The sequence below is a fragment of the Pseudomonas sp. NY15463 genome, from assembly GCF_048068415.1.
GTDB classification, from domain to species: domain Bacteria; phylum Pseudomonadota; class Gammaproteobacteria; order Pseudomonadales; family Pseudomonadaceae; genus Aquipseudomonas; species Aquipseudomonas mosselii_C.
This window is the reverse complement of record NZ_JBLUQD010000008.1, coordinates 1-57,030: the sequence shown is the minus strand read 5'-3', so window position 1 is coordinate 57,030 and position 57,030 is coordinate 1. Positions and strand designations below refer to the sequence as shown.

The following is a 57,030-nucleotide window of genomic DNA, read 5'->3' as shown; positions in this document are numbered from 1 at the left end:
GTTGCGCAATCGGGTCTACGAGCTGTGGCGCGCCTCGCAGTTCGGTGTACACGGCGGGCATGCGCCTTCGCCATAGCAGCTATGCGCGAAGCGGGGTTATTCGCAGCAGAGCTGACGCCTAGACTGGAGTCCAGCAGAGCCTGTGCCAGCCCTTTCGCGGGTAAACCCGCTCTAGGTACGCGTGACCTGTGGGAGCGGGTTTACCCGCGAAAGGGCCGGCACAGGTGATCCACGAACCCCAGGAGCGACCCGTGACCCCCGAACAATTTCGCCAGTACGGCCACCAACTGATCGACCTGATCGCCGACTACCGCCAGACCGTCGCCGAGCGCCCGGTGATGGCCCAGGTTCAGCCGGGTTACCTCAAGGCCGCCTTGCCCGATGCGGCGCCCCTCCAGGGCGAGCCCTTCGAGGCGATTGTGCAGGACGTCGAGCGCTTGTTGATGCCGGGTCTTTCGCATTGGCAGCACCCGGACTTCTACGGCTACTTCCCCTCCAACGGCACGCTGTCGTCGGTGCTGGGCGACTTTCTCAGCACGGGCCTCGGCGTGCTCGGCCTGTCCTGGCAGTCCAGCCCGGCCCTGAGCGAGCTGGAAGAGACGACCCTGGACTGGCTGCGCCAACTGCTGGGCTTGTCGAGCCAGTGGAGCGGGGTGATCCAGGATACCGCCTCGACCAGCACCCTGGTCGCGCTGATTTGCGCCCGCGAGCGCAGCACCGATTACGCGCTGGTGCGCGGCGGCCTGCAAGCCCAGGCAAAGCCCCTGATCGTCTACGTCAGCGCCCACGCCCACAGTTCAGTGGACAAGGCCGCGCTGCTGGCGGGGTTCGGGCGTGACAACATCCGCCTGATCGCCACCGACGAGCAGTTCGCCATGCGCCCGGAGGCGTTACGCGAGGCCATTGCCCAGGACCTGGCGGCGGGTAACCAGCCCTGCGCGGTGGTCGCCACCACCGGCACCACCGCGACCACCGCACTGGACCCGTTGCGTCCGATTGGCGAGATCGCCCAGGCGCACCAGTTGTGGCTGCACGTGGACTCGGCCATGGCCGGCTCTGCGATGATCCTGCCCGAGTGTCGCTGGATGTGGGACGGCATCGAGCTGGCCGACTCGGTGGTGGTCAATGCGCACAAGTGGCTGGGAGTGGCTTTCGACTGCTCGATCTATTACGTGCGTGATCCGCAGCACCTGATCCGGGTGATGAGCACCAACCCCAGCTACCTGCAATCGGCGGTCGATGGCGAGGTGAAGAATCTGCGTGATTGGGGGATTCCACTGGGGCGCAGGTTCCGCGCGCTGAAGCTGTGGTTCATGTTGCGCTGCGAAGGCGTCGAGGCCCTGCAACAGCGGCTGCGCCGCGACTTGGACAATGCGCGTTGGCTGGCCGAGCAGGTTGAGGCTGCCGAGGGTTGGGAGCTGTTGGCGCCGGTGCAGTTGCAGACGTTGTGCATTCGCCATCGACCCCAAGGGTTGCAAGAGGACGCGCTGGACGCGCATACCCGTGGTTGGGCCGAGCGTTTGAATGCGTCCGGTGACGCGTATGTCACCCCGGCGACCTTGCAAGGCCGCTGGATGGTGCGGGTGTCGGTGGGTGCACTGCCGACCGAGCGGGGGGATGTCGAGCGGCTGTGGGCGCGTTTGCAGGCCATTGTGGCGCGGTGATCAAGAGGGCCGCTCTAAGCGGCCCAATCCAGTAACCGCGAAAGGTCACTGACCGGCATTAGCCCGTTGGGCTGGGTTCATTCGCCCAGCCGTTGCTCGCGCGAGGGCGGGTAGCCGAAATAGGCCGCATAGCACTTGCTGAAATGCGAGACCGAGACGAACCCGCAGGCCACCGCGACCTCCATCACCGACAGGTCCGAATACTGCAACAGGCGCCGGCTCTTGGTGATGCGCAATTCCATGTAGTAACGCCGTGGCGAGGTGCCGAGCTGAGCCTGGAACAGCCTGTCGATCTGCCGCCGCGAGCGGCCCGAATAGGCAGCCAGCTGATCCAGGCTGAGGGTTTCCTCGAGGTTGTTCTCCATCAATTCGACGATGGTGCGCAGGTGCAGGCTCATCGACTTCTTTGCCCCCGGCCCAACCTGACGATAGCGCGCCCCGGAGAACGACAGGATCTCCTCCACGCCTTCGGCCAGCGCGTCGCCGTGCAAGCGCCGCACCAGCCCGAGCATCAACTCCATGGCGCCGTTGGGGCTGGCGGCAGTCAGGCGGTCGCGATCCAGGGTGAAGCTGGCCGGCGTGATGCGGGTTTGCGGGCTACATTCGGCAAGGCTGGCACGTTGCTCGGGGTGTACGCTGCATCCATAGTCATCGAGTACCCCGGCGCGGGCCAGGAACCACGCACCATTCCACAGCCCGCCCAGGGTTATGCCATCGGCAGCGCAATCGCCCAGCAGGCGGTCGAGGGCAGGATACTTGAGTGCCGTACGCAAACCGCCACAGATCACCAGCAGATCGAGTGCTTGCAGGCTGCTCGGATCAAGGGGGGTGGCGACCAGCTCCAGGCCCAGATCGCTGAGCACCCGGTCGCCGCCCAACGACAGCGCATTGAAGGCAAAGCTCTCGGTACGCAGCAGGTTGGCGGTGACCAACACATCCATGGCCACGGTAAAGCTGGCCATGGAAAAATGCTCGAGGAGCACGAAGTCGACCCGGTAGGGGCGCTGCGCGTTACCCTCGTTGTTCTTGAGCCGCAGCATATTGCTGGTGCTGGCCTTCTTGCTGAACTGGCGTGGTGTGGGCACTGCGGACTCCGTTTCCTGGCTGGCGCGATGAGTGTGCAAGGCGGCGCGCGGAAAGACAACACCGCGCGCGCCGAGCAGTCCCTGGCGTGGTTGCGCTATGCTGACCACCCATCGATCCAGGACGTGTTCCGCCATGAAATATGCCGCCGCACTGCTGTTGAGCCTGTTACCCCTGATTGCCCATGCTGTCGAGCCAGGTGAGCGCCTGGCCCCGTGGACGCTGCTTGACCAGTATGAGCAGCCTTACAGCTTGAATGCCGACACACGCCTGTTGCTGGTGGCCCGCGACATGGACGGTGCCAAGCTGGTCAAGGCCGCGTTGGCCGATCAGCCCAAGGGTTACCTCGAAGCCCGCGGTGCGGTATTCGTCGCTGACATCGAGCGCATGCCGGCCGTGATCAGCAAGCTGTTCGCCATCCCCGCCATGCGTGACTACAGCTATCGGGTGATGCTCGACCGCGACGGGCGTGTGGCCAGCCGCTATGCCGGGACCGAAGGCCAGGTGCTGTGGCTGACGCTGGACCACGGGGTACTGGTGGAGCAGCGTGAATATGCCGACGCTGCGCTGCTCAAGGCCGCGTTACAAGCGTTGGGCAACTGATGCGTGGCACTGCGGCGAAATCCAGTTGAACCCTCGGCACTGGGCATGACCCAACCCTGTACATGCCAACGGGAGAAGGTTCATGGAAATTGGAACGATCTGGATCATCGTCGCGCTTGCGGTGATCGCCCTGGAAATTTTCGCCATCTGGCACATCATCGGCAGCGAGCGACGCGCCGAACGCAAGATGCTGTGGATCGTATTCGTGGTTTACGCACCGTTCCCAGGCTTGCTGGTCTGGGCTTGGCGGGGTCCGCGGGCGGTGAAGGGGCGGGCTGTGCTGGAGGAAAAATGATTTGGGCTTGACCTCAAGTTAACCCAAGGTTTGATACTTCGGCGCTCTTTCCCACGATGGAGCGCCCACATGGCCCAGTCCACCGCATTCTCCCTGTGCAACCCTGAAGGGCTCTACGACCCGAGCCCTAACGCCTATTCCCATCTCGCCGAGGTGCGCCCAGGTAGCCGCTTGTTGGCGGTAGCCGGGCAGGGCGGGGAAGATGCGCAGGGGCGCCTGGCGCCTGATTTCGAGGTACAGGCCCGGCAGGCGCTGGCCAACTTGCGGCTCGCCCTGGCAGCCAAGGGCGCTGGGCTTGGCGATGTGTACAAGCTCACCTTGCTGATCGTCGATCACAGCGAGCCACGCCTGCGCCAGTGGGTGGCCGAGGCCCAGCAGGCGTGGGCCGGGGCGATGCTCCCCACCTGCACGCTGATCCCCGTGCCGCGCCTGGCGCTCGATGGCATGTTGATCGAGATCGATGCACTGGCAGCATTGCCCGCCTGATAAGCGTCGGCCGATGGTGGGGCGCGGGCCACACGGCTACAATCGCGCTCCCTTCCTTCGCCCGAGCCCGCCATGCCTGCCTCCATCGAACTGCTACCGACCGGTCCCGAGCAGGCTGAGCTTGTGCGCAACCTGTACCAGTTCTACGCCTACGAATCGTCCGACTGGGAGCAGGAGGATGTCGAGGTGGACGGACGTTTCTATGTGCATGAACCGCACTTGCAACGCTACTGGCAGTCGCCCGGCTGGGGCGCGTACCTGGTGCTGGTGGACGGGTTCATCGCAGGTTTCGTGCTGATCGAGGGCAGCGAAGTGCCGGGGTTGGAGGCGCGGGAACTGGCGGACCTGTTCATCCTCAAGCGTTATAGGCGCCAGGGCGTGGGCAGCGCTGTGGCCCGTCAGTTTCTGTGCCATGGCCAGGCCAACTGGCTGTTGCGCTGTTATGGCGGCGATGCGTCTGCCCTGGCCTTCTGCCAGGCGTTGTTGGCGGATCTGCCACGTGCGGTGGAGGAAATCGCGTTGGATGACGAGCCGAATTTGCGCAACTTCCTGGTGAGCGGGGTGCGGCACTGAAGTGCGCGGCGTATTTTTCGTCATGAACTGACCTAAGCCGTTCGTCAGCCGGCATAATGCCAGTATTTTGCGCGTCCTAGCTGACCTGACCCAGGAGCTCGGCATGCGCCTTTTCGTGCCCGTTGCAGGTTCAGGTAAATTCCATGTCGCTAGCTGCAAGTCCCGACGTCATGTACCGGCTGTTGATCCAGAGCGTGGTGGACTACGCCATCTACTTGCTCACACCTGACGGCTTCGTCGCCAACTGGAACCCCGGTGCCCAGCGCGCCAAGGGTTACAGCGCACAGGAAATCGTCGGCCAGCATTATTCGCTGTTCTACGTCGAGGATGAGCGTGCTGCGGGGGTGCCGGCGCGTAACCTCGAACAGGCCCGTAGCACTGGGCGTTTCGAGGAGCACGGCTGGCGCCTGCGCAAGGACGGCTCGGCGTTTCGTGCCCATGTGCTGATCGAGGCGGTGCATGACGATGAAGGGCAATTGGTGGGGTTCGCCAAGATCACCCGTGACTGCACCGAGCAGTATCGGGCGCAGCTCGCCCAGCGCGAGCAGGAGCGGCATTTCCGACTGTTGGTGCAGGGCGTGCGTGACTACGCCATCTACATGCTCGATACCCATGGCCATGTGGTGAATTGGAACGCAGGCGCCGAGCGGGCCAAGGGCTATCACCGCGAGGAAATCGTCGGCCAGCACTTCTCGGTCTTCTACACCGAAGCTGATCGCGAGGCCGGTCTGCCGGCGCTTAGCCTTGCGACCGCGCGCCTGGAGGGTCGTTTTCAGGCCGATGGCGTGCGCCAGCGCAAGGATGGTTCGTTGTTCTGGACCAGCGTTGTGATCGAGCCGATCCACGACGAAGACAGTGGCCAGTTGATCGGGTTTGCCAAGATCACCCGTGACATCACCGAACGCCGGCAGCAGGAACAGGAGCTGCTCAAGGCCAAGGAACTGGCCGAGCAGTACAGCCAGGAGATGACCAACCTGTCGCAGTTTCTCGACTCGGTGATCGCCAATATCCCTGCCAGTGTCATCGTCCAGGACCTGCGCAGCCGCCAGATTCTGCTGACCAACCAGCAGGCCGAGCGGCTGTTCGGGGGCCAGGGTGTGAGCCTGGTCGGCAAGCTGCCGCGCCAATGCTTGGCGCCGGCTGCCGCTAACTACCTCGAACAACAACTGGCCCGCGGCGCACGCAGCACCAAGGGCTACCGCGCCGAGACCCGGGTGGACACTGCCAGTGGCACGCGCACCTTGCGCAGCCGCGCCATGCTCTGTCAGAACCGCGAAGGGCAGAGCGACTATGTGCTGTTCGTGGCCGAAGACGTCACCGAAGAACTCGCCGCCCACGCCCAGATCCATCACATGGCCCACCATGATGCGCTGACCGGCCTGCCCAACCGCACCCTATTCAACGAGCGTCTCAAGCAGGCGCTGCTGAGCGGCGAGCACAGTGGCAAGTTGACCGCCGCACTGTGTCTTGACCTGGACAACTTCAAGAACATCAATGACACCCTCGGCCATGCCTTTGGCGACAAATTGCTACGTGCCTTGGGCAAGCGCCTGCGCCGTGAGTTACGCGAGCACGACACCCTCGCGCGTCTGGGGGGCGATGAGTTCGCCGTGGTGCTGGTAGGGCTGGACAACCGTGAAGCGGCCAGCAACACCGCACAGCGCCTGATCGAGTCGATTTGCCCACCATTCCTGATCGAAGGCCACCAGTTCACCGTAGGTGTGAGCATCGGCGTGGCCGTCGCACCGGTCGATCACGAACAGGGCGAGCAATTGCTTGGTTACGCCGACATGGCGTTGTACGAGGCCAAGCGCAACGGGCGTAACCGTTTCGAATGTTTCCATGTCGAACTGGACGTCGCCGCCCGCCAACGCCGCCTGGTGGAGACCGACCTGCGTACTGCGCTGCACCTGGGCCAATTGCAACTGCACTACCAGCCGGTCATCGACCCGCAGAACAACACCGTCACCGGCTATGAAGCGCTGATGCGCTGGGAACACCCGGCGCGCGGCATGATCATGCCCATGGACTTCATTCCGATTGCCGAGGAAACCGGGCTGATCCACGAGATCGGTGCCCGGGCCTTGAACCTGGCTTGCCAGGAGGCGGCCAGTTGGGACAGCGAACAGAGTGTCTCGGTGAACCTGTCGCCGGTGCAGTTCAAGAACACCGGGCTGGTGCATACGGTGGCCCTGGCGCTGGCCGATTCGGGCTTGCCGGCCAGCCGCCTGGAGCTTGAAATCACCGAGTCGGTGCTACTGGGCAACAGCGAAGAGAACGTGCGTACGCTGCGCGCGCTCAAGGACCTTGGGGTATCGATATCCCTGGACGACTTCGGTACGGGCTATTCGTCGCTCGGCTACCTGCGTTCGTTTCCGTTCGACCGGATCAAGATCGACAAGTCGTTCGTTCACGACATGTGCGACAGCCGTGAGGCGATGTCGATCGTGCGCGCGATCACGGAGCTGTCCAATAGCCTGATGATCAAGACCACGGCCGAGGGCGTGGAGTCGGCTGAGCAGATGCAGCGGCTGATGGCCGAGGGTTGCTCGAATTTCCAGGGGTACTTGTATGGGCGACCGGTGCCGGCCAGTGAGCGCCTGAAACAGGTGGGGCAGGTGGGGAGCGACGAGTAACCCGACCTAGCTCGCCGAGCCCGCACTCAGGCACTAAGGCCTGAAGGCGGGCGAGGGGCGGCGTTCAGCTATCCCATTGCGGCGCAAACTCAGGGTTCACCACGCGCCGATCTTTCGGCAAGGCCGCGATTGCCGTACGGTCGGCGTCATCCAGACGCACTTGCAGTGCCGCCAGGTTGGTCAATTGGTTCTTCCGGCTGCTGGCCTTTGGAATCACGGCTACGCCCGGCTGCTCCAGCAACCAGGCTAAGGCGATTTGGGTTGGCGTTACTGCATGTTTCTCGGCAATGGCGCGCACCGCCGCTTGCTCGGCCACTTGGCCCCGGGCCAGAGGCGTGTAGGCGGTGAAGGCCAGGTCATGCTGACGCGCGAAGGCCAGCAGTGGACTTTGATCCAGCAAGGCGTGGTATTCCACCTGGATCGCCGAGAGCGGTACGCCTAACTGCTCCACCACCTGGCGCAGCAGGCCTAGCGGGAAGTTGGCCACGCCGATGCAGCGTGTCTTACCCTCGTCGCGCAACTGCACCAAGGTTTCCAGGCTGCGGGCCAAGTCCCATTGCTGGGCAGGCCAGTGAATGTAAAACAGGTCAACTTGCTCGGTGCCCAAGGCGCGCAAGCTGTCTTCCAGGGACTGGCGCATGGCTTGGGGTTGCAAACGGTCCCACCAGACCTTGGTCGTCAGGTGAATGGCTTCGCGTGGCACCTGGCTGTCGCGCAGCGCCTGGCCGACGGCGGCTTCGTTGGCGTACGCGGTGGCGGTGTCGATGTGCCGGTAGCCCAGCTCCAGTGCCTGATGTACGGCGCGGGTACAGTCGCTGCCGGTCATCGGCCAGGTGCCTAGGCCGAGGGCGGGCATGTCGAGGCCTAGGCGAGTCGTGAGCCTGTGCATGGGAACTCCTTGTACGGATCTAAAACGAAGGGGCATGATCCACGATTACGCCCCGGCTGGCGGCGGGATGCCGCATAAAGTGGTCGATTAGCGCACAAAACCTAGTCGGCCAAGCACACTGCGCTGCGCGCACAATGTTCATCGGCGTCGATCTCTTCTAGAATCCGCGCATGCCCGCACGCCAAGTCCGGGCCATTGCCCGAGGGCCCCATGAGTTCCAGTACGCCGCTGTCCGGAGTCAACCAGCCGCTGCGCGGCATCGTGCTGGTGGTGGTGGCCACCTTCCTGTTCGCCAGCCATGACGGGTTGTCGAAATTCCTTGGCGGCCTTTACCCGATCATCATGGTGGTCTGGGCCCGCTACGTGGTGCATACCCTGCTGATGGCCGGGATCTTCCTGCCCAAGGCGGGCGTGGCGGTGCTACGTACCCGGCGACCGTTGCTGCAGACGCTACGAGCCCTGAGCCTGCTCAGTACCAGCCTGTTGTTCACTGCCGGCCTACAGTACCTGCCGCTGGCCGAGGCCACGGCGGTCAACTTCCTTGCGCCGGTACTGGTCACCGCGCTGTCGGTGCCGCTGCTTAAGGAGCGTGTCAGCGTGGGGCAGTGGGTGGCGGTAGTTCTGGGCTTTGTGGGTGTGTTGGTGGTGGTGCATCCGGGCGGCGCGATGTTCACCCCGGCGATTCTGTTTCCGTTCGGTTCTGCGCTGGGGTTCTGTTTCTACCAACTGCTGACGCGCAAGCTGGCGGCTTACGACAGCCCGACCACCAGTAATTTCTACGCAGGGCTGTGCAACACACTGGTGATGACGGCGCTGGTGCCGTTCTTCTGGCAGGTACCGCACTGGACGCACGTCCTGTTAATGCTCGGGCTCGGCGGCTGTGGGATGACTGCGCACCTGTTGCTGACCCAGGCGTTCCGGCATGCAGCGCCAGCCTTGCTGGCGCCGTTCAGCTATTGCCAGATCGTCTTTGCGGGTCTGCTGGGATGGATGGTGTTTGGGCACACGCCGGATGGGGTGAGCTTGGTGGGGATCGCGATCATCTGCCTGAGTGGGCTGGGCGCTGCGTGGATGCAGCGCAATAAGGCCTAGCTGGGTGCTTGCCGAGGCGCTCGGCAAGAGGTTCGTCGGCACAGGTTCAGCGCAGGTTTCAACACCCTGCGCCTGGCCCGCGCCCAGGGCTCAGTGCGCCCCGGCGCCTTTGCTCAAATCGCTTTCTGCCCATTCGGTGTAGATGCAGGCATCGGCCACCGCCCAACGTACCTTGACCTTATCTCCCGGCTGCATCGGCATTCCCGCTGCGGACAGTGCCTTGACGGTCAGCTCCGTACCGCCTGGGGTCAGCACATGGCAGGTCTGGCTTTCGCCCAGGAACAATACCTCGCCCACGGTCGCGGTGACCTCGTTCCAGCCGGCTGGCAGGCTTTCACGAGCAGCTTGTTCTGCGGTCAGGGCCAAGGCCTTTTCCGGGCGTACCATGATCAGCGCGTCCTGCCCGGCGGCCAGGTTCGGTGTCAGGCGAATCGCCACCGGCTGACCCTCGAAGCTACCGGCGCCGTTCCCGCTGGCTTTGATGCGCAGGAAATTCGAGTTGCCCAGGAACGAGGCCACGAAGGCATTCGGTGGGTTCTGGTAGAGGTCGTAGCCGGTACCCAGGCCGACGATCTTGCCGTGGCTGAAAATGGCGATGCGCTGTGAGAGGCGCATGGCTTCTTCCTGGTCGTGGGTCACGTATACGATGGTGATGCCCAGGCGCCGGTGCAACTGGCGCAACTCGTCCTGTAGGTCTTCACGCAGCTTCTTGTCCAGCGCGCCGAGCGGCTCGTCCATCAGCAAGATGCGCGGCTCGTACACCAGCGCCCGGGCGATTGCCACCCGTTGCTGCTGACCGCCGGACATCTGCGAAGGGCGGCGGTGGGCGAACTTTTCCAGTTGCACCAGCTTGAGCATGGCGTCGACGCGTTTGGCGGTTTCGGCCGCGCCCAACTTGCGGATGGCCAGCGGGAAGCCGATGTTGTCACGCACGTTCAGGTGCGGGAACAGCGAGTAACGCTGGAATACCATGCCGATATCGCGTTTGTGCGGCGGCACGTTCACCAGCGATTGGCCATCGACCAGAATCTCGCCGCTACTGGGGGTTTCGAAGCCGGCCAGCATCGACAGCGTGGTGGATTTGCCCGAGCCGCTGGAGCCGAGGAAGGTGAGGAATTCGCCGTCCTGGATCTCCAGGTCGAGGTTGTCCACGGCGGTGAAGTCGCCGTAGTGCTTGTTCAGGCCGCGCAGGCTGACCAGGGTCTTGGTGTGCGCGTTGTCTTTGATCACAGCACTCATTGTTATTGTCTCCGGGCACTCAGGCGTTGACTTCGGCGCGCCGGCGCAGGGCGGCGGCAATGACCATGACAAGAAGCGACAGGCCGATCAGCAGGGTCGAGGCGACCGCGATCACCGGGCTCAGGTCTTGGCGCAGGGTGGTCCACATTTTGACCGGCAGGGTTTGCAGGTCGGGGCTGGCCATCATCACGCTCAGCACCACTTCGTCCCACGAGACGAGAAAGGCGAACAGGCCGCCGGCGATCATCCCTGGGCGAATCGCCGGGAAGGTCACCTTGAGGATCGCTTGCAGGCGCGAAGCGCCGCAGATCACTGCTGCGTCCTCGATCGACTGGTCGAACAGCTTGAGCGAGTTGATGATCGAAATGATGGTGAAGGGCAGGGCAACGATCACGTGGCTGACCACGAACGCGAACAACGTGCCGGTGTAGCCCAGTTTGAGAAACAGCGCGTACACCGCCACGGCGATGATCACCAGTGGCACGATCATCGGCATGGTGAACAGCCCGTACAGCAGCTCACGCCCCGGGAAGCGCCCGCGCACCAGGGCGAAGGCGGTCGGCAGGCCCAGCAGTACGGCGGCGATGGTGGTCAGTACGGCGACCTTGAAGCTGGCCAGGGCGGCGTCCATCCACTCCGGGTTGGAGAAGAACTGGGCGTACCACTTGAGCGTCCAGCCTGGTGGCGGGAACACCAGCCATTGCGAGGAGCCGAACGATAGCAGCACGATGAACACTACCGGCAGCAGCAGGAACGCCGCGATGACCCCGGTGGTCAGGTAAAGTCCGGTGCGCAGCGGGCGGCCCATGGCATTGGGGGACAGAAGCATGACGGATTACCTCGCGTTGCCAACCGGGGATTCCGGCTGCAGCTTCAGGTACAGGTAGAAGAGCACCAGGGTGATGACCACCAGCAGCGCTGCGGCGGCACTGGCCAGGCCCCAGTTAAGGAACGATTGCACCTGCTGGATGATGAACTCGGGCAGCATCATGTTCTGCGCCCCGCCCAGCAGCGCCGGGGTGACGTAGTAACCGAGCGACATCACGAACACCATCAACGCGCCGGAGAACAGCCCCGAGCGGCACAGCGGCAGGAACACTTTCCAGAAGTTGGTCCAGGGGCTGGCGCCGCAGATCGAGCCGGCTTGCAGCACCATCGGGTCGATGGCGTGCATGGTCGCCTGCAGCGGCAGCACGATGAACGGAATCATGATGTAGCTCATGCCGATCACCACCCCGGTAAGGTTGTGCACCATTTCTATCGGGGCATCGATGATGCCCATCGCCATCAACGCCTTGTTGATCACCCCCGAGCTTTGCAGCAGCACCAGCCACGAGTAAGTGCGTGCGAGCAGGCTGGTCCACATCGACAGCAGCACGATGTTGAGCAGCCAGCGCCCCCAGCCCTTGGGTACCAGGGTGATCGCCCAGGCCAGCGGGAAGCCCAGCAGCACGCTGATCAGGGTGACCAGGCCGGCCACCGAGAAGGTGTTGAACAGCACCCGTGCGTAGGCCGAGTTGGCGAACAGCTGCTCGTAGTTACCCAGGCCCGGTACCGGTTCCAGCACCCCGCGCAGCAACAGGCCGATCAGCGGGGCGAAGAAGAACAGGCCCAGAAAGAGCAGGGCGGGCAGCAGGTTGCGGCTGCCTTTCCAGCGTTGACCAAGGCTCACGCGGCGGCTGGCCGCGCCTGGAGCGCCGGTGCCCGAAGGGGCACCTTGCGCGTTGTGCAGGGCGTTGATGGCAACTTTCATTTGACCAGCCACTCATTCCAGCGGGCGGCGATGGCCGGGCCGTTCTTCGCCCAGTAGGCGAAGTCCAGGGTCACCTGGTCGCTGCCGTAGGCGGTGGGCAGGTTCTTGGCCAGTTGCGGGTCCAGGCGCCCGACGCTGTCGACGTTGACCGGCGCGTAGGCGGTGGCGTTGGCGAAATCGGCCTGGCCCTTGGCGCTGCTGGCATTGGCCAGGAACTTCATGGCCGCGTCCTTGTTCTTGGCGCCTTTGGGGATGACCAGGAAGTCGGCCATGACCAGGTTCTGTTTCCAGCTCACGCCCACTGGCGCACCGTCTTGTTGCAGGGCATACACACGGCCGTTCCAGAACTGCCCGAGCGAGGCTTCACCGGAGGCCAGCAGCTGTTGCGATTGGGCGCCGCCGCCCCACCAGACGATGTCTTTCTTAATGGTGTCGAGTTTCTTGAAGGCGCGGTCCAGGTCCAACGGATAGAGCTTGTCGGGGGCTACGCCGTCGGCCAACAACGCCAGTTCGAGCACGCCGGGGCTCGGCCATTTATACAGGGCGCGTTTGCCGGGATAGGTCTTGGTGTCGAACAGCGCGGTCCAGTCGACCGGCTTGTTGGCACCGAGCTTGCCTTCGTTGTAGCCGAGCACGAAGGAGAAGAAGAACGAACCGACGCCATGGTCGGAGACGAAGCGTGGGTCGATCTTGTCGCGCTTGATCTGGGTGAAGTCGAGGGGTTCGAGCAGGCCTTCGCTGGCGGCACGCAGGGCGAAGTCGGCTTCGACGTCGACCACATCCCACTGCACGTTGCCGCTTTCGACCATGGCCTTGAGTTTGCCGTAGTCGGTGGGGCCGTCCTGAACGACCTTGATGCCGGTGTCCTTGGTGAATGACGCGGCCCAGGAATCTTTCTGGGCATCCTGGGTGGTCCCACCCCAGCTGACGAAATTGAGGCTGTCGGCGGCCTGTGCGGCCTGACATGCCAAGGTCAGCAGGCTGGCGGACAGCACTGCGGTTACACGTTTGCTCAACAGCATGGTTACGCCCTCGTTGCTTTTGTTATTCGAGGCGGGGCCTGTGGTGCGCCCGCCAATAGTGTTCGGGGAGCAGCTATCTAAGTGTTGTCGCGCGGCCGTCTTGTGATTGTAGGTTCGGCCAAAGATTTCAAGGTCTACGGGATATCATATTATGGTATTCCAAACTTTTCGCAAGAGGGATGGGCGACCGGCCATCACTCTCTTGGGGGGGGCGCAAGCGGTAAGCGGCAAGCTGAAAGAAAAAGCGGATCGCGTGGTGGCGCACACTTGCTTCTGTCTTGCAGCTTGCAGCTTGCAGCTTGTAGCTCAAGCCTGCGGTTCGAACGGGATGCTCTGCACCACCTCCAGCTCGTACCCTGCCAGTCCCGCATACTTCAGCGGCGGGCCGAGGTGGCGCAGTTTGCCCACGCCCAGGTCCTGAAGAATCTGCGCCCCGGTGCCCACTTCCGAATACACCTTCGATTGGCCACGCTGGTACGGGCGCACCGGCTGCGTCAGCTGCGGCACGCGCTCGAGCAACGCTTGGGACGACTCGTGGTTGGCCAGGATCACCACCACCCCGGCACCCTCGGCGGCAACCTTCTCCAGGGCTGCCCACAAGGTCCAGTTGGCGGGGCCGGCGTACTCCGCACCGACCAGATCGCGCAGCGGGTCAATCACGTGAACCCGCACCAAAGTGGGGTGGTCGTGGCGAATCTCGCCCATCACCATGGCCATGTGCACGCCACCTTCGATACGGTCCTCGTAGGTAACCAGGCGGAAGGAGCCGTGCACGGTGGGCAGTTCGCGTTCACCGATGCGCTTGATGGTTTGTTCGGTGCTCAGGCGGTAGTGGATCAGGTCGGCGATGGTGCCGATCTTGATGCCATGTTGCGCCGCGAACACTTCGAGGTCCGGGCGACGGGCCATGCTGCCGTCGTCGTTGAGTACCTCGACGATCACAGAGGCGGGCGTGAAGCCGGCCAGGCGCGCCAGGTCGCAGCCCGCCTCGGTGTGACCGGCGCGTGTCAGCACGCCGCCTTCACGGGCACGCAGGGGGAAGATATGGCCCGGTTGCACGAGGTCTTCGGGGCGCGCGTCAGGCGCCATCGCCGCAGCTACGGTACGTGCCCGGTCGGCTGCGGAAATGCCGGTGGTGACGCCGCTGGCGGCCTCGATGGAGACGGTGAAAGCAGTGCTGAACACGCTGCCGTTGCTCGGCACCATCTGCTCCAGCCCCAGACGCTGGCAATGCTCGTCGGTCAGGGTCAGGCAAATCAGGCCGCGCGCCTGGCGGGCCATGAAGTTGATGGCCGCCGCGTCGCAACGCTCGGCAGCGATCAGCAAGTCACCTTCGTTTTCACGGTCTTCGTCATCCACCAGCAGGACCATCTTGCCTTGCCGGTAGTCCTCTAAGAGTTCTTCGATGCTGTTGAATGCCATGCTGCACGCTCGCGGTGGTGGAGTGGTTTTTATGGTATACCATCATACACAAATATCCCTGAAGCAGGAGTACGACGCATGAAGGCCTATTGGATCGCCCACGTGGATGTTAGCGACCCCGAGCAGTACCAGCAGTACACCCAGCGCGCCCCTGCGGCGTTCGTTGCCTTCGGTGGGCGCTTTCTGGCCCGTGGCGGGCGTAGCGAAGCGATGGAAGGACGGGCCACGCCTCAGCGTAGCGTAGTGATTGAGTTCGACTCCTACGAGCAGGCCCTGGCGTGCTATCGCTCAGACCTGTATCAGGAGGCTTGCAAGCACCGGCAGGGGGTGGCCAAGGCCGAGGTGATCATCGTCGAGGGCATCCAGCCCTGAACGAGGGGGAGGGCCGCTTTGCGGCCCCCTTTCAACCGGCTATTGCGGCTGCCGCCGTGTGCGCAGCAGCGACAGCACCACGCCACCGAGCAGCAATCCGAAGGTCACCCCCAGCGACACCTCTGCCGGTACCTTGCCGACCATCCCATGCCAGAAGATCTTGCAGCCGATGAAGATCAGCACCAGCGCCAGGGCGTACTTGAGGTAGACGAAGCGGTGCATCAACGCCGCCAAGGCGAAGTACAACGAGCGTAGGCCAAGGATGGCGAAGATGTTCGAGGTGTAGACGATGAACGGGTCCTGGGTGATGGCGAAAATCGCTGGCACGCTGTCGACCGCGAACACCAGGTCGGCCAGCTCGATCAACACCAGCGCGAGGAACAGTGGCGTGGCGTAGCGCACGCTGCGGCTGGCCCCAGGCGGTGTCAGACGCACGAAAAAGCGTGGGCCATGCAGTTGGTCGGTAACACGCATGTGCCGGCGCACGAAGCGCAGCACCGAGTTGTTGGCAAGGTCGGGATGGGCGTCGGCCTTCGACAGCGCCATCTTGATCCCGGTGAACAGCAGGAACGCCCCGAACAGGTACAGCACCCAGGCAAAATGCTGCACCAGCGCAGCGCCCACGCCGATCATGATCGCCCGCAACAGCACCACCCCGAGAATGCCCCAGAACAGCACCCGATGTTGGTAGCGGCGGGGGATGGCGAAAAAGCTGAAGATCATTGCCATGACGAACACGTTGTCCATCGACAGCGACTGCTCGACCAGAAAACCGGTATAGAACTCCAGAGCCGCCTGCGACCCTAGCTCATGCCAGACCCATACGCCGAACAGCACTCCGACACTGAAGTATCCGGCGTACAGCAGCAGGCTTTCGCGCATTTCGATTTCGCGGTCGTGGCGGTGCAGTACGCCCAGATCGAGCACCAGCAGGCCCACGACGATGATGATGAACACCAGCCACAACCACGCGCTGGTACCCAGGAACGGGGTAAACAGAAAAGTGTGCAGAGCTGTCATGAGCCCCTCCTTGATTGTCGACGTTGCATCGCAACAGTGATTCCGACATGGCGGCGTTAACCGTCAGAGGGGCCCGGTATCACATAGATTCGAGCCTAGTCGTCCAGCGCGCGGCAGGGCGGTGCAGGGTGTTACATATCGTTTCCTGTCAGTACACCCAGACCTCCACCCGCTGGTTGCGCAGGCGCCCTTGCGCCCGCTCGTTGTCAGCCACCGGCCGCTCATCGCCCATGCCAATCACATCCCTCACCAATACCCCGGCGCGTGCCAGCTCGCGGCGCACCGCCATGGCCCGCAGGCGTGAGAGCAGGGCAGCGCGGCCTGGCGTTTCCTTGGGGTCGCCAAAGCCCACCAGAACAGCCTTATCGTTCAGCTTGCCGGCTCGCACGAGGTAGTCGCTGACCCGTTGCACATCACGCAGGGCCTTGTTGTCGAGATTGGCACTGCCTTGCTGGAAGCGGAAGTTCACGGTCAAGCGCTTGGCTTGGCCCGCCAGGGCCCGGTAGCGTGCGGGCATATCCGGCTGGGCAGGCATGGGCAATGCGCGCACCTGTTGAGAGACGAACCCTTGTTCAGCGACGATAGCCTGGCCCGCCGGACTCTGGGCGAAATCAGCCAGCGCTCGGGCCAGGGTGCGGGGATGCTCGGGCAGGTAGAAGAACAATCGGCGCGACAGCGGGTAGTCTTCGCTGGCGACCAGTGCAGGGCTGGGTGGCAGCGCAGTGGCATCGCCTTCGCCGACGGCCAGCACCTTGGCCTGGTGTACCGAGGCCAGGCCGCTGAAACCGATGGCTTGGCGGTCGCCTTCGACCTCTTCGGCCAGGTCATCGGCGGACTCGAAACGTCGCGCCTGGCTCGACAGCTGTCGCTGTTGTGGGTCGAGCACCAGGGCCTTGAATGTCTCGAAGGTCCCCGAGCGATCGTCGCGGGCGTACACGTGAATAGCCCCGCCTGGCACGCCCAACTGTTCCCAACGCTGCACCTGGCCTGCGAACACCTGCGCCAATTGCGCGATGCTCAGTTGGGTCAGAGGGTTGTCGGGATGCACGATCACCGCTACACCGTCCAGGCCGATTACCTGCTCGGTATTTGCGCCGCGCAGGTTGCCCAGTGCTTGCAGTTGCCGCACTTCCTGATCGTTGACTGGCCGCGAGGCGGCGGCCATGTCCGCCTCGCCAGCGGCCAGGGCGGCGAAGCCGGTGCTTGAACCATGCGCGGCAATCTCGATGCGCAGCGGCTGGTTATTGCGGCTGCGGGCGCGGATCAGCGTTTCGTTGGGCTGGGCGCCAGGCAGGGTCTCGATTGCGCTGGCCCCTTGCGCGTGCAGCATGCCACGTACCAGTGCCGGGCCCAGCGCGGCACCGATGGTGTTGGAGCCCTGGATGCGCACTTGCGCAGTCTCAGCGAGGGCCAGCATGGGGAACACGAAGAGCGTCGCGATAAGCAGGCGGTGCATGCCGAAGACCTGTGGCGCAGAGTTGCGCCGCAGATTACGACAGTAGCGTGACCGTCGGATGACAGGGCGCCTGCGTCGTTCAGCCTTCGCTCAACGCCCCTCGGGCAGGATGATCCGTGCTGGCGCCTCGGCTGCCCGGCGGCGGGCGACGCAGTAGTACAGCACGCTCGGCACCACCAGACCGATCAGCCACGACACATCGACGCCTCCCAGATGCGCCACCAGGGGCCCGGTGTATAGCTTGGTGTCGATAAATGGCATCTGTACCAGTACGCCGAGGGTATACACACCGATACCCGGCCAGTTCCAGCGCCCATAGCGGCCATCCGGGTCGGCCAGTGCCGGGATGTCATAGCGCTCCTTGGTGATGAAGTAGTAATCCACCAGGTTCACCGCACTCCACGGCACGAAGAAGGTCAGCAGGAACAGAATGAATGATTTGAAGGCACTGAGAAACGCATGTTGGCCGAGCAGCGCGACCAAGGTGGCCGCCCCGACGATCCCCAGCACGAACACCAGGCGCTGCGTCCGGCTGATCTGCACATGGCCACGGAACCCGCTGATGATGGTGGCGATGCACATGAAGCTGCCGTAGCTATTGAGCGTGGAGATGGTCACTTTGCCGAAGGCGATGCACAAGTACAGCAGTGCCGCCGTGGTGCCGGCACCGCCCAGCCCGACGATGTAGGCCACTTCGCGCCCCGAGAACTGGCCGCCGGCGATGGCGGCGGCGAATACCCCGAGGATCATCGAGGCCTGGGCTCCGAGCACTGAGCCCAGCCCAGCGGCGAGGAAGGTCTTGAGCGGCGACGTGTTGCTTGGCAGGTAGCGCGAGTAGTCTGCCACGTACGGGCCGAAGGCGATCTGCCAGGACGCTGCCAGTGACACCGCCAGCAGGAAGCTGGCCCAACTGAAGTGGCGGTTGTCGAGCAGTTGGCCGATGTCTGCCAGCATCAGGATGCGGCTGAACAGGTAAACGAAGGCAATGATGCCCAGCACGCTGGCCAACCGGCCGATCCAGTGGATCACCCGATAGCCGGCCAGGGTCGCCAGCACGATCACCGCAGCGAAGATCAGGATACCGGTGCTGTCGCTGACACTGAGCAACTGGCCGATGGCCTGGCCTGAGAGCACCGTGCCGGTGGCGGTGAAGCCCAGGTACATCAGGCACACCAGCAGCATGGGGATGGCTGCACCGTACACGCCGAACTGCACGCGGCTGGAAATCATCTGGGGTAACCCCAGGCGCGGACCTTGGGCGGCGTGCAGGGCCATCACCGCACCGCCGATCAACTGGCCCAGCAGCAAGCCGATCAGCGACCAGAACACATCGCCGCCCAGCACCACGGCGAGGGCCCCGGTGACGATTGCGGTTATTTGCAAGTTGGCCCCCAGCCAAAGCGTGAACTGGCTGTAGACGCGCCCGTGGCGCTCGGATTCGGGGATGTAGTCGATCGAGCGCCGCTCGATCACAGGTGTGCTGGACATCGGCAAAGGGCTCCGCTTCGTTGTTTTTGTCAGGGCGGCGGTGATCGGCAGGGCGATGACCTAGTGCTGATATGAGCATGTATATACAAGTAAGGTCAAGCCGATGTTTGCGCGATTGGCGTGCAGGGGCGGGCGGGGCATCACAGCCTACTGTTATGCAAGGGTGCTGCGTAACTGTGCTGGTCCATGGTTCAGGAATAACCTTATGCTGTTTCCAAATATGTCTAGAACAAGCCTGAAGAAGGAATGCGTGCCATGCCACTCAAGGATCTGCTGATTGCCCTGGTGGTGATCATCGCCTGGGGCGTCAATTTCGTGGTGATCAAGGTCGGCCTCGATGGCTTGCCGCCGATGTTGCTGGGCGCCTTGCGCTTTGCTCTGGTGGCGTTCCCCGCTGTGCTGCTGGTCAAGCGCCCGAACTTGCCATGGCGCTGGCTTATCGCCTATGGCGCGACCATTTCGCTGGGCCAATTCGCGTTCTTGTTCCAGGCCATGTACAGCGGTATGCCACCGGGGCTGGCGTCGCTGGTGTTGCAATCGCAGGCGTTCTTCACCATGGGCTTCGCCGCGTTGTTTCTGGGTGAGCGCCTGCGCATGGCCGGTGTGCTGGGGCTCCTGGTGGCCGCCAGCGGCCTTGCGGTAATAGGCAGCGAAAACAGCAGCCACGTGCCACTGATCGCCTTGTTGCTGACATTGTGCGGGGGCGCGATGTGGGGCATGGGCAACATCATCACTCGGCGCTTCGGCAAGGTCGACCTGGTGGCGTTGGTGATCTGGGGTGGACTGATCCCGCCGCTGCCGTTCCTGGCGCTGTCGTGGTACTTGGAGGGGCCCGAGCGCATTGCTCATGCGCTGCTCAACATCAGTTGGAGTTCGGTGTTAGCGCTGATCTACCTGGCGTTCGTCGCCACCATGCTGGGGTACAGCCTGTGGAGTACGCTGTTGTCGCGTCACCCGGCCGGCAAGGTGGCGCCGTTCTCGCTGTTGGTCCCGGTGATTGGCCTGAGTTCCTCGGCGCTGCTGCTGGGCGAGCGTTTGAGTGCTGTCCAGGGCTGGGGCGCGTTGCTGGTGATGCTGGGGTTACTGATCAACGTGTTCGGACCGCGTTTGGGGCAGCGTCTGCGGGCGGCTACTGTTGTACATTGATGCAGAGGTGGGCGAGCTCGCCCGCCTGAGGCTCTGTTAGACTCGCTCCCTTCGCCAGCCCAAGGGAGCGCCCGCCGTGATCATCTCTACCACCAGCCAGCTCGAAGGCCGCCCGGTTGCCGAATACCTCGGCGTGGTCAGCGCCGAATCGGTGCAGGGTATCAACTTCGTGCGCGATTTCTTTGCACGCTTTCGCGACGTCTTCGGTGGCCGTTCACAGACCCTGGAAAGCGCGCTGAAGCTTGCCCGCGAGCAGGCCACCGAAGAGTTGCAGACTCGGGCACGGCTGTTGCAGGCCGATGCTGTGCTGGGTGTCGACTTCGAGATCAGCATGCCCTCGGTGCAGGGTGGCATGGTCGTGGTGTTCGCCGCCGGCACGGCGGTGCGCCTCAGGTAAGGCTAAGTGCCACTGGTCGGGCAAGGGGAAAATGTCCGATAGGTCTGCAAATGACCGGCTAGTCTAACTTCATCAGGGCCGCCGCTTAATTGGGCAAGCGCACTGCTTGCCGGCACGGTCACCAGTGGAGGGAGACAAGGGCATGAGCGAATCCTATTTCGAAGACATGAACGATTCATTTCCGATCAACAGCCAAGTGCGCTGCGGCCAGGCCGCGTTCCGCCTGGGCTTTGCCCACATGACCCTGGATGAATCGGAGCAGTTGCAACCTGCCCATTTGCAGCGCAGCAAGAAGGGCCGCTTCACCCCGCGTGTGCCCTCGAAAAAATGACCCACCTGCTGTTCACTTGAGATTGCTGGGGCTGCTGTGCGGCCCATTGCGACACAAGGCCGCTCCTGCACGGACGCTGTAGGGGCGGTTTTGTGCCGAGAGAGGGGCTGGATTACCGCCGAATGGTGGGGTTTTTCCTGCATTCGTTGATCCGGCGCATGGCTAGGACAGGTCGCTCTGGCCAACGTTACGGGTCTGTGGTTTTCTTGCGCGGCATTCGATCAGAGGGAGTATCGACGCCAATGCGAATCAGGGAAGAAACCTACTGGCAGTGGGCTGATGCACAGTTGCACAGCCGTAGCCACGACGAAGTGCTCAGCGATGGCACTAGCCTGGATGTGCAGGTGCGGTTGTCGCGCCTGGGGGCGACACAGTTGTTCCTCGGGATCTACGCGCGCAATGGCGGCGCGCTGTTGGAGGAGTACTACCCGGCGCGTCCTGGCGAAACCATGACCCGTGCGCTGGTGTGGGGCGTGGATCGGGTTCGGGCGTTGGCGACGGGCGCCTTGCCGATGCCCGGGCAAGTGCCTTGCCGGCGGCGGGCCTGAGAGTGAGCCTGAGGCGCTTGCCGCCGTCATGAAAAAGCCCGGCCTTGTGGGCCGGGCTAAGCGAGGATGAATGACGCGCCTTGTCAGTTCAGCGTGTCGATCACCTTGACGGCCTGATGCTCGCGGGCGTCGGGCCATTGTTGTTGCAGGGTCTGCAGGACGCGGCCGACGAAACCGGTGTCGGCGGCGGCCTTCTTGCCGACGTAGCCTTGGCCACGGCGGTAGACCTTGAAGCGGGCACGCATGCTCGGCATGTGCGATTCGAATTCAGCTTCGGCTGTGTTCGGCGGTAGGCGGTCCAGGCGGACTTCGCCGGTTTGGCTGACCCACAGCAGATGATCGTCCAGGCTGTCCTTGCGCGCGGCGAACAGCTGGGCCAATTGGTCAATAGTCGGATTGTTGTTCAAGTTCATCATAAAGCCCCCATTACTCTCATTCGTTGGTGAACAACGTTGTGAAGTTCACATTCGGCACTACACATGTAGCGCGCTAACCAAGGCTGCTACAGCAGCTTCGCAACAGGGGCTTTCTCACGCTGCCTTCTGGGCAGTTTCCCTCTCCACGAACGGCCTGCGTTACCGCGCAGGCCGTCTGGAACACCCTTGCCACCGCTCCCGATCAGGGAGACGGCCTCATCATGCACAAGGGCCAGGAGAGGCGTCAACAGTTTTGTAGTGAATATTTTTTATCACTACATCTTGTCCGACAATCCAGCATCTGCCCTCAAACCAAGCCGTTGTCGCCATGTTCGAGGAAGCCTGGACGCTGACGCAGACGCGTGTGGTACGCCTCCAGTGCCGGCAGTTCCGGGCGCTGGGCAAGGGTGCGCCGCCAACGGTTCAGTGACAGCCCGATGACCACGTCGGCCAGGCTGAAATCGTTGCCAGCAACGTACGCGCCAGTAGCCTCCAGGCGCTGTTCCAGTAGCTGCATCCGGGCATTCCAGGTCGCGCAGCCGGCGGCCAGCAGTGCTGGATCCTGATGGGCGGGTGATTGGCGTACCAGCGACATGAACGGGTAGCGCCAGGCGTCGTTGAGGTCGGTGGCCTGCCAGTCCAGCCACTGATCCACCGCCGCGCGGGCACGCGGGGCGCTGGGGTACAGGTGTGCGCCGCCGTGCTGGTTGGCCAGGTAGCGGATGATGGTGTTGGATTCCCACAGCACGAAATCGCCGTCGACCACCACCGGCACCATGGCATTGGGGTTCAGGGCCAGAAATTGCGGTGCGTCCGTGGGCTGGAAACCGCTGCCCCAGTCCTCGCGCTGGTAGGGCAGTTGCAGTTCGGCGCAGGTCCATAACACCTTGCGTACGTTGATCGACGCGGCCTTGCCAAGGATTCTCAACATGTTCATTGCTCCAGACTCGAAAGAATGCGGTAAGCGGCACGCACGCGCGCATCATTGGGGTAGTTACGATTGGCCAGTAGCACGATGCCCATCTGCTTCGACGGCACGAACGCCAGGTAGGCGCCGAAGCCGTTGGTGGCGCCGGTCTTGTTGTACCAAGCGCTGGCTAGCGCGGGCAGTGCCGGGGTGAGCGCGCGGGTGGCCTGGGGCTCGCGGATCATCTGCGCGCTGTTGCCTGCGAGCAGGGTGTCTAGGCTGACGGGGTAGGGGTAGCGTTCCCAGCCCAGGCCTTGGGTCATGCTACCCACCTGGAAGTAGCCACCTTGGGTGAGGGCGATGGCCCGGCGCAGGGGTGCGTCCAATTCGTCTGGATGCAGTTGCAACTGCACGTAGCGCAGCAGGTCGCTGGCGCTGCTCTTGATGCCGTACGCCTGGTCGGCGTAGGGACCTGGGCCGACCCGTACCGGCTTGTCTTGCGCATCGTAGCCCTGGGCATACAGCCCTTGCTGCGCAAGTGGCACCTCTAGCCAGGTGTGTTGCAGGCCTAGTCGGGGAAGCACAGTGGCGCTCATCAGCTCGGCGAATGGCGTGTGCTGGGCGCGGGCGGCCAGGTCGCCGAACAGGCCCAGGCTCGGGTTCGAGTAGCAGCGCTGGGTGCCGTGCTCGCTGCGCCGTTGCCAGTGTTGAAAAAACGCCAAGGTTTGCGCGGGCGTCTGCACCGCCTCCGGGAATTGCAGCGGCAGGCAATCGCCGCTGTACGCCGCCAGATCCAGTAGTGTGGCGCTGCCGATCGGTGTGCCGGCCAGGGCTGGCTGGTAGTGGCTGGCGCTGGCGGCGAGGTCGAGCTTGCCTTCGGTACTGGCCAGGGCTGCGAGGGTGGCGGTGAACGTCTTGCTCACCGAGCCTACTTCGAACAGCGTGTCACGTGTGACCGCTTGCTTATCGCGTTTGCTGGACACGCCGTAGTTGAAATAGTGGGCCTGGCCATTGGCGTAAACCGCCACGGCCAGGCCGGTGATACCGTGCTCGCGCATCAGTGGCTCGACCGTGCCATCGACCATGCTTTGCAGGTCGGCGGCCAGCACCGGTGGAGCGCTCAGCGCCAAGGCGCTGGCGATTAGCAGGGGGGTAAAACGAGGCATGCAGCGTTCCTTGGACGGGCCGTTAGCCGATGACCCTATCGTTTGCCCGGCGTGCCTGACAAGACCGCGCCACCAACAACAGAGATTGTGGGGCCGGGCTTTGCGGATGCTGCGGTTCGCGTAACGCTTCAAGGTTGAAACCAGCCAGCGCCAAGGCATCGAGCCAACTGCCCAAGGTGCGCAAGTACCATGGCATGGGCTGCCAGTGTCCGCTGAAGCCTGCAAACGACTCTTCACGCCAGCCGTCCTGATAGAGGCCAGCTGCAGCCGCCCACGGATGCAGGGTCTGGATCACCAGCGCGCCGTCGGCTGTCAGTCGCCCGCGCAGGGCGCTGAGCAGCGGCACGATATCCTGCTGTAGCAGGGCAAAGTTGGCGCAGATCAGGTCGTAGTCATCACCGATATCGACACGGTTTTCTGCCAGTTGCTGGTAGCTGGCCAGGTGCACCGGTGCCGATCCTGCTGCCTGTGCAGCGGCCACCAGTTGCGCATCGCCATCGACGCCAACGGCCGTCACGCCGCGTTCGGTCAATGCCCGCAGCAGCCAGCCTTCGCCACAGCCCAGGTCGAGCACCCGTTGTGGGCCCAGGCCAAGCAAGGCTAGCAAAATGGCCTGGTCGGTCACCTGCTGGCGTGAAGCGATACTGCCTGAGCGCACGGCGTCGATCCAGGCGTGGGCATTGTGCTGCCAGCTCTGCAGCAGGTCGATGTCGGTGGGCATGGGCGCCTCCTTTACGGGTGAGGAACAAGGGTAGGCCATACTGCCGGCCTGGCACACGAGATCGACTACCCGAGTCACCAGCCTTGTATCTGGCGCCTGACCCTCGGCACACTGACACGTCCTCGAAAAGGAGCACGGCATGCCTGTGTCGAAAACGGATTTCACTACCCGTCTGTTGCAGGATGCGCAGATCGGCCCGGGCATGCGCGTGCTCGACGTCGGCTGTGGCCGCGGTGATGTGACTTGGTTGCTGGCCCGCCTGGTGGAATGCGACGGCGCTGTGGTGGGGGTCGATCAGGCCGAAGAGGCGCTGTTGATGGCGGCCCGACGCGACACACCCAAGGGGGCTGCGCGACCTGAGTTCATCGTCGGCGACCTGCACGCGCTACCGGCTTCGCTGGGGTTGTTCGACGCCATTGTCGGGCGCCGGGTGCTGATGTATCAGGGCGATGCGGTCAAGGCCGTGCGGGCGTTGGCCCGGCTGCTGCTGCCCGGCGGCGTGATGGTGTTTCAGGAGCATGACAGCACCCTTACCCCGGCGAGCCTTGCGCCATTGCCTGTGCATCGCAAGGCCCAGCAGTGGCTGCGGCGCATGCTGGTGCACGAGGGGGCAGACCTGCACATTGGGTTCAACCTGCACCGGGTTTTCAGCGAGGCAGGGCTCCAGGTCGAGGACCTGCGTGCCGAGGCCCTGGTGCAAACGCCCAGTCACGCCTATGCGCTGGGCGATATCGTCCGTGCCTGCCTGCCGCGGATCATTGCCCATGGGGTGGCGACGGCGAGGCAGGTGGGTATCGATACCTTGCAGGCACGGCTCGATGCCGAGCGCTGCGCGTCGACGCAGATTTATCTGGGGGACATGGCGTTCGGGGTCGTGGCGCGCAAGGATTGAGCCGCGCTTGGCGGGGTGTGTCGGGCAGGGTGCATTGCTGTTTCTGATGCACGAATGATCTTCAGCAAGGGTCATTGTTCGGTTTGGTGCAGCGCTCTAGCCTGCCTGTACCTGCACAACCCTTGAGGAACCGAACATGGCCAAGCGAATCGTGCTGCAACAAACCGGCGACGTGGACGTGATGCAGCTGCAAGCGGTGTCCGAGCAACGGCCGGGACCGGGGGAGGTCTGGCTGGAACAGACTGCGATTGGGGTCAATCCGTTGGATGTGCTGCAACGCAAAGGCGTCGCGCCCTTACCGCTGCCTGCGGGCTTGGGCCTGGAGGGCGCAGGAAGGGTGACGGCGGTGGGGGCAGGGGTACTCAACGTGCAGGTGGGCGATCGCGTGGGGTATGCCACCGGCCCTGTGGGCAGCTACGCTTCGGCGCGGCTGTTCCCGGCTGAGCGCCTGGTCAAGCTCACGTCAGGGGTTAGTGACGAGCAGGCGGCGGCGGCCCTGTTCAAGGGCATCACCGCCCAGTACCTGCTGACCAGTACCTACCTGGTGGGGCCGAGAACGCAGGTGCTTATCTACGGTGCTGGCGGTGCGCTGGGGCAGTTGATGGTGCCATGGGCTCGACACCTGGGCGCCAGGGTGATTGGCGTGGTGTCGCGGCCGCAGAGTGTGGCCAGGGCTCAGGCGGCCGGTTGCGAGCATGTCTTGGTGTTCGACGCCGCGACCTTGGCGGCCGAGGTGCGTGAGCTGACTGGCGGGCAGGGGGTGGACGTGGTGTACGACAGCGTCGGCCGCGTCTCGCTGCAAGCCTCCCTGGACAGCCTGCGCCCGCGCGGTCTGTTGGTATCGTTCGGTGCCACCAGCGGAGCGCCGGCGGCCATCGAGATGGCCACCCTCAACGCCAAGGGCTCGCTGTTCGTCACGCGGCCATCCTTGGCTGCCCACACGGCCAGCGCCGAGGAGTACCAGGCTCGGGCGGACGCTGTGCTGGCGGCCCTGCAGGCGGGTATCATCCAGGCGCGGACCTGGCGCCGCTATCCGCTGGGCGAGGTTGCCAGGGCCCATGAGGATCTGGAACAAGGCCGTTCGGAAGGGGCGCTGGTACTCATTCCTTGAACCTGCACGAGCCTTGCCATGGACCCCTTCGACAGCCACCGAGCCGATGAACTGGCCACCCTGCTGGCCCTGCACGAGCAGGGTTCGTTCGCCGCTGCCGGGCGCCAGTTGGAGCGTCATCCCTCGGTGCTGTCGCGCCGCCTTGGCGCACTGGAGCTACGCCTGGGTATCCGCCTGGTGGAGCGATCCACCCGGCAGTTGCGCTTCACCGATGAAGGTGAGCGGCTGGTGGAGCGCTTGCGCCATGCCGGCCGATTGATCGACGAAGCCGAACAGGAGGCCGCTCAGGGGGCTGCGCAGGTGCGTGGTCGTCTGCGCCTGGCGCTTCCGGCAGCCATGGGGCGCCGCTGGCTGAGCGCCGTGGTGGCCGATTTCGTGCTGGCCCACCCGCAGGTGTCGGTCGAGGCCGAATACGCCGACCGCTTCGTCGACCTGATCGGTGAAGGCTTCGATGCGGCCATCCGCATTGGCGAGCTGGCCGACAACCGCTTGGTGGCGAGCAAGCTGTGCGATCACCTGCGCATTCTGTGCGCTGCTCCTGACTACCTGGCACGTCTAGGCACTCCGCAGCAACCTGCTGAGCTTGCTGGGCACAATTGCCTGGGTTTCAGTGGGCTGCTCAGTTTCCCGGACTGGCGCCTGACCACTGCGGGGGAGCAGGTCAGCGTGAAGGTGGGCGGGTCGCTGCGCAGCAACGACAATGAAGCGCTGTTGGAGGCCGCGCGCCGTGGTGTGGGTATTCTGGCCGGTGGTGACTGGTTGATGGTGGATGACCTGCAAGCCGGTCGGCTGGTTCGTGTGCTGCCGGATTGGCAACTGGATGTGGCGGCGGGAATCTACCTGGTGCGCCCGTCGGCGCGCCTGAATACGGCAGCGTTACGGGCGTTCAAGGCCTGGTTGGAGGCCTGCTTCAAGAACGGCGCACCCTGGCGACGGGGTAATTCACGGATTTAGATTAGATAGTTTGCATAAGGTATTGATTTATAGCGATTTATTGATTCTTGAAAAGACATTCTGGATTCCATAAATCGCCTTAGGTATTTACTGTAACTATCTGATCTAAAGCATTTATTTCTTTGCGACGGCGTGTTGAGCGCATTGCTCGTAGTAGGTCTGCTTGATCGCTGCTGGCTTGAGCCGCGAACGGCTGTTGTAGGTCTGTTCGGTAATACCAAAGGCGGTCATGCGCATCCATGGTTTGGGGAACTTGCGCGCCTGTAGCTTCTTGCGCATGGCGTATTGGGTAACCCCGGAAAGCTTGGCCTGCTGGGCCTCGGCGGCGATCTGCGATCCCCAGCCACACACTTGGCGTTCGTTCTGGCTCAATGTCCGGGCCTGTGCGCCAGCGCTGGCAAAGGCCAGCAGGCAGCTGGCCACGGTTGCTAGAATTACCCGCATGTTGCTGTCCTAAGCGTCTGAAGGAGAACGGAGTCTGATCGTTCTTGAGGGCGCCGGGGGCCACCACTTTGCCGCCAGGTGATGGGCATGCGCGGGGGGGTGTTTCGCAGCCGTTGGTGCGACACATTGCCAAGACCGTCAGCCGCAGTGCCGTGGGGCGCGCGTCATTTTACCAATGCCGCTGCAAACGCCTTGAAAAACCCTTGGATAGATATGTGATCGTACAACTGCATGCGCTATCATGGCGCCTGTCTATCACTACCAAATGTACAGGGCATGACAGAGCAGCAGGCACAGCCACGCACCCGACGCAAACCCCGCAGCCTGGCGCAGGAGCTGGTCACCGTGCTGACCGAGCGTATCCGCAGCGGCCAGCTCAAGCGCGGCGACAAGCTCCCGACCGAGTCGCAGATCATGGTCGAGGAAGGCGTCAGCCGCACCGTGGTGCGTGAAGCGATCTCGCGGTTGCAGGCCGCAGGCCAGGTCGAGACCCGCCACGGCATCGGTACCTTCGTACTGGATGCGCCGAGCACCGGCGGTTTTCGTATCGACCCTGCTACCATCGTCACCTTGCGCGAAGTGCTGTCGGTGCTGGAGTTGCGCATCGCCCTGGAGATCGAGTCCGCAGGCCTGGCCGCGCAACGGCGCAGCGAAGAGGAACTGGTGGGTATGCGCGCAGCGCTGGACGAACTCAACGAGGGGGCGGCACACGCCTCCGATGCGGTATCGGCCGACTTCCAGTTCCACCTGCGCATCGCCCAGGCCAGTGGCAACCACTACTTCGCCGACATCATCCATCACCTGGGTACCAGCATCATTCCGCGCACCCGGCTCAATTCCGCGCGTCTGGCCCATGATGATCAGGCCCACTACATGGGCCGGCTGATGCACGAGCACGAAGCCATCTATGAAGCCATCGCCCGTGGCGACAGCGAGGGGGCGAAAATGGCCATGCGCCTGCACCTGAGCAACAGCCGCGAACGCCTGCGCCAGGCGCATGCCGAGGCCGAGGCGCAAAGAGCCTGAGTATCAGGCCCTTGCACTGGAAATAAGAAAGCCCCGCATCAGCGGGGCTTTCTTTCTTCGCTCAAGGACGATCAGATCGCCCCGTCGTTCCACTGCCCATTCACCAGTCGACGAATACCCAGCGGGTTGCCGTCACGCAGCGCCTCAGGCAGCAATGCCTGCGGGTAGTTCTGGTAGCACACCGGGCGCAGGAAGCGGTCGATGGCCAGGGTGCCGACCGAGGTGCCACGCGCATCGGAGGTGGCAGGGTATGGGCCACCGTGGACCATCGCATCGCACACCTCGACACCGGTCGGGTAACCGTTGACCAGGATCCGACCGACTTTCTCTTCCAGCAGTGGCACCAGCCAGGCGAAGGCTTCGAAGTCTTCCGGCTCGCCGATCAGCGTTGCAGTCAGTTGGCCGCGAAGGCCCAGCAGGGCGGCGCGCAGTTGCTCGTTGTCGGTCACTTCCACAGCCACCGTAGTCGGGCCGAACACTTCTTCCTGCAGCAGCGGGTCGGACTCTACCAGTAGGCGGGCATCGGCCTTGAACAGCTGGGCGCGGGCCTGGCTGCCTTCCTGGGGTTGACCGGCCAGGTGCTGAATACCGGCATGTGCGTGCAGGTGCTCCAGGCCGCCCACGTAGCTGCGCAGGCCGCCCGCGTTGAGCATGGTCTGGCCGGCCTGGGCGTCCAGGTGCTGGCCAAGGTCAGTCAGCAGTTGGCTGAACGACGCCGATTGCAGGCCGATCACCATGCCAGGGTTGGTGCAGAACTGGCCTGCACCCATGCACACGGAACCGGCCAGTTCACGGGCGATGGCCTCGCCACGCTTGGCCAGGGCACTTGGCAGGATGATCACCGGGTTGATGCTCGACATTTCGGCGAACACCGGGATCGGCTGCGGGCGCTCGGCGGCGAGACGGCACAGTGCATCGCCGCCGTTGAGCGAGCCGGTGAAGCCGACTGCCTGGATCGCAGGGTGCTTGACCAGCGCCTCGCCCACGCGGCTGCCGAAGATCATGTTGAACACGCCCTTGGGCATGCCGGTGCGCTCGGCGGCGCGGATGATCGCGGCGCCGACCAGGTCGGCGGTGGCCATGTGTCCGCTGTGGGCCTTGAACACCACTGGGCAACCTGCGGCAAACGCGGCGGCGGTGTCACCGCCTGCGGTGGAGAAGGCCAGTGGGAAGTTGCTGGCACCGAATACCGCGACCGGGCCTACGCCGATGCGCATCTGGCGCAGGTCAACGCGTGGCAGCGGCTGGCGCTCTGGCAGGGCTAGGTCGATGCGCGCACCGAGGAAGTCGCCCCGACGCAGCACTTGCGCGAACAGGCGCATCTGGCCGCTGGTGCGGCCGCGCTCACCTTGGATGCGGGCAGCAGGCAGTGCGGTTTCACGGCAGACGATGGCGACGAAACTGTCATCGAGCTCGTCCAGTTCGGCGGCGATGGCATCGAGGAACTCGGCGCGTCGGGCCGGGCTCATCTGGCGGAATTCGACGAAGGCAGCTTTGGCCGCAGTGGCGGCTTGGTCGACTTCGCTCTCGGTAGCCTGGGCGAAGCTGTAGGGCAGGGCTTCGCCGGTGGTGGCGTCCAGGCTTTGCAGACGCTGTGGGCCGGCGGCGCTGCGTGCGCCTGCGATGAAGTTGTGGCCGAGGATCTCAGGCATGGGGTGCTCCTGTAGAGATGAATGAATGTAGGCTATTTAGCTGGGCAAGCCCGTTCCCACAGGGGGGCGCGACACACTGGTAAATCGGGCAAGTCCGGGGCATCAGGTAATCGGTGCCGGGTTGAACAGGGTGATGTCGTTGTGCAGCCCGTGCTTTTCGGCCCAGGTCTGCTTGCGGCCGCTGGCCACGTCCAGGTAGTAGTGGAACAGCTCCCAGCCCAGCTCCTCGATGCTCGAACGGCCACTGGCGATGCGCCCGGCGTCGATGTCGATCAGGTCGGGCCAGCGCTGTGCCAGCTCGGTGCGGGTGCACACCTTGACCACTGGCGCCATGGCCAGCCCGTAGGGCGTGCCACGGCCGGTGGTGAAGACGTGCAGGTTCATGCCGGCAGCCAGTTGCAGGGTGCCGCAGACGAAGTCGCTGGCGGGGGTCGCGCAGAAAATCAGGCCCTTGCCCGAGACGCGCTCGCCTGGCCCAACCACACCCTGGATGGCGCCGCTGCCAGACTTGACGATCGAACCGAGGGATTTCTCGACGATGTTCGACAAGCCGCCTTTCTTGTTGCCTGGCGTGGTGTTGGCGCTGCGGTCGGCGGCGCCTTGTTGCAGGTAGCGGTCGTACCAGTCCATTTCACGGACCAACGCTTCGGCCACTTCCGGGGTCTGCGCGCGGGAGGTGAGCATGTAGATGGCGTCGCGTACCTCGGTCACTTCCGAGAACAATACCGTGGCGCCGGCGCGTACCAGCAGGTCGGCCGCATAGCCCAGCGCAGGGTTGGCGGTAATACCGCTGAAGGCGTCGCTGCCGCCGCACTGCATGCCCAGGATCAGCTCGCTGGCCGGTACGGTTTCACGGCGGCGCTGGTCGAGTTTCTTCAGGCGGGTTTCGGCCAGGCCCATGATCTGCTCGATCATTTCGGTGAAGCCCATGCTTGCGTCCTGCAAGCGGTACAGCCATGGCTCGCTGAGGTCCACCGACGGGTCGTTGTCGTGCATGACCTGGCTGGCCTGCAGTTTTTCGCAGCCCAGGCTGATCACCAGCGCTTCGCCGCCCAGGTTGGGATTGCGCGCCAGGTTGCGCACGGTACGAATCGGGATATAGGCGTCGCGGGCGTTGATCGCCACGCCGCAGCCGTAACTGTGGGTGAGGGCGACCACGTCATCGACGTTGGGGTACTTAGGCAGCAGCTCGCTGCGGATGCGTTTGACCGCGAAATCCAGCACGCCGGTCACGCACTGCACGGTGGTGGTGATGCCAAGGATGTTACGGGTGCCGACGGTGCCGTCGGCATTGCGGTAGCCTTCGAAAGTGAAACCTTCCAATGCGGGCAGGGCGGCGGGCACCGCGTCGCAGCGTGGCAGGCTGTCGAGTTCGGGTGCTGCGGGCATGTCGAGCTGATCTTCCTTGACCCAGCTGCCTTGGCGCAGTAGTTCGCGTGCGTAGCCGATAATCTGGCCGTAGCGGCGCACAGGGGCACCGGGTTGGATATCGACGGTGGCGACCTTGTGGCTTTGGGGTACGCCTTCGACCAGGGTCAGGCCATCGGCGAAACGGGCGCCTTCGCCCAGGCCACCGTCGTTGACCACCACCACGACGTTGTCGTCATCGTGCAGGCGGACGTAGCGGGGCGACTCGGAATGTTCGATCAACTGCATGGTCAGGCCCTTCTTGTCATTTCTTTCAGGCTTTATGTACGGCCGTCGGCGCCCTGTGCAGGGCGCCGACGTGTTTCACTCAATGGCGCGAGACGGCCAGCTCAGCGCTCGGCGCTGCATCCGGTGTTGCGGTGTCTTTCAGTTCGATGCGCTTGATCGGGCCGACGATCACCAGGTAGCTGAACACCGCCACCAGGGCATTGGCGCCCACGTATACCAGGGCCCATTTGAACGAGCCGGTGGCGCTGATGATGTAGCCGATGACGATCGGTGTGGTGATCGAGGCGATGTTGCCGAAGGTGTTGAACAGGCCACCGGACAACCCGGCGATCTGCTTGGGAGAGGTGTCGGCCACCACTGCCCAGCCCAGCGCGCCGATACCTTTACCGAAGAACGCCAAGGTCATGAAGCCCACCACCATCCACTCAGCGTCGACGTAGTTGCAGAACACCATGGTGGTCGAGAGCATCAGGCCGCAGACGATCGGCAGTTTGCGCGAGAAGGTCAGCGAGTTGCCACGGCGCAGCAGCCAGTCTGAGATCACCCCGCCCAGCACGCCACCGATGAAGCCGCATACCGCCGGCAGCGAGGCGATGAAGCCGGCCTTGAGGATGGTCATGCCGCGTTCCTGCACCAGGTAAACCGGGAACCAGGTGAGGAAGAAGTAAGTGATGGCGTTGATGCAGTACTGGCCCAGGTACACGCCCAGGAGCATGCGGCTGGTCAGCAGTTGCTTGATGTAGCCCCACTTCGGGCCGTCGTTGCCGCGCTTCTGGTCCATGTCGACCAGGCCGCCGTTGCTCTCGATGTGCTCAAGCTCACTGGCGCTGATGCGTGGGTGTTGGCGTGGGTTGTAGATGGTTTTCATCCACACTGCCGAGAACACGATGCCCAGCGAACCCATGACCACGAACACATGCTCCCAGCCGAAGCTGAACACGATCCAGCCCATGATGGGGGCGAACAGCGCGGTGGCGAAGTATTGCGCCGAGTTGAAGATCGCCGAGGCGGTGCCACGCTCCTGGGTTGGGAACCACGCAGCAACCACGCGTGCGTTACCAGGGAACGATGGGGCTTCGGCGAAGCCGACCAAAAAGCGCAGGGTGAACAAGGTCACCACTGCCCACGCCACCGGCAGGCCGCCGACGAAGCCTTGCAACAGGGTGAACAACGACCAGGTGAAAATGCTGAAGGCGTAGACGTTCTTGGAACCGAAACGGTCCAGCAACCAACCGCCTGGGATTTGACCAGCCACATAGGCCCAGCCAAAGGCGGAGAAAATGTAGCCGAGGGTGACGGCGTCGATGCCAAGGTCCTTTTGCAGGCTGGAACCTGCAATGGCGATGGTCGCGCGGTCTGCATAGTTGATGGTGGTTACCAGAAACAGCATCAACAGGATCAGGTAGCGTACATGCGTCTTTTGTTTCGCCTGCATGCTGAGTCCTCCCACTAGTTATTTTTGTGCGGGCAATTAAATTGTGTGGCGCCAGGGCAGGGCGCTTTCGCCGGCTTGCGCCAATTCCCACGGGGCCAGGCAGGCGGTCACCGTGGGAACAGGTTAGGCAGGCGCCGGGCCGCTCAGCGGCCCGCGGACATCACAGGCCTTGCGGGCCCATCTTGTCCATCAGTGCAGCGAGCATTTCGTACTCTTGCGCGGTCAGGTCGGTCAGCGGGGTGCGCACCGGGCCTGCGTCGTAACCGGCGATCTTGGCGCCTGCCTTGACGATGCTCACGGCGTAACCGGCTTTGCGGTTGCGGATGTCCAGGTACGGCAGGAAGAAATCGTCGATCAGCTTGGCGACGGTGGCGTGATCGTCACGCGCAATGGCGTGGTAGAAGTCCATCGCGGTTTTCGGAACGAAGTTGAACACCGCCGAGGAGTAAACCGGCACACCGAGAGCCTTATAGGCAGCAGCATACACTTCGGCGGTAGGCAGGCCACCCAGGTAGCTGAAACGATCACCCAGGCGGCGACGGATCGACACCATCAGTTCGATGTCACCCAGGCCGTCCTTGTAGCCGATCAGGTTCGGGCAGCGCTCGGCGAGTTTTTCCAGCAGGTCTGCGTTCAGGCGGCAGACGTTGCGGTTGTACACCACCACACCGATGTTGACCGACTTGCACACCGCTTCGACGTGGGCGGCAACGCCGTCCTGGCTGGCTTCGGTGAGGTAGTGGGGCAGCAGCAGCAGACCTTTGGCACCCAGGCGCTCGGCTTCTTGCGCGTATTCGATAGCCTGGCGAGTGGAGCCGCCTACGCCTGCGAGGATTGGCACCGAGGTGGCGCAGGTATCGACGGCGGTCTTGATGACTTGGCTGTATTCGCTGGCAGCCAGGGAGAAGAACTCACCGGTGCCGCCAGCGGCGAACAGGGCGCTGGCACCGTAAGGGGCGAGCCATTCCAGCCGCTTGATGTAGCCAGCCTGGTTGAAGTCGCCCTGGGCATTGAAGTCGGTGACAGGGAAGGACAGCAGGCCGTGGGAGAGGATGGATTTCAGTTCTTGTGGAGTCATTGTTGTTGGCATCCTGTGGCGCTTGGGTGTGAGGGTGTTGTTTCGTTAGATGTAAGTTATCGTACAACTTGAGCGATGACTAGTCCCTGCATGGAATTTTTTCTGGGTGGGGTAGCTGGGGCTGGCACCGGCTGTGTCGCCCCCTTTGCTGGGCAAGCGCGCTCCCGCGCTATTCTGCTTGGCTTGAAGGGCGGTGAAGGCGAGCTGGTAGCGAGGAGAAAGAAGGATGGACCGACGCCGAACAGTTGTTGCGATCAGTCATCGTATCTCTTGAGAGCAAAAAGGATCGCGGAGACAGGCACAAGCCCGCCGCCCGCTTCCACGGTAAGTGTTCTGGGACCAGCAGAGGATGACCTGGGAAGCAGGGGCGACCTTGCGCCGCCCCGCGATCAAAGCTAACGAAGCTTTGTTGTTGGGTCAGGCGGCCTGGTGGCGCTTGACCTGGGACTTGCGGACCTGCGCACGGCAGGCATCGCCGAAGGCCCGGAACATCTTGATCGAATCAGGGTTGTTCGCTGCCTGCCACTCAGGGTGCCACTGCACCGCGAACAGGAAGGGCGAAATGCTCGGGGCGTGGATCGCCTCGACCAAGCCGTCCTCGGCGTGGGCGATCGCCTCGATACCAGCGCCGAGGTTGCGCAGGCCTTGGCCATGCAGCGAGTTGACGCGAATCTGGTCGGTGCCCAGGGTTTCATGCAGCCAGCTGCCTGGCTTGATCTTCACCCCATGCACTTGGGCGTACTGCACCTCAACCGGATCTTCGGGGTTTTCCCGGTGATCGTTGAAGCCTGGCTCGGCATAGACCTTCTGGTGGATGTCACCGCCCAGGGCTACGTTGATTTCCTGCATGCCCCGGCAGATGCCGAAGATCGGCAGGCCGCGCTTGATCGCCGCCTTGACCAGCGGTAGGTCGAACAGGTCGCGATTCTGGTCCTGGGCCTTGCCTGGGGTCTGGTTTTCCTGGCCGTAGAGGGCCGGATCGATGTTGCTGCCTGCGCCGGTCAGATACACGCCGTCGGCCATGTCCAGATAGGTGTCCAGGTCGTCAGTGCCGCAGCAGGTCGGAACCAGGACCGGCACGCAATCGGAGAACTCGACCAGCGGAGTGATGTATTTGTGGGTCATGACCTGATAGTCATGGCCTTTGCGTGCCTGGCTGCCCATGGTCATCAGCACGACAGGTTTGCGCAGGGCGGGTTGCTTGTTGCCAATGTTGCTGTTGGACATATGTCACCTTGGGACAGGTCATGCCTGTCGTTGTTGTGCAGGCGCACGGCCGGGGCCTTGGGTGCAGCCTGTAGCCCCGAGCACTGCCGGCTCGCCATCGCGGCGATTCCGGTCGGGGCCTGGCTTCTAGCTTGCCAGAGCCGTTCGATATGTCAAACGAGCAGTGATGGGGTGAGGCGCCTGTTTTCGGGGGCTTTAGGCTTTCGGCCCCTTTGGTGACAAGGGTTTGACGGCGGGTTAGGTCAATAATATTTAACGATGCAGTTGGGTCTTTGCGTGGCTGCAATGAAGCCGCGCGCTGGCCTGCCGCTGGCGCGTGCCTGAGAGTGCTAGAAGGCCTGCAAGGGCACCGTTGTAAGAGGGGGATTGGGCTTGCGCAGGGACACTTTGACAGCGGCCGGGAATTCGCGGGACATTCCTCAGCGTTGCGCTGTAGCCGATCCAATACCCATAAAGGAGCTTCAGATGTCCGCACCGTCCACCGGTCCCCTCGTGCGCGTAGCGTTTACCGAATTGCAGGCGCTCTTGCAGAGCATCCTGCACCGCCATGGATGCAGCGCCGAGGTGGCCGCCGTGCTGGCCCACAACTGCGCCAGCGCGCAGCGCGACGGCGCCCACAGCCATGGCGTGTTCCGCATCCCGGGTTATGTATCGACCCTGGCCAGTGGCTGGGTGGATGGCAAGGCCGTGTCGCAGGTCAGCGACGTGGCGTCGGGCTATGTGCGGGTAGACGCCCGCGGTGGTTTCGCCCAGCCGGCCCTGGCGGCGGCCCGCGAGCTGCTGGTCCACAAGGCGCGCCAGGCGGGGATTGCCGTGCTGGCGATCCACAACTCACACCACTTCGCCGCCTTGTGGCCGGATGTCGAGCCCTTCGCCGACGAGGGCCTGGTCGCCCTGAGCGTAGTCAACAGTATGACCTGCGTAGTGCCCCACGGCGCGCGCAAGCCCCTGTTCGGCACCAACCCGATCGCCTTCGCCGCGCCCTGCGCCGGACACGCCCCGATCGTCTTCGACATGGCCACCAGCGCCATGGCCCATGGCGATGTGCAGATCGCCGCGCGTGCCGGGCAGCGCTTGCCTGAAGGCATGGGGGTGGACGCCCAGGGGCAGCCGAGCAGCGATCCGCAAGCCATCCTGGACGGTGGCGCGTTGCTGCCCTTTGGCGGGCACAAGGGTTCGGCGCTGTCGATGATGGTCGAACTGCTGGCCGCCGCGCTGACCGGGGGCAATTTCTCCTGGGAGTTCGACTGGGCCAGCCATCCAGGGGCGAAGACGCCCTGGACTGGGCAGTTGATCATCGTCATCGACCCTTCGCTGGCCGAGGGCGAGCGCTTTGCCCTGCGCAGTCGCGCGCTGGTGGAGCAGATGCTCGCCGCAGGGCTTTCGCGCCTGCCGGGTGAGCGTCGCTACCGTGAGCGTGCGCTGGCGGAGCGCGAAGGCGTGGCGCTGACGGCGCAGGAACTGGCTGGGCTCAAGGCGTTGGCTGGCTAAGGGGCTGCTGGGTGCGGCGCCCGTGCGCGTTTTCAAAGCGTGCTCAGAGCGCTATGCAGGGCTGCACAAGCACCTTGCGTATTCAATGATGTCCCTGCGCCGCCACTGCGGGTATTCTCTGTACACGCTTTCCTGAACTGTCCTGATCTCCAAGGAGCTGCAAGCTGTGTTCAAACATGTCGATGCCTATGCCGGCGACCCGATCCTTTCGCTGATGGAAACCTTCAAGGCCGATCCACGCGCCGACAAGGTCAACCTGAGTATCGGCCTGTACTACGACAAAGCCGGCGTGGTGCCGCAACTGGCAGCGGTGGCCGAGGTGGAGAAGCGCCTGGCCGGCCAGCCGCACCAAGCCTCGCTGTACCTGCCCATGGAAGGCCTGGCCGCCTATCGCCAGGCGATCCAGGCGCTGCTGTTCGGCAGCGATCACCCCGCCGTGGCCGATGGCCGCGTGGCGACCGTGCAAACGGTGGGTGGCTCGGGCGCGCTGAAAGTCGGTGCCGACTTCCTCAAGCGCTACTTCGCAGGTTCCGAGGTGTGGGTCAGTGACCCGACGTGGGACAACCACCGCGCCATCTTCGAAGGTGCCGGTTTCAAGGTACACAGCTACCCGTACTTCGACGCCGCCACTCGCGGTGTCGACTTCGCCGGCATGCTGGCCACCCTGAATACCCTGCCGGCCAACAGCATCGTGCTGTTGCACCCGTGCTGCCACAACCCCACCGGTGTCGACCTGGAACCGGGCCAATGGCAGCAGGTGGTGGAAGTGGTCAAGGCACGCGAGCTGATCCCGTTCCTCGACATCGCTTATCAGGGCTTTGGTGAAGGCCTGGTGCAAGATGCCTTCGCCATCCGCGAAATGGCCCGTGCCGGTGTTCCGTGCCTGGTCAGCAACTCGTTCTCGAAGATCTTCTCGCTGTACGGCGAGCGGGTAGGGGGCCTGTCGGTGGTCTGCGACGATGCGGCCACCGCTGTCAGCGTACTCGGCCAGCTCAAGGCCACCGTGCGCCGCAACTACTCCAGCCCACCCGCCTTTGGCGCGCAGTTGGTGGCCGGCGTGCTCGGCGATGCGGCTCTGAGCGCCCAGTGGGCGGCAGAGGTGGAAGTCATGCGCAAGCGTATCCTCGACATGCGTCAGGGCCTTGTCGATCTGCTTGGTGAACTGCTGCCAGGCCAGGACTTCCAGTTCTTCCTGCGCCAGCGCGGCATGTTCAGCTACACCGGCTTCAGCGTCCAGCAGGTGCGTCGCCTGCGTGACGAGTTCGGTGTGTACTTGATCGACAGTGGCCGCGTGTGCATGTCCGGCCTGCGTCCGGCCAACCTGCGCCAGGTGGCTGAAGCGTTCGCGGCGGTGCACGGGGCCTGAGCCCTGCACTGACCGGCACGGCCCACTCGCGGGGCAAGTCGGGAAGCCGAACCGCCGCGCCCACCGTCGACCTCGTTTGCAGGCGACAGGGGCGGGGCGGTTCGGCGTCCCGACTTGCCCCGCGATGCGTTTACACAGGTAAAACCTGCGCGCTTGTACAGACAAGTGCAACCGTCCCTCGGGCGGGGCTTCCCCAAGTGCAACCTTTGCATGCACAATCGCGCCCCTCTTTATCCGGTTGAGTTGGGCGAAACCTCTATTTCGCCATTCTCAGCCTGTTGCAGTCTTGCGAGTGGAGCGTCACCCGGAATGAATGAGCAGGCCCCAAGCGTAGAACAACGCTTTGTAGAATCGACCCCCGCCACCTTGGGCAGTTGGTCGCGTCACGACACCACCTGGATGCTGGGCCTGTTCGGCACAGCTATCGGCGCCGGAACCTTGTTCCTGCCGATCAACGCTGGCCTTGGCGGTTTCTGGCCCTTGCTGATCCTGGCCGCGCTGGCCTTCCCGATGACCTATTTCGCTCACCGCGGGCTGACCCGTTTCGTGCTTTCCGGGCGCAGCGGCGGCGACATCACCGAGGTGGTGGAAGAACACTTCGGCATCCGGGCCGGTGCGCTGATTACCGTGTTGTACTTCTTCGCCATTTTCCCGATCCTGCTGATCTATAGCGTGGCGCTGACCAACACCGTGGGCAGCTTCATGGAGCATCAGTTGCACATCGCCCCGCCTCCACGGGCGGTGCTGTCGTTCCTGCTGATCCTCGGCCTGCTGGCCATCGTGCGCTGCGGCGAGCAGGCTACGGTCAAGGTCATGAGCCTGTTGGTGTACCCGTTCATCGTCGCCCTGGCGCTGCTGGCCCTGTACCTGGTGCCGCATTGGACCGGGGGAATCCTCGACACCGCAAACCAGGTGCCTTCCGGGTCGGCGTTCCTGCATACCGTGTGGTTGGCGATTCCGGTGATGGTGTTCTCGTTCAACCACTCGCCGATCATCTCGGCCTTCGCTGTCGACCAGAAGCGCCGTTACGGCGAGCACGCCGATGAGCGCAGTGGGCAGATCCTGCGCCGCGCGCACCTGTTGATGGTGGTGATGGTGCTGTTCTTCGTGTTCAGCTGCGTGCTGACCCTGAGCAGCGGCCAGTTGGCCGAAGCCAAGGCGCAGAACCTGTCGATCCTGTCGTACCTGGCCAACCACTTCGAGCAGCCGACGATTGCCTTTGCTGCCCCGCTGATTGCCTTCATCGCGATTGCCAAGTCGTTCCTGGGCCACTACATCGGTGCCAGCGAAGGCCTCAAGGGCATGATCCTCAAAACCGGCATGCGTCCTGGCACCAAGGCTTTGGACCGCGTAGTCGCGGCCTTGATGCTGGTGGTGTGCTGGATCGTTGCCACGCTCAATCCGAGCATCCTGGGCATGATCGAATCGCTCGGCGGGCCGATCATTGCGGTGCTGCTGTTCCTGATGCCGATGTACGCGATCCGCCGCGTGCCGTCGATGCGCAAGTACAGTGGCGCGCTGTCGAACCTGTTCGTCGTGGTCGTTGGCCTGGTGGCCCTGACCTCGGTGGTATACGGCCTGCTGAGCTGATTCAGCGCAGGCGGTAGGCAATGTCCGGGTCGGCTGTCGCCACCCGGACATTTTTTTGTCCACAGAATTTGTCCGGCAATACAACAATTTCTGCTTTGCTTATAGGCACCTGCGCGCCTTCATGCTTAACTCTGGATCCTTTTCCCACCCCGCATAAGGATTCCGCCATGGCTCAAGTGACTCTCAAAGGCAACCCGGTACAGGTCCAAGGCAACCTGCCACAGATCGGTGCCCAGGCGCCTGCCTTCTCGCTGGTCGCCGGCAACCTGGCCGACACCTCGCTGAAGGACTTCGCTGGCAAGCGCAAGGTGCTGAACATCTTCCCAAGCGTTGACACCCCGACCTGCGCCACCTCCGTGCGCAAGTTCAACACCCAGGCCAATGACGTGGCCAACACCGTGGTGCTGTGCATTTCGGCTGACCTGCCGTTCGCCCAGGCGCGCTTCTGCGGCGCTGAAGGCCTGGAGAATGTGAAGAACCTGTCGACCCTGCGTGGCGCCGAGTTCCTCGAAAACTACGGCGTCGCCATCGCTGACGGCCCGCTGGCTGGCCTGGCTGCCCGCGCGGTGGTCGTGCTGGACGAAAACGACAAGGTGCTGCACAGCGAGCTGGTCGCTGAAATCGCTGACGAGCCGAACTACGAGGCGGCCCTGGCTGTGCTGAAGTAACACGGCACAGGCAGTACGTGGCGGCGGGCATCGCTGTCATTTGTTGAAACGGCCTGGAACCTGTTCCAGGCCGTTTTCATTTAAGATCCAGCCCTTCATGAACGTCAGGCGAAGGTAAAACACCGGTAAAGCCGCTTTGCTAAACCAGTGCCAGTGCTTATCGTTCACTCTCTTCCAGCCCGTCTTCTTCTCTGAACAAGGTTCGTTCGACCCATGCAAGTACCCAAGTCCCGTACCTCCTCTCGCTGGCTGTTCGGCCTGCTGATCCTGCTGCTGGTGGCCGTACTGGCCTGGTGGCTGTGGCCTGCAACGCCGGCCCACAAGGAGGCGACCGGCGCCCGCCCAGGGCGCGGCATGGGGATGGGCATGGGAGGGCGTCCCGGCTTCGGCGGCTCTACCGAGGCTGTGCCGGTGCGCGTCGAGCCCGTCAAGGTGGGGGACTTCCCGCTGTACTACAAGGCGCTGGGCACGGTGACCGCGACCAACACGGTCAACGTGCGCAGCCGCGTGGCGGGGGAGCTGGTGAAGATCCACTTCCAGGAGGGTCAACAGGTCAAGGCCGGCGATTTGCTCGCGCAAATCGACCCTCGTCCCTATCGCATCGCCTTGCAACAGGCCGAAGGCACCCTGGCGCAGAACCAGGCGCAGCTCAAGAACGCCCAGGTCGATCTGGCCCGCTACAAAGGCCTGTACGCCGAGGACAGCATCGCCAAGCAAACCCTCGACACTGCCGAGGCGCAGGTGGCGCAGTTCCAGGGCCTGGTCAAGACCAATCAGGCTGCGGTCAACGATGCGCGCCTGAACCTCGATTTCACCGAGATCCGCGCGCCGATCAGTGGCCGTTTGGGCCTGCGTCAGCTTGACCTGGGCAATCTGGTGGCGGCTAACGACACCACCGCCTTGGTGATCATCACCCAGACCGAACCGATCAGCGTGGCTTTCACCCTCCCGGAAACCGAACTCGACACCGTGCTCGAGCGTTACCGCAGCGGTGCCCGACTGCCGGTCGAGGCCTGGGATCGCGGTGATCGCAAGTTGCAGGCCAGCGGCGTGCTGGGCAGCCTGGACAACCAGATCGACACCACCACTGGCACCTTGAAGTTCAAGGGCACGTTCCAGAACAAGGACCATGCCTTGTTCCCCAACCAGTTCGTCAACGTGCGCCTGCTCGCCGACACCCTCAAGCAGGTAGTGCTGGCCCCTGCTGCGGCGATCCAGTTCGGCAACGACGGGACCTTCGCGTACGTGGTCACCCCACAGAACACGGTCACGATTCGCAAACTCAAGGTGGGCGCCAGCGATGGTCAGAACAGCGTGATCGTCGAAGGCCTGAGCGCTGGCGATCGGCTGGTGCTCGAAGGCACCGACCGCCTGCGCGAGGGCACCAAGGTCGAGGTGGTCGAGGACAGCTCGCAGGTCCCCAGTACGCCTGGGCAACACCTGCAGGGCCAGGACGCCAAGGGTGCTGCCGACATGAATGAATCGGGCAGCAAGGCGGGCGCATGAACCTCTCGCGCCTGTTCATCCTCCGCCCGGTCGCCACCACGCTGAGCATGCTGGCCATTGTCCTGGCCGGCTTGATCGCCTACAAAATGCTCCCGGTCTCGGCCTTGCCGCAGGTCGATTACCCGACCATCCGGGTCATGACCCTGTACCCTGGCGCCAGCCCGCAAGTCATGACCAGCGCGGTCACCGCTCCGTTGGAGCGCCAGTTCGGCCAGATGCCGGGCCTTGAGCAGATGGCCTCGACCAGCTCCGGTGGCGCCTCGGTGCTGACCCTGCGCTTTAGCCTCGACATGAACATGGATGTCGCCGAACAACAGGTGCAGGCTGCGATCAACGCTGCCAGCAACCTGCTGCCTAGCGACCTGCCGGCGCCGCCGGTGTACAACAAGGTCAACCCGGCAGATACCCCGGTGCTGACGCTGGCCATCTCGTCCAAGACCCTGCCGCTGCCCAAGCTCAACGACCTCGTCGATACCCGCATAGCGCAGAAGATCGCGCAGATCAGCGGCGTGGGCATGGTCAGCATCGCCGGTGGCCAGCGCCAGGCGGTGCGCATCAAGGTCAACGTCGATGCCCTGGCTGCCAATGGCCTCAACCTCGATGACGTGCGGACCCTGATCGGTGCCTCCAACGTCAACCAGCCCAAGGGTAACTTCGACGGCCCGACGCGGGTGTCGATGCTCGATGCCAACGACCAGCTTCGTTCACCCGACGAGTACGCCAACCTCATTCTCAAGTACAACAACGGCGCGCCGCTGCGCCTGAAGGATGTCGCCGAGATCGTCGATGGCGCCGAGAACGAGCGCCTGGCCGCCTGGGCCAACCGGAACCAGGCGGTGCTGTTGAACATCCAGCGCCAGCCTGGGGCCAACGTCATCGAGGTGGTTGACCGCATCAAGCAGATGCTGCCGTCGGTCACCGACAACTTACCGGCCGGCCTGGATGTCAGCGTGCTGACCGACCGCACCCAGACCATTCGCGCCGCTGTGCGCGACGTGCAGCACGAACTGCTGTTCGCCATCGCCCTGGTGGTAATGGTGACCTTCCTGTTCCTGCGCCGGGTCAGTGCCACGATTATCCCGTCTATCGCCGTGCCGCTGTCGTTGATTGGCACCTTTGGGGTGATGTACCTGGCCGGGTTCTCGATCAACAACCTCACCCTGATGGCCTTGACCATCGCCACCGGTTTCGTGGTGGATGACGCGATCGTCATGCTGGAGAACATCTCCCGTCATATCGAGGAGGGCCAGACCCCGCTACAGGCCGCGCTCAAAGGGGCCCGGCAGATCGGCTTCACCCTGGTGTCGCTGACCTTCTCGCTGATCGCGGTGTTGATCCCGCTGCTGTTCATGGCCGATGTGGTCGGGCGGCTGTTCCGCGAGTTCGCCATCACCCTGGCGGTGGCCATCCTGATTTCGCTGGTGGTTTCGCTCACCCTGACGCCAATGATGTGCGCACGCCTGCTCAAGCGCGAACCCAAGGAGGAAGAGCAGGGGCGCTTCTACCGCGCCAGCGGCGCCTGGATCGACTGGCTGATCAAGCACTACGCCAGCGCCCTGACCTGGGTGCTCAAGCGCCAGCCACTGACCCTGCTGGTCGCGGTGGCAACCCTGGCTCTCACCGTGGTGCTGTACATGATCGTGCCCAAGGGCTTCTTCCCGGTCCAGGACACCGGGGTGATCCAGGGTATTTCCGAGGCCCCCCAGGCCACCTCGTTCGCGGCCATGAGCCAGCGGCAACAGTCACTGGCCGAGGTCATCCTGAACGATCCTGCGGTGCAGAGCCTGTCCTCGTACATTGGCGTGGACGGTGACAACGCCACCCTCAACAGCGGCCGCCTGCTGATCAACCTCAAGCCCCACGGCGAGCGCGACGTCACGGCTGCCCAAGTCATCGCCCGCCTGCAACCGCAGCTCGACAAACTGGTCGGTATTCGCCTGTTCATGCAGCCGGTGCAGGACCTGAGCATCGAGGACCGCGTCAGCCGTACCCAGTACCAGTTCAGCCTCAGCTCGCCGGACGCCGATATGCTCGCCGAATGGAGCGGCAAGCTGGTGCAGGCCTTGCAGCAACGTCCAGAACTTCAGGATGTGGCCAGCGACCTGCAGGACAAAGGCCTGCAAGTCTATCTGGTGATCGACCGCGACCTGGCCAGCCGCTTGGGCGTCAGCGTGTCGCAGATCACCAACGCGCTGTACGACGCCTTCGGCCAACGGCAGATCTCCACGATCTATACCCAGGCCAGCCAGTACCGCGTGGTGTTGCAGGCGCAGACCGCCGCAAGCCTCGGCCCACAGGCGCTGGAGTCGATCCATGTCAAGACCGCCGAGGGCAGCCAGGTGCGCCTGTCGGCCCTGGCGCGCGTCGAGCAGCGCCAGGCGCAGTTGGCCATCTCGCACCTGGGGCAATTCCCGGCGGTGACCCTGTCGTTCAACCTCGCTCACGGGGCCTCGCTGGGCGAAGCGGTCAAGGTGATCGAGCAGGTGCAGCAGGAGATTGGCCTGCCGATTGGCGTGCAGACCCGTTTCCAGGGGGCTGCCGAGGCGTTTCAGGCTTCGCTGTCGAGCACCTTGCTGCTGATCCTGGCCGCCGTGGTAACCATGTATATCGTGCTGGGCGTGCTCTACGAGAGCTATGTCCATCCCGTTACCATCCTGTCCACACTGCCTTCGGCGGCAGTGGGGGCGTTGCTGGCGTTGCTGCTCAGTGGCAACGACCTGGGCATGATCGCGATCATCGGCATCATCCTGTTGATCGGCATCGTCAAGAAGAACGCCATCATGATGATCGACTTCGCCCTGGAGGCCGAGCGCCACCAAGGCATGAGCCCGCGGGAGGCGATCTACCAGGCGGCGCTGCTGCGTTTCCGGCCGATCCTGATGACCACCCTGGCCGCACTGTTTGGCGCCGTGCCGCTGATGCTCGCCACCGGCTCTGGCGCCGAGCTGCGCCAGCCATTGGGCTTGGTGATGGTCGGTGGCCTGCTGGTGAGTCAGGTGCTGACGCTGTTCACCACGCCGGTGATCTACCTGTACTTCGACCGCCTGGCGCGTCGCTGGGGCAATTCGCGTCTGGCTGAGGAGTCGGTATGAGCGACGCGAGCTACAAGCTCCAAGCGGCAAGCTTCAAGCAGATCGGAGCGAGTCCGATCCTGCCTGGCGCACGTGATTTTTCTTGCCGCTTGAAGCGTGAAGCCTGGAGCTGGATATGAACCTCTCCGCACCCTTTATTCGCCGCCCCGTGGCCACCATGCTGCTGAGCCTGGCGATCATGTTGCTGGGCGGGGTGAGCTTCAATCTGCTGCCGGTCGCACCGTTGCCGCAGATGGATTTCCCGGTAATCGTGGTCAGCGCCAACTTGGCCGGTGCCAGCCCCGAGGTGATGGCATCTACCGTGGCGACGCCGCTGGAGCGCAAGCTGGGCAGTATTGCCGGGGTTACGACCCTGACCAGCAGCTCCAACCAGGGCTCGACCCGGGTGGTCATCGGCTTTGAGCTGGGCCGCGATATCGATGGCGCCGCCCGCGAAGTGCAGGCGGCGATCAACGCTTCGCGTAACCTGCTGCCCAGCGGCATGCGCAGCATGCCCACCTACAAGAAGATCAACCCTTCGCAGGCGCCGATCATGGTGCTGTCGCTGACCTCGGACGTGCTCGCCAAAGGCCAGCTGTACGACCTGGCCGACACCATCCTTTCGCAGAGCCTGGCGCAGGTCAGCGGGGTCGGTGAAGTGCAGATCGGTGGCAGTTCGTTGCCGGCGGTGCGCATCGAACTGGAGCCACAGTTGCTCAACCAGTACGGCCTGGCGCTCGATGACGTGCGCACCGCGGTGGCGAACGCCAACCAGCGCCGGCCCATGGGCTTTGTCGAGAACCACGAGCGCAGCTGGCAGGTGCGTGCCAACGACCAACTGGAAAAGGCCGACGACTACAAGCCGCTGGTGATCCGACAACAGGATGGCGCGATCTTGCGCCTGTCCGATGTGGCCAAGGTCAGCGACGGTGTCGAGAACCGCTACAACAGTGGCTTCTTCAACAATGATGCAGCCGTGCTGCTGGTGGTCAACCGCCAGTCCGGCGCGAACATCATCCAGACCGTCGAGCAGATCAAGGCGCAGCTCCCGGCGTTGCAATCGCTGCTGCCGGCCAGCGTCAAGCTGGACATCGCCATGGACCGCTCGCCGGTGATCAAGGCTACGCTCAAGGAGGCCGAGCACACTTTGCTGATCGCCGTGGTGCTGGTGATCCTGGTGGTCTACCTGTTCCTGGGCAACTTGCGCGCCTCGCTGATTCCAAGCCTGGCCGTGCCGGTGTCGCTTGTGGGCACCTTCGCGGTGATGTACCTGTGCGGTTTTTCGCTCAACAACCTGTCGCTGATGGCGCTGATCCTCGCCACCGGGTTGGTGGTGGATGACGCCATCGTGGTGTTGGAAAACATCTCGCGGCATATCGAGAACGGTGAGCCGCCGATGCGCGCCGCCTACAAAGGCGCCAAGGAAGTCGGTTTCACCTTGCTGTCGATGAACGTCTCGCTGGTGGCGGTGTTCGTCTCGATCCTGTTCATGGGCGGTATCGTACGCGGGCTGTTCATGGAGTTCTCGATCACCCTGGCGGCGGCGATCATCGTCTCGCTGGTGGTTTCGCTCACGCTCACCCCCATGCTCTGCTCGCGTTGGCTCAGGGTGCACGGGCCGCGACCGCAGACCCGCCTGCAACGCTGGAGCGATCAGGTTCACCAGCGCATGGTCGCCGGCTACGACAAAAGCCTGGGCTGGGCCCTGCGGCACAAGCGCCTGACCTTGTTCAGCCTGCTGGCCACCATCGTGCTCAACGTTGCCCTGTACGTGGTGGTCCCCAAGACCCTGATGCCACAACAGGACTCCGGCCAGTTGCAGGGTTTCGTGCGGGGTGACGATGGCCTTTCGTTCACCGTCATGCAGCCGAAAATGGAGACCTATCGACGTGCCTTGCTCAAGGACCCGGCGGTGCAGAGCGTGGCAGGCTTCATCGGCGGCAACAGTGGCACCAACAACGCCTTTGTGCTGGTACGCCTCAAACCGATCAGCGAGCGCAAGGACAGCGCGCAGAAAGTCATCGAGCGGCTGCGTAAGGAACTGCCCAAGGTGCCCGGCGCGCGGCTGTTCCTGATGGCCGATCAAGACCTGCAACTGGGTGGCGGCGGCCGTGACCAGACCACCTCTCAGTACCTGTACACCTTGCAGAGCGGCGACCTGACCGCGCTGCGCGAGTGGTTCCCGAAGGTCGTCGCAGCGCTACGCAAACTGCCTGAGCTGACGGCCATCGATGCTCGCGACGGCGCCGGTACGCAACAGGTCACCCTGGTGGTCGACCGCGATCAGGCCAAGCGCCTGGGCATCGACATGGACATGGTCACCACGGTACTGAACAACGCCTACAGCCAGCGGCAGATCTCGACCATCTATGACAGCCTCAACCAGTACCAAGTGGTGCTGGAGATCAACCCCAAGTACGCCTGGGACCCGACGACCCTGGAGCAGGTGCAGGTGATCACCGCCGACGGCGCCCGGGTGCCGTTGGCGAGCTTTGCCCGCTACGAGAACAGCCTGGCCAACGACCGCGTCAGCCACGAAGGACAGTTTGCCTCCGAAGACATCGCCTTCGACGTCGCCGAAGGCTACAGCCCCGATCAGGCCATGGCCGCGCTTGAGCGCACGGTGGCCAAGCTCGGCCTGCCCGAGTCGGTGATCGCCAAGCTTGGCGGCACTGCCGATGCCTTCAGCAAGACCACCCAAGGCCAGCCGTTGATGATTCTCGGCGCCTTGGTGCTGGTGTACTTGGTGCTGGGCATTCTCTACGAAAGTTACATCCACCCGCTGACCATCCTCTCCACGCTGCCTTCGGCAGGCGTCGGTGCCTTGCTGGCGCTGTACCTGACCGGTGGCGAGTTCAGCCTGATCTCGTTGCTGGGGCTGTTCCTGTTGATCGGCGTGGTGAAGAAGAACGCGATCCTGATGATCGACCTGGCCCTGCAACTGGAGCGTCAGGAAGGCCTGGCGCCGGAGGAGTCGATCCGCCGCGCCTGCCTGCTGCGTCTGCGGCCGATCCTGATGACCACCCTGGCCGCCATGCTCGGCGCACTGCCACTGTTGCTGAGCCAGGCCGAGGGCGCCGAGATGCGTCAACCGTTGGGTCTGACCATCATCGGCGGCCTGGTTTTCAGCCAGGTCCTGACGCTGTACACAACGCCTGTGGTCTACCTGTACCTCGACCGCCTGCGCCACCGTTTCAACCGTTGGCGCGGCGTGCGCACCGACGCTGCCCTGGATACCCCGCTATGAACTTTGCCCAGACCCGCATCCACCGCACCCTCAAGCGACTGACCCACGGGCGTGGTTCGCGCCTGCTCAGTGCCGGCTTATGCGTGGCGATGCTCAGCGCCTGTACCCTCAGCCCGGATTACCAGCGCCCTGCGCTGAGCACCCCGGCGCAGTTCAAACAGGCCGAAGGCTGGACCCAGGCCAATCCCTCCGATGCCATTGCCCGGGGGGCTTGGTGGGAGCTGTACGGCGATGCGCAGCTCAATGCGCTGGTCGAGGAACTCAACCGCAGCAACCAGTCGGTTGCGCAGTCCGAAGCCCAGTACCGACAAGCCCAGGCCTTGGTACGCAGCAGCCGCGCCTCGCTGTTTCCGTCGCTGGACCTGACCGGCAGCAAGAATCGTTCGGCCCAGGGCACCGGCAGTTCCAGCTCCAGCTTGTCGAACAACAGCAGTGGCATCCGCGACACCTACAATGCCCAGCTGGGCGTGAGCTGGGAAATCGATCTGTGGGGTAAGCTGCGTGAAACCCGCAATGCCAACCAAGCCAGTGCCGAGGCGAGCCTGGCGGACTTGGCGGCGATGCGCCTGAGCCAGCAATCGGAACTGGTGCAGAACTACCTGCAACTGCGAGTGATCGATGAGCAGAAGCGCTTGCTCGAAGCCACGCTGGCAGCGTACGAGCGCTCGCTGAAAATGACCGAGAACCAGTACCGGGCCGGTGTTTCCGGCCCTGACGCGGTGGCCCAGGCGCGCACCCAACTCAAGAGTACCCAGGCCGATTTGATCGACCTGGCCTGGCAGCGCGCCCAGTACGAGAACGCCATCGCCGTGCTGATGGGCAAGGTGCCGGCCGATTTCGCCCTGGCGGCCACCAACAGCATTCCAGCTCTGCCGCAGATCCCGGTGAGCCTGCCGTCGCAGTTGCTCGAGCGTCGCCCCGATATCGCGGCAGCCGAGCGTAACGTGATGGCAGCCAACGCCAATATCGGCGTGGCGCGCGCCGCGTACTTCCCGGACCTGTCGCTGAGCATGAGCGGCGGCTATTCCAGCAGCAGCTTCAACAACTGGATCGAGTTGCCCAACCGTTACTGGTCGGTAGGGCCGCAACTGGCGCTGACCTTGTTCGATGCCGGCAAGCGCAGTGCCGAGGTCGATCGCAGCGTGGCCGCCTACGACCAGACCGTGGCCCAGTACCGCCAGACCGTACTAGATGGGTTCAAGGAGGTGGAGAATTATCTGGTGCAGTTGAAGGTGTATGAAGACGAGGCGGGGGTACGCCAGCAAGCACTGGACGCTGCCCGCGAGTCGCTGCGCCTGACCGAAAACCAGTACAAGGCTGGGCTGATCGGGTATCTGGATGTCGTCAACGTGCAGACCACCGCACTGAGCAACGAGCGTAGCGTGCTCAACCTGTTGCAAGGCCGCCTGATCGCCAGTGTGCAGTTGATTGCCGCGCTTGGCGGGGGCTGGGAAGCTCAAGCGGCGTTCGATCAGGCACAGGCCGACTGACGAGATCAGCAAAGCCTGGCAGCTTGCCCCCGATACAGGGGAAAAAACCGGGGAATCTTCCCCGGTTTGCGTTTTTGGTGTCAGCATCTTATTGAAAAAAAAGAATTTTTTAGCTGGCACAACGCTTGCTGTAGCCCTTCGCAGAGTCCCAAGCGCCCTGGAGGTGCCCGATGACGACGATTCTGCGCAAAGGCCCGGCCGTGTCCACCCTGATCCTCGCCTTGCTCGGCTGGCATGCCGAGGGCCAAGCCGCTGTTCAGTGCCAACGCACCCTGACGGCCCAGGTGGTGGCCCTCGACCAGCCGCTGATGTTCAACCGCCTCGGCGCCCAGAATGCCAACGGCATGCTCTACGCCTTGCGTCAGGACGTGGTCGACGAACATCAGGTGCCACTCAGCCGGGGTGGCGCGGCGGTGCCAGGTAAAGTCACCCTGCGTGCGGACAAGCGTCCACGCCCGATCGTGCTGCGCGTAGCCGCCGGTGACTGCCTCACGGTGCAATTGACCAATCTGCTGGCGTACCAGGCCAACCCCAACAAGCATGGCATCGAGCCTGAAGCCCCCGAGGACGAGACAGAGGATGCAGGCGAACTGCCCGAAACCGAGAACCTGCGGGCGTCCGTCGCTGACGAGCAGGTTACCGATCGGCACGTCGGTTTCCAGGTCAATGGCTTGCAGGCAGTCAACAGCATCGCCGACATTGCCGCCAATACCGGACGTAACGGCAATTTCCTGGTAGCCCCGGGCGCGAGCCGTAGCTACACCCTATACGCCGAGCGAGAAGGCGCCTTCGCCGTCACCAGCCAGGGCGCGACGTTTGGCGGGGAGGGCAACGCCGGCAATGTCGCCAACGGCCTGTTCGGCCAAGTGGTGGTGCTACCCAGAGGCGCGCGCAGCTACCGCAATACCCTGGCCGAGGAGGAGATGCGCCTGGCCACCACCGGCCGCACCGCCACCGGCCAACCGGTGATCGACTACGAAGCGCGTTATCCGCAGCGCGAACCCTGGCTCAGCGAGGGCAAGGCCGGTAAACCGGTGATCGCCATGATCGATGGCAACGAGATCCTCAACAGCGAGACTGACGCCATCGTCATGGGCCCTAACCCTGACGGCAGTTTTCCCGCCAGCACCTACCCGTTGGAGAGCGTCGGCAAGCGCAACCCGGCGCTGCCCAATCGGCTTGAGGCGTTTCGCGATTTCGCCTCGCAGTTCGCCGATGAGGTGGCCGGTACCCAGGCCTTCCCCGGCTATTGGGCAGACCCGGTGATGGGCCATGTGCTGGAGCCTGCGCGGGATTCGTTCATGATCAACTACGGCTCAGGCGGGATGGGCGCCGAGGTGGTAGCCAATCGCCTGGGCGTGGGGCCGATGCACGACTGTTTGTCTTGCGCGTACGAGGAATTCTTCCTCAGTGCCCATACCGTGGGCGATATCGGCACGTTGGTGGACGTGCCGGCCAACGTCGGGCTCGAGCACATCCGCCCCGGTGAAGTCCCGCCGGCCAGTGCCACCGGGGTCAAGGCCAGCATGGCGCTGTACCCATCCGAGCCTGCCAACGTGCACCACAGCTACATTGGCGACTTCACCAAGTTCCGTAACACCCACAACGGCCATGAACAGCACATCTTCCACCTGCACGGGCACCAATGGCTGTTCAATCCGAACGACGATAACTCCGATTACATAGACGCCCAAGGCATCGGGCCGGGGGTTGGCTACACCTATGAGATCGCCAACGGCGGTTCGGGCAACCGCAATCGGGTGGCCGGGGATGCGATCTATCACTGCCACTTCTATCCGCATTTCGCCCAGGGCATGTGGGCCATGTGGCGGGTGCATGACGTGTTCGAGCCGGGCACCCGGCTGGCGGTCAGTGGCGAAGGCGAGGATGGCTTCCACACAACACCATTTGCCTTGCGCAGCGGCAAGCCGGCCCCTGGCGCGCGCGCCCTGCCTGACGGCGAGATCATCGCTGGTACGCCCATTCCTGCCATCGTGCCACTGCCTGGCAAGGCCATGGCGCCGATGCCGGGCAAGGTCAGCGTGGTGCCCAAGCTCGGTACTCGCGTGCCTGAGCCGCACGAGGACGCGCCGCAGGAGGGCGCTGAGCCGGTCGCCGCACCGGTTGCCGTGGGCTCCCTGGCCTTGGTCGACCGCAGCGAGAGCAACCGCAATGCCGACGGTTCGCTGAAGAACCCCGGCTATCCATTCTGGATCGGCGGCATGGAAAGCAGTGTCGGCCAACGCCCGCCAACGCCGCCGTTGGACATGCTCGACCCGGCCTTGGCGCGGCAACTCAAGGACAGTGGCAAGGCGCTGTGGGCCAACCTCGACCCCAATCAGGTCGATGGCTGGGATGGTGGCCTGGGGCGCCACGCCTTGGACGGCGTATCGGCCGGGGGTGAGGCGGTGACCACCACTACCAAGCTGGACTTCTCCAAGCTGGTGCACAAGGCCAAGCCTATCTACCTGCCAGAAGAGGGCACCGAAGTCGAACAGGCCGCCATGCAGTTCCATGCCAAAGCCGAGCATCCAAGCTTTGCCCAGATGCCCGGCAGCAGCCCGGTGGCCAAGGCGTTCCGTACCAACGGCGCGCTGCCCACAGCGGGCGCGCCGTACTACGAGCCGTGCATGGACGACCGTGGCAAGCGCCTGACCCAGACCTCCGGGGTTGGTGAGTTCTTCAGCGGCGAGAGCCTCACCGGGCTCAATTTTCGCGGCGCTTCGACCTTCACCGCCGACCGTCCGCGCATCTACAAGGGGGCCAATATCCAGTTCGATGCGGTCTACAACAAGGTTGGCTATCACTTCCCGCAGGCGCGCATCTTGGCGTTGTGGGAGGACGCCTGGCCGGTGATCACCAAGCAGCGCCCGCCCGAGCCGCTGGTGATGCGCATGAACACCTTCGACTGCACCCAGTACGTGCATACCAACCTGATCCCGTCGTTCTACGAGATGGACGACTACCAAGTGCGCACGCCCACCGACGTGATCGGTCAGCACATTCACCTGCCCAAATGGGACCTGACCGCCGCCGATGGCTCGGCCAACGGTTGGAACTACGAGGACGGCATTCTCTCGCCCGGCAGCGTGGTCGAGCGCATCCAGGCGATCCGGGCGTTCAACCAATGCAGCGAGGCCGATACACGCGATGGCACCGCAGCCTGCCCGAAAGCTCGCCAGCACCCATACTTTGGGCGCTTTGGCCGAGCCGACTGGCTTGGCGCGCGTACAGCCATGCAGCGCTGGTTCGCTGACCCGTTGGTCAACGTGCATAACGTCGACCGTGGGCTGGGCACCATCTTCACCCATGACCACCTCGGGCCGTCGACTCACCAGCAACTGGGCCTCTATGCCACCGTGCTGGCCGAGCCTGCCGGTTCTACCTGGTTCCACGCCGAGACAGGCGAAAAACTCTACAACCCGGCCACCCGCCAGGACGGTGGCCCGACCTCGTGGCAGGCGGTGATCCAGACCGGCGACCACGATGGCGATGGCAGGAACGACAGCTATCGCGAGTTCTTCCTCGAATACAGTGATTTCCAGCATGCCTATGAGGCTGGCGTCTACGTGGGGGCAGGCCCGGACGGCGTACCCAATGCCCAGGCCTATCCGGCCACCGCCGACAGCTTCCGCTACGCGATCAACCCGCCAGTGCGTCAGAAAGCTTCGACGTTGCTCGAATCGGTGGTCGAGTCGCGTGGCGGGCTCAACCCTGGCTGCCCGACACGGCCGTGCCCGCAGGCCATTTCAGTGGACGATCCTGGCATGTTCGTTGTCAACTACCGTAACGAGCCGCTGGCGCTGCGGGTGTTCGACCCGAACAAGGTGGCCCCGGATGGCAAGCGCGGCATGCAGGCCGATGGGCTCGGCGGAGATCTGGCCTATGCCTTGCAGACGCGCACCGACCGCGTCATTGCAGCGATGAACCTGGCGCCCTCGGCGATCACCCAGGCGGTAGGCCCCACGGGGGGGACCACGCGCTTCCCGCCGCACATCAACCAAGGCACCGAGCCGGGCGACCCGTTCACGCCGTTGCTGCGTACCTACTCGGGCGACAACGTGCGCCTGCGTATGCACGCTGGCGGCCATGAAGAGGAACACAACGTCACCTTGCATGGGGTGAAATGGCTGCAGAATGGTTCGGGCTTCGGTAACAGCTCCAACTCGGGGTGGAAAGCCTCGCAGATGGTGGGGATCTCCGAGCAGCTTGGGTTCATGGCGCCGGTGTCGATGATCTCCAGCTCCGCGGCCACCACCGGTGATTACCTGTACTCGTTGGATGCCGCGCTGGAGGGGTACTGGAACGGTATCTGGGGCATCATGCGCAACTACACCACCCAGCGTGCCGACCTGTTCCCGCTGTCGAACAATCCGCAGCCGGTGGCCATGCGCAACACCGTGAACTTCGATGGCATTTGCCCGAAAACCACGGCCAACCCCAATGGCATTGGCAGCCGGCCGACGGTCAAGCGCAGTTACGAGATCGTCGCCGCGCTGGCCAACGACATCCTGATCAACAGCCAGGGCGTGAGCCTGACCGATCCGGCCAGCATCGGCCAGCATGTCGGCGCAGCGCTCAAGGCCAACGGCGGCACGCTGGTGTTCAACAGCCGCAAGGTGACGATCCCGTTAGCCACGGTGACCGACGCGGAGGATGGCATCACCTTCACCGTCGGTGGGCACAGTTCGCCGCTGCATGATCCAACCGCCGTGCTGTACGTGCGCAAGGCCGACCTGGATACCAGCACCGGCAAGCTCAAGGCCGGGGTGCCTGTGGAGCCGCTGGTGCTACGCGCGAATGCTGGCGACTGCATCAGCATAACCCTGGAAAACCGCTTGCCCTCGGTGATGCCCGACCTGCCCAGCACGGCAGTGATGCAGAACGTGGTCAAGCGTGATCGCAACGCTGGCGAGGGTTCCACGGCGTTCAACAACAACCTGATGCGCCCCTCCAGCCACGTGGGTCTGCACGCGCAGTTGCTGGCCTACGACATCACCAAGTCCGATGGCGTGAACGTTGGCCTCAACCCGCTGCAGACCGTGGCGCCACGGGTGGGCAGCAGCGGTGCCTGGCCGACCCGTACCTACCAGTATTACGCGGGGCACCTGGAGCGTGAGGGTAAGCCGGTGCTGCAACTGGGCCGTACGGTGGACAACATCGAGGCTACGGCGATTGAGTTTGGCGGCCTGAATCTGACCCCGGCGGATGTCATCAAGCAGCCGCAGAAGGGCTTGGTGGGGGGGATGAGTGTGTTGCCGCAGACGGCCACCTGGACCGAGGACACCGCCAGCCGCGCCCAGGCGACGGTGAAGGTCAGTGGACAAGCGGATTACCGCGACTTCGTCACGGTATGGCAGCGCGCGCTGAACATGCGCTGGGCCGACGGTCGTCCGGTGGAGGGCATCGCGACCGAGGGCAACGGTGTGCCGGGGGATCCGAAGGACAATGGCAACATGGCGATGAACTACAAGACCGAGCCGCTCTGGCTGCGTTTTGGTCGGGCGCCGGATGCGCCGTTCGGGCATGCCGATGGAGCCGGGTTCGCCGATGTGCCTAACGCGCATATGGCTTATAGCAATGCGTTGGTCGGTGGGGATCCGCAGACGCCGGTGTTGTGGGCCAAGCCTGGTCAGCCGGTGCGTAATCATGTGCTGATGCCAAGCGGTGGTAGTCGGGGGATCACGTACCAGCTCGATGGGCATTTGTGGCCGCTGCACAGCTATCAGGCTGAGAAAAGCGATGTGAATGGGTATCCCATGGGGCTGCCGGGGATTGGCTCGGTGCGCTTTGGCTATAACCCGATGTCGATTTACATCGGGGCCCAGGAGAGCGTGTTGCCGGCGGCGCACTTCAGTTTCATGCTGCCTAGTGCTGGGGGGGTGAATGGGGTGCCTGGGGATTATCTGTTCCGGGACTATGCGGCTTATGGGAATACGTCTGGGTTGTGGGGGTTGTTGCGGGTGACTCAGGAGGCGCCTCCGGCGGTGGCGCCGGCGCAGTGACGGGGTAGGGCGGGCCTGCTCTTGTGGGGTTACGGGAGTGGGCTTGTTTTTCTGGTGTCATATTGGTTTGATTGGTTTGATTGGTTTGATTGGTTTGATTGGTTTGATTGGTTTGATTGGTTTGATTGGTTTGATTGGTTTGATTGTGCTGGGAGTTGTATTTGCATTCATTATTGATGTTGACTTTGAGTCACCTTTCCGCCCTGACGGCGGGTAACTTTTTGAAGAATCAAAAAGTCACCAAAAAATCCTCGCTCCATTCATTCGGCCCCTGCGCTGCGCGCAGGGGTTCCCTCGCTACGGTGACTTGCGGGCCCGCGCGGCCTCCGACTTGCTGCGCAAGTCTACATCTCGCGCCTTCGGCTGCGCCGAAGGGTGCTGCGCACCTTGGGCCCT

Annotated in this window: 48 protein-coding genes (1 of these 48 only partly in view); 28 read left to right on the top strand and 20 right to left on the bottom strand. The window is 63.7% G+C overall.

Annotation, left to right across the window (positions count from 1 at the left end; translation table 11 throughout):
- Positions 1-76, top strand: the end of a protein-coding gene (locus ACNFIC_RS20150) for a LysR family transcriptional regulator (protein ID WP_416781728.1). It extends 869 nt beyond the left edge of the window; 76 of the gene's 945 nt are visible here — the last part of the coding sequence; the start codon falls outside the window, past its left edge; its stop codon occupies positions 74-76.
- Between the two features lie 175 nt (positions 77-251).
- Positions 252-1,664 (top strand): DOPA decarboxylase, encoded by a 1,413-nt coding sequence (locus ACNFIC_RS20145; RefSeq protein WP_416781726.1) that lies wholly within the window; start codon positions 252-254, stop codon positions 1,662-1,664.
- Positions 1,665-1,741: 77 nt separating this feature from the next.
- Here the strand turns inward: ACNFIC_RS20145 and ACNFIC_RS20140 are convergent, their stop codons facing one another.
- Positions 1,742-2,749: a GlxA family transcriptional regulator gene (locus ACNFIC_RS20140; protein ID WP_416781725.1), complete on the bottom strand. Its 1,008-nt coding sequence runs from the start codon at positions 2,747-2,749 to the stop codon at positions 1,742-1,744.
- A gap of 133 nt (positions 2,750-2,882) precedes the next feature.
- Here ACNFIC_RS20140 and ACNFIC_RS20135 point away from each other — a divergent pair, with 133 nt between their 5' ends.
- The 5 genes from ACNFIC_RS20135 to ACNFIC_RS20115 all read left to right on the top strand — a co-directional run bounded on the left by ACNFIC_RS20135 (position 2,883) and on the right by ACNFIC_RS20115 (position 7,340).
- The gene (locus tag ACNFIC_RS20135) at positions 2,883-3,350 is read left to right on the top strand and encodes an FAD/FMN-containing dehydrogenase (protein ID WP_138218025.1); all 468 of its coding nucleotides are present in this window, start codon (positions 2,883-2,885) and stop codon (positions 3,348-3,350) included.
- A gap of 82 nt (positions 3,351-3,432) precedes the next feature.
- Positions 3,433-3,645: a PLDc N-terminal domain-containing protein gene (locus ACNFIC_RS20130; RefSeq protein WP_138218024.1), complete on the top strand. Its 213-nt coding sequence runs from the start codon at positions 3,433-3,435 to the stop codon at positions 3,643-3,645.
- Positions 3,646-3,714: 69 nt separating this feature from the next.
- Positions 3,715-4,131: a RidA family protein gene (locus tag ACNFIC_RS20125; RefSeq protein ID WP_138218023.1), complete on the top strand. Its 417-nt coding sequence runs from the start codon at positions 3,715-3,717 to the stop codon at positions 4,129-4,131.
- A 72-nt stretch (positions 4,132-4,203) separates the two neighbouring features.
- Complete coding sequence (locus ACNFIC_RS20120; protein WP_138218022.1) at positions 4,204-4,704, top strand: GNAT family N-acetyltransferase; 501 nt, start codon at positions 4,204-4,206, stop codon at positions 4,702-4,704.
- Positions 4,705-4,847: 143 nt separating this feature from the next.
- A complete protein-coding gene (locus ACNFIC_RS20115; protein ID WP_138218021.1) occupies positions 4,848-7,340 on the top strand; it encodes an EAL and GGDEF domain-containing protein in 2,493 nt (830 codons plus the stop codon).
- 64 nt (positions 7,341-7,404) lie between these two features.
- On the opposite strand, the gene ACNFIC_RS20110 is transcribed toward ACNFIC_RS20115, so the two are convergent.
- The gene (locus tag ACNFIC_RS20110; protein ID WP_416781723.1) at positions 7,405-8,229 is read right to left on the bottom strand and encodes an aldo/keto reductase; all 825 of its coding nucleotides are present in this window, start codon (positions 8,227-8,229) and stop codon (positions 7,405-7,407) included.
- A gap of 210 nt (positions 8,230-8,439) precedes the next feature.
- On the opposite strand from ACNFIC_RS20110, the gene ACNFIC_RS20105 reads away from it, so the two are divergent.
- On the top strand, positions 8,440-9,321 hold the full coding sequence (locus ACNFIC_RS20105; RefSeq protein ID WP_416781722.1) for a DMT family transporter: 882 nt from the start codon (positions 8,440-8,442) through the stop codon (positions 9,319-9,321).
- Positions 9,322-9,411: 90 nt separating this feature from the next.
- Here the strand turns inward: ACNFIC_RS20105 and ACNFIC_RS20100 are convergent, their stop codons facing one another.
- From ACNFIC_RS20100 to ribBA, 5 genes are all read right to left on the bottom strand, one after another.
- Entirely contained in the window at positions 9,412-10,560 is a 1,149-nt protein-coding gene (locus ACNFIC_RS20100; protein ID WP_138218018.1) for an ABC transporter ATP-binding protein, read from the bottom strand.
- 19 nt (positions 10,561-10,579) lie between these two features.
- Positions 10,580-11,389, bottom strand: a complete 810-nt coding sequence (locus ACNFIC_RS20095) for an ABC transporter permease (RefSeq protein WP_138218017.1) — start codon at positions 11,387-11,389, stop codon at positions 10,580-10,582.
- 6 nt (positions 11,390-11,395) lie between these two features.
- Positions 11,396-12,313, bottom strand: coding sequence for an ABC transporter permease (locus tag ACNFIC_RS20090; protein WP_416781721.1), 918 nt, complete (start codon positions 12,311-12,313; stop codon positions 11,396-11,398).
- Positions 12,310-13,335: an ABC transporter substrate-binding protein gene (locus ACNFIC_RS20085; RefSeq protein ID WP_138218015.1), complete on the bottom strand. Its 1,026-nt coding sequence runs from the start codon at positions 13,333-13,335 to the stop codon at positions 12,310-12,312. The genes ACNFIC_RS20090 and ACNFIC_RS20085 overlap by 4 nt, the downstream gene beginning before the upstream one ends.
- A 306-nt stretch (positions 13,336-13,641) precedes the next feature.
- On the bottom strand, positions 13,642-14,757 hold the full coding sequence (ribBA, locus tag ACNFIC_RS20080) for a bifunctional 3,4-dihydroxy-2-butanone-4-phosphate synthase/GTP cyclohydrolase II (protein WP_416781719.1): 1,116 nt from the start codon (positions 14,755-14,757) through the stop codon (positions 13,642-13,644).
- Between the two features lie 78 nt (positions 14,758-14,835).
- Between ribBA and ACNFIC_RS20075 the strand changes: the two genes are divergently transcribed.
- Positions 14,836-15,129, top strand: coding sequence for a DUF1330 domain-containing protein (locus ACNFIC_RS20075; protein WP_416781718.1), 294 nt, complete (start codon positions 14,836-14,838; stop codon positions 15,127-15,129).
- 39 nt (positions 15,130-15,168) lie between these two features.
- On the opposite strand, the gene ACNFIC_RS20070 is transcribed toward ACNFIC_RS20075, so the two are convergent.
- The 3 genes from ACNFIC_RS20070 to ACNFIC_RS20060 form a co-directional block, all read right to left on the bottom strand.
- Entirely contained in the window at positions 15,169-16,149 is a 981-nt protein-coding gene (locus tag ACNFIC_RS20070) for a TerC family protein (RefSeq protein ID WP_138218012.1), read from the bottom strand.
- A 148-nt stretch (positions 16,150-16,297) separates the two neighbouring features.
- Positions 16,298-17,605, bottom strand: a complete 1,308-nt coding sequence (locus tag ACNFIC_RS20065; RefSeq protein WP_416781716.1) for a substrate-binding domain-containing protein — start codon at positions 17,603-17,605, stop codon at positions 16,298-16,300.
- A 90-nt stretch (positions 17,606-17,695) separates the two neighbouring features.
- Positions 17,696-19,093 carry a purine-cytosine permease family protein gene (locus ACNFIC_RS20060; protein ID WP_416781714.1) on the bottom strand — a complete coding sequence of 466 codons (1,398 nt, stop codon included), beginning with the start codon at positions 19,091-19,093 and terminating at the stop codon, positions 17,696-17,698.
- A gap of 255 nt (positions 19,094-19,348) precedes the next feature.
- Between ACNFIC_RS20060 and ACNFIC_RS20055 the strand changes: the two genes are divergently transcribed.
- The 4 genes from ACNFIC_RS20055 (at position 19,349) to ACNFIC_RS20040 (ending at position 21,515) form a co-directional block, all read left to right on the top strand.
- Positions 19,349-20,239, top strand: a complete 891-nt coding sequence (locus tag ACNFIC_RS20055) for an EamA family transporter (RefSeq protein ID WP_416781713.1) — start codon at positions 19,349-19,351, stop codon at positions 20,237-20,239.
- Between the two features lie 76 nt (positions 20,240-20,315).
- A complete protein-coding gene (locus ACNFIC_RS20050) occupies positions 20,316-20,636 on the top strand; it encodes a YbjQ family protein (protein WP_416781711.1) in 321 nt (106 codons plus the stop codon).
- A 142-nt stretch (positions 20,637-20,778) separates the two neighbouring features.
- Positions 20,779-20,967, top strand: coding sequence for a hypothetical protein (locus ACNFIC_RS20045; RefSeq protein WP_138218007.1), 189 nt, complete (start codon positions 20,779-20,781; stop codon positions 20,965-20,967).
- A gap of 242 nt (positions 20,968-21,209) precedes the next feature.
- Entirely contained in the window at positions 21,210-21,515 is a 306-nt protein-coding gene (locus ACNFIC_RS20040; RefSeq protein ID WP_138218006.1) for a hypothetical protein, read from the top strand.
- Between the two features lie 83 nt (positions 21,516-21,598).
- Here ACNFIC_RS20040 and ACNFIC_RS20035 read toward each other — a convergent pair whose 3' ends face one another.
- The 4 genes from ACNFIC_RS20035 to ACNFIC_RS20020 form a co-directional block, all read right to left on the bottom strand.
- Positions 21,599-21,931 (bottom strand): hypothetical protein, encoded by a 333-nt coding sequence (locus ACNFIC_RS20035; RefSeq protein ID WP_138218005.1) that lies wholly within the window; start codon positions 21,929-21,931, stop codon positions 21,599-21,601.
- Positions 21,932-22,238: 307 nt separating this feature from the next.
- Positions 22,239-22,862 (bottom strand): glutathione S-transferase family protein, encoded by a 624-nt coding sequence (locus tag ACNFIC_RS20030; protein ID WP_416781710.1) that lies wholly within the window; start codon positions 22,860-22,862, stop codon positions 22,239-22,241.
- A gap of 2 nt (positions 22,863-22,864) precedes the next feature.
- A complete protein-coding gene (gene ampC, locus ACNFIC_RS20025; RefSeq protein ID WP_416781709.1) occupies positions 22,865-24,004 on the bottom strand; it encodes a class C beta-lactamase in 1,140 nt (379 codons plus the stop codon).
- A 22-nt stretch (positions 24,005-24,026) separates the two neighbouring features.
- On the bottom strand, positions 24,027-24,725 hold the full coding sequence (locus ACNFIC_RS20020; RefSeq protein ID WP_138218002.1) for a class I SAM-dependent methyltransferase: 699 nt from the start codon (positions 24,723-24,725) through the stop codon (positions 24,027-24,029).
- A gap of 139 nt (positions 24,726-24,864) precedes the next feature.
- Between ACNFIC_RS20020 and ACNFIC_RS20015 the strand changes: the two genes are divergently transcribed.
- From ACNFIC_RS20015 to ACNFIC_RS20005, 3 genes are all read left to right on the top strand, one after another.
- Positions 24,865-25,617 (top strand): methyltransferase domain-containing protein, encoded by a 753-nt coding sequence (locus ACNFIC_RS20015; RefSeq protein WP_138218001.1) that lies wholly within the window; start codon positions 24,865-24,867, stop codon positions 25,615-25,617.
- 136 nt (positions 25,618-25,753) lie between these two features.
- Positions 25,754-26,728, top strand: a complete 975-nt coding sequence (locus ACNFIC_RS20010; RefSeq protein WP_138218000.1) for a quinone oxidoreductase family protein — start codon at positions 25,754-25,756, stop codon at positions 26,726-26,728.
- Positions 26,729-26,746: 18 nt separating this feature from the next.
- The gene (locus ACNFIC_RS20005; protein ID WP_416781707.1) at positions 26,747-27,682 is read left to right on the top strand and encodes a LysR family transcriptional regulator; all 936 of its coding nucleotides are present in this window, start codon (positions 26,747-26,749) and stop codon (positions 27,680-27,682) included.
- A gap of 114 nt (positions 27,683-27,796) precedes the next feature.
- Here the strand turns inward: ACNFIC_RS20005 and ACNFIC_RS20000 are convergent, their stop codons facing one another.
- Positions 27,797-28,126 (bottom strand): hypothetical protein, encoded by a 330-nt coding sequence (locus ACNFIC_RS20000; RefSeq protein ID WP_138217998.1) that lies wholly within the window; start codon positions 28,124-28,126, stop codon positions 27,797-27,799.
- Between the two features lie 276 nt (positions 28,127-28,402).
- On the opposite strand from ACNFIC_RS20000, the gene ACNFIC_RS19995 reads away from it, so the two are divergent.
- Positions 28,403-29,152 carry a FadR/GntR family transcriptional regulator gene (locus tag ACNFIC_RS19995; protein WP_138217997.1) on the top strand — a complete coding sequence of 250 codons (750 nt, stop codon included), beginning with the start codon at positions 28,403-28,405 and terminating at the stop codon, positions 29,150-29,152.
- A gap of 71 nt (positions 29,153-29,223) precedes the next feature.
- Here the strand turns inward: ACNFIC_RS19995 and ACNFIC_RS19990 are convergent, their stop codons facing one another.
- The 5 genes from ACNFIC_RS19990 to ACNFIC_RS19970 form a co-directional block, all read right to left on the bottom strand.
- Entirely contained in the window at positions 29,224-30,804 is a 1,581-nt protein-coding gene (locus ACNFIC_RS19990; RefSeq protein WP_416781706.1) for an aldehyde dehydrogenase (NADP(+)), read from the bottom strand.
- 102 nt (positions 30,805-30,906) lie between these two features.
- Entirely contained in the window at positions 30,907-32,460 is a 1,554-nt protein-coding gene (gene garD, locus ACNFIC_RS19985; protein WP_138217995.1) for a galactarate dehydratase, read from the bottom strand.
- 79 nt (positions 32,461-32,539) lie between these two features.
- The gene (locus ACNFIC_RS19980; RefSeq protein WP_416781704.1) at positions 32,540-33,895 is read right to left on the bottom strand and encodes an MFS transporter; all 1,356 of its coding nucleotides are present in this window, start codon (positions 33,893-33,895) and stop codon (positions 32,540-32,542) included.
- A gap of 160 nt (positions 33,896-34,055) precedes the next feature.
- Positions 34,056-34,973: a 5-dehydro-4-deoxyglucarate dehydratase gene (kdgD, locus tag ACNFIC_RS19975; protein WP_138217993.1), complete on the bottom strand. Its 918-nt coding sequence runs from the start codon at positions 34,971-34,973 to the stop codon at positions 34,056-34,058.
- A 417-nt stretch (positions 34,974-35,390) separates the two neighbouring features.
- On the bottom strand, positions 35,391-36,200 hold the full coding sequence (locus tag ACNFIC_RS19970; RefSeq protein ID WP_138217992.1) for a gamma-glutamyl-gamma-aminobutyrate hydrolase family protein: 810 nt from the start codon (positions 36,198-36,200) through the stop codon (positions 35,391-35,393).
- A gap of 465 nt (positions 36,201-36,665) precedes the next feature.
- Here ACNFIC_RS19970 and ACNFIC_RS19965 point away from each other — a divergent pair, with 465 nt between their 5' ends.
- The 11 genes from ACNFIC_RS19965 to ACNFIC_RS19915 all read left to right on the top strand — a co-directional run bounded on the left by ACNFIC_RS19965 (position 36,666) and on the right by ACNFIC_RS19915 (position 56,851).
- Entirely contained in the window at positions 36,666-37,691 is a 1,026-nt protein-coding gene (locus ACNFIC_RS19965) for an Ldh family oxidoreductase (protein ID WP_416781703.1), read from the top strand.
- Between the two features lie 166 nt (positions 37,692-37,857).
- Positions 37,858-39,057, top strand: coding sequence for an amino acid aminotransferase (locus ACNFIC_RS19960; protein WP_416781701.1), 1,200 nt, complete (start codon positions 37,858-37,860; stop codon positions 39,055-39,057).
- A 309-nt stretch (positions 39,058-39,366) separates the two neighbouring features.
- Complete coding sequence (locus tag ACNFIC_RS19955; protein WP_138217989.1) at positions 39,367-40,647, top strand: serine/threonine transporter; 1,281 nt, start codon at positions 39,367-39,369, stop codon at positions 40,645-40,647.
- A 167-nt stretch (positions 40,648-40,814) separates the two neighbouring features.
- Positions 40,815-41,315, top strand: coding sequence for a thiol peroxidase (gene tpx, locus ACNFIC_RS19950; protein WP_416781699.1), 501 nt, complete (start codon positions 40,815-40,817; stop codon positions 41,313-41,315).
- Between the two features lie 213 nt (positions 41,316-41,528).
- Positions 41,529-42,821, top strand: coding sequence for an MdtA/MuxA family multidrug efflux RND transporter periplasmic adaptor subunit (locus ACNFIC_RS19945; RefSeq protein WP_138217987.1), 1,293 nt, complete (start codon positions 41,529-41,531; stop codon positions 42,819-42,821).
- A complete protein-coding gene (locus ACNFIC_RS19940) occupies positions 42,818-45,913 on the top strand; it encodes an MdtB/MuxB family multidrug efflux RND transporter permease subunit (RefSeq protein ID WP_416781698.1) in 3,096 nt (1,031 codons plus the stop codon). The genes ACNFIC_RS19945 and ACNFIC_RS19940 overlap by 4 nt, the downstream gene beginning before the upstream one ends.
- A complete protein-coding gene (locus ACNFIC_RS19935; protein ID WP_276610502.1) occupies positions 45,910-46,032 on the top strand; it encodes a hypothetical protein in 123 nt (40 codons plus the stop codon). Before ACNFIC_RS19940 ends, ACNFIC_RS19935 begins: the two co-directional genes overlap by 4 nt.
- Positions 46,029-49,139 (top strand): efflux RND transporter permease subunit, encoded by a 3,111-nt coding sequence (locus ACNFIC_RS19930; protein WP_416781697.1) that lies wholly within the window; start codon positions 46,029-46,031, stop codon positions 49,137-49,139. The genes ACNFIC_RS19935 and ACNFIC_RS19930 overlap by 4 nt, the downstream gene beginning before the upstream one ends.
- Positions 49,136-50,629 carry an efflux transporter outer membrane subunit gene (locus ACNFIC_RS19925; RefSeq protein WP_138217984.1) on the top strand — a complete coding sequence of 498 codons (1,494 nt, stop codon included), beginning with the start codon at positions 49,136-49,138 and terminating at the stop codon, positions 50,627-50,629. The genes ACNFIC_RS19930 and ACNFIC_RS19925 overlap by 4 nt, the downstream gene beginning before the upstream one ends.
- Positions 50,630-50,799: 170 nt before the next feature.
- Positions 50,800-56,634 carry a manganese-oxidizing multicopper oxidase MnxG gene (gene mnxG, locus ACNFIC_RS19920; RefSeq protein ID WP_416781695.1) on the top strand — a complete coding sequence of 1,945 codons (5,835 nt, stop codon included), beginning with the start codon at positions 50,800-50,802 and terminating at the stop codon, positions 56,632-56,634.
- Between the two features lie 43 nt (positions 56,635-56,677).
- Entirely contained in the window at positions 56,678-56,851 is a 174-nt protein-coding gene (locus ACNFIC_RS19915; RefSeq protein ID WP_416781694.1) for a hypothetical protein, read from the top strand.
- The last annotated feature ends 179 nt before the right edge of the window (positions 56,852-57,030 follow it).

What these genes read in the sequence shown, in the direction of transcription:
- ACNFIC_RS20135 (WP_138218025.1), top strand. Translation starts at nt 2,883, where the DNA reads ATGAAATATGCCGCCGCACTGCTGTTGAGCCTGTTACCCCTGATTGCC.
- ACNFIC_RS20130 (WP_138218024.1), top strand. Translation starts at nt 3,433, where the DNA reads ATGGAAATTGGAACGATCTGGATCATCGTCGCGCTTGCGGTGATCGCC.
- ACNFIC_RS20125 (WP_138218023.1), top strand. Translation starts at nt 3,715, where the DNA reads ATGGCCCAGTCCACCGCATTCTCCCTGTGCAACCCTGAAGGGCTCTAC.
- ACNFIC_RS20120 (WP_138218022.1), top strand. Translation starts at nt 4,204, where the DNA reads ATGCCTGCCTCCATCGAACTGCTACCGACCGGTCCCGAGCAGGCTGAG.
- ACNFIC_RS20115 (WP_138218021.1), top strand. Translation starts at nt 4,848, where the DNA reads ATGTCGCTAGCTGCAAGTCCCGACGTCATGTACCGGCTGTTGATCCAG.
- ACNFIC_RS20110 (WP_416781723.1), bottom strand. Translation starts at nt 8,229, where the DNA reads ATGCACAGGCTCACGACTCGCCTAGGCCTCGACATGCCCGCCCTCGGC.
- ACNFIC_RS20105 (WP_416781722.1), top strand. Translation starts at nt 8,440, where the DNA reads ATGAGTTCCAGTACGCCGCTGTCCGGAGTCAACCAGCCGCTGCGCGGC.
- ACNFIC_RS20100 (WP_138218018.1), bottom strand. Translation starts at nt 10,560, where the DNA reads ATGAGTGCTGTGATCAAAGACAACGCGCACACCAAGACCCTGGTCAGC.
- ACNFIC_RS20095 (WP_138218017.1), bottom strand. Translation starts at nt 11,389, where the DNA reads ATGCTTCTGTCCCCCAATGCCATGGGCCGCCCGCTGCGCACCGGACTT.
- ACNFIC_RS20090 (WP_416781721.1), bottom strand. Translation starts at nt 12,313, where the DNA reads ATGAAAGTTGCCATCAACGCCCTGCACAACGCGCAAGGTGCCCCTTCG.
- ACNFIC_RS20085 (WP_138218015.1), bottom strand. Translation starts at nt 13,335, where the DNA reads ATGCTGTTGAGCAAACGTGTAACCGCAGTGCTGTCCGCCAGCCTGCTG.
- ribBA (WP_416781719.1), bottom strand. Translation starts at nt 14,757, where the DNA reads ATGGCATTCAACAGCATCGAAGAACTCTTAGAGGACTACCGGCAAGGC.
- ACNFIC_RS20075 (WP_416781718.1), top strand. Translation starts at nt 14,836, where the DNA reads ATGAAGGCCTATTGGATCGCCCACGTGGATGTTAGCGACCCCGAGCAG.
- ACNFIC_RS20070 (WP_138218012.1), bottom strand. Translation starts at nt 16,149, where the DNA reads ATGACAGCTCTGCACACTTTTCTGTTTACCCCGTTCCTGGGTACCAGC.
- ACNFIC_RS20065 (WP_416781716.1), bottom strand. Translation starts at nt 17,605, where the DNA reads ATGCACCGCCTGCTTATCGCGACGCTCTTCGTGTTCCCCATGCTGGCC.
- ACNFIC_RS20060 (WP_416781714.1), bottom strand. Translation starts at nt 19,093, where the DNA reads ATGTCCAGCACACCTGTGATCGAGCGGCGCTCGATCGACTACATCCCC.
- ACNFIC_RS20055 (WP_416781713.1), top strand. Translation starts at nt 19,349, where the DNA reads ATGCCACTCAAGGATCTGCTGATTGCCCTGGTGGTGATCATCGCCTGG.
- ACNFIC_RS20045 (WP_138218007.1), top strand. Translation starts at nt 20,779, where the DNA reads ATGAGCGAATCCTATTTCGAAGACATGAACGATTCATTTCCGATCAAC.
- ACNFIC_RS20040 (WP_138218006.1), top strand. Translation starts at nt 21,210, where the DNA reads ATGCGAATCAGGGAAGAAACCTACTGGCAGTGGGCTGATGCACAGTTG.
- ACNFIC_RS20035 (WP_138218005.1), bottom strand. Translation starts at nt 21,931, where the DNA reads ATGATGAACTTGAACAACAATCCGACTATTGACCAATTGGCCCAGCTG.
- ACNFIC_RS20030 (WP_416781710.1), bottom strand. Translation starts at nt 22,862, where the DNA reads ATGTTGAGAATCCTTGGCAAGGCCGCGTCGATCAACGTACGCAAGGTG.
- ampC (WP_416781709.1), bottom strand. Translation starts at nt 24,004, where the DNA reads ATGCCTCGTTTTACCCCCCTGCTAATCGCCAGCGCCTTGGCGCTGAGC.
- ACNFIC_RS20020 (WP_138218002.1), bottom strand. Translation starts at nt 24,725, where the DNA reads ATGCCCACCGACATCGACCTGCTGCAGAGCTGGCAGCACAATGCCCAC.
- ACNFIC_RS20015 (WP_138218001.1), top strand. Translation starts at nt 24,865, where the DNA reads ATGCCTGTGTCGAAAACGGATTTCACTACCCGTCTGTTGCAGGATGCG.
- ACNFIC_RS20010 (WP_138218000.1), top strand. Translation starts at nt 25,754, where the DNA reads ATGGCCAAGCGAATCGTGCTGCAACAAACCGGCGACGTGGACGTGATG.
- ACNFIC_RS20005 (WP_416781707.1), top strand. Translation starts at nt 26,747, where the DNA reads ATGGACCCCTTCGACAGCCACCGAGCCGATGAACTGGCCACCCTGCTG.
- ACNFIC_RS20000 (WP_138217998.1), bottom strand. Translation starts at nt 28,126, where the DNA reads ATGCGGGTAATTCTAGCAACCGTGGCCAGCTGCCTGCTGGCCTTTGCC.
- ACNFIC_RS19995 (WP_138217997.1), top strand. Translation starts at nt 28,403, where the DNA reads ATGACAGAGCAGCAGGCACAGCCACGCACCCGACGCAAACCCCGCAGC.
- ACNFIC_RS19990 (WP_416781706.1), bottom strand. Translation starts at nt 30,804, where the DNA reads ATGCCTGAGATCCTCGGCCACAACTTCATCGCAGGCGCACGCAGCGCC.
- garD (WP_138217995.1), bottom strand. Translation starts at nt 32,460, where the DNA reads ATGCAGTTGATCGAACATTCCGAGTCGCCCCGCTACGTCCGCCTGCAC.
- ACNFIC_RS19980 (WP_416781704.1), bottom strand. Translation starts at nt 33,895, where the DNA reads ATGCAGGCGAAACAAAAGACGCATGTACGCTACCTGATCCTGTTGATG.
- kdgD (WP_138217993.1), bottom strand. Translation starts at nt 34,973, where the DNA reads ATGACTCCACAAGAACTGAAATCCATCCTCTCCCACGGCCTGCTGTCC.
- ACNFIC_RS19970 (WP_138217992.1), bottom strand. Translation starts at nt 36,200, where the DNA reads ATGTCCAACAGCAACATTGGCAACAAGCAACCCGCCCTGCGCAAACCT.
- ACNFIC_RS19965 (WP_416781703.1), top strand. Translation starts at nt 36,666, where the DNA reads ATGTCCGCACCGTCCACCGGTCCCCTCGTGCGCGTAGCGTTTACCGAA.
- ACNFIC_RS19955 (WP_138217989.1), top strand. Translation starts at nt 39,367, where the DNA reads ATGAATGAGCAGGCCCCAAGCGTAGAACAACGCTTTGTAGAATCGACC.
- tpx (WP_416781699.1), top strand. Translation starts at nt 40,815, where the DNA reads ATGGCTCAAGTGACTCTCAAAGGCAACCCGGTACAGGTCCAAGGCAAC.
- ACNFIC_RS19945 (WP_138217987.1), top strand. Translation starts at nt 41,529, where the DNA reads ATGCAAGTACCCAAGTCCCGTACCTCCTCTCGCTGGCTGTTCGGCCTG.
- ACNFIC_RS19940 (WP_416781698.1), top strand. Translation starts at nt 42,818, where the DNA reads ATGAACCTCTCGCGCCTGTTCATCCTCCGCCCGGTCGCCACCACGCTG.
- ACNFIC_RS19935 (WP_276610502.1), top strand. Translation starts at nt 45,910, where the DNA reads ATGAGCGACGCGAGCTACAAGCTCCAAGCGGCAAGCTTCAAGCAGATC.
- ACNFIC_RS19930 (WP_416781697.1), top strand. Translation starts at nt 46,029, where the DNA reads ATGAACCTCTCCGCACCCTTTATTCGCCGCCCCGTGGCCACCATGCTG.
- ACNFIC_RS19925 (WP_138217984.1), top strand. Translation starts at nt 49,136, where the DNA reads ATGAACTTTGCCCAGACCCGCATCCACCGCACCCTCAAGCGACTGACC.
- mnxG (WP_416781695.1), top strand. Translation starts at nt 50,800, where the DNA reads ATGACGACGATTCTGCGCAAAGGCCCGGCCGTGTCCACCCTGATCCTC.